Annotated in this window: 52 protein-coding genes (1 of these 52 running past the window's edge); 6 read left to right on the forward strand and 46 right to left on the reverse strand. The window is 48.0% G+C overall.

The window, feature by feature from the left end:
* Nucleotides 1-75: 75 nt before the first annotated feature.
* On the forward strand, nt 76-288 hold the full coding sequence (locus FN782_RS09220) for a hypothetical protein (RefSeq protein WP_142505498.1): 213 nt from the start codon (nt 76-78) through the stop codon (nt 286-288).
* On the opposite strand, the gene prmC is transcribed toward FN782_RS09220, so the two are convergent.
* Together prmC and prfA are read right to left on the reverse strand one after the other, a co-directional pair.
* Complete coding sequence (gene prmC / locus FN782_RS09225) at nt 282-1,148, reverse strand: peptide chain release factor N(5)-glutamine methyltransferase (protein ID WP_142505499.1); 867 nt, start codon at nt 1,146-1,148, stop codon at nt 282-284. The two genes, FN782_RS09220 and prmC, sit on opposite strands and share 7 nt — an antisense overlap.
* A gap of 72 nt (nt 1,149-1,220) precedes the next feature.
* Nucleotides 1,221-2,288: a peptide chain release factor 1 gene (prfA, locus tag FN782_RS09230; RefSeq protein ID WP_142505500.1), complete on the reverse strand. Its 1,068-nt coding sequence runs from the start codon at nt 2,286-2,288 to the stop codon at nt 1,221-1,223.
* Nucleotides 2,289-2,789: 501 nt separating this feature from the next.
* Between prfA and FN782_RS09235 the strand changes: the two genes are divergently transcribed.
* A complete protein-coding gene (locus FN782_RS09235; RefSeq protein ID WP_142505501.1) occupies nt 2,790-3,845 on the forward strand; it encodes a CPBP family intramembrane glutamic endopeptidase in 1,056 nt (351 codons plus the stop codon).
* Nucleotides 3,846-3,895: 50 nt separating this feature from the next.
* Here the strand turns inward: FN782_RS09235 and FN782_RS09240 are convergent, their stop codons facing one another.
* The 24 genes from FN782_RS09240 to FN782_RS09355 form a co-directional block, all read right to left on the reverse strand.
* Nucleotides 3,896-4,381, reverse strand: coding sequence for a hypothetical protein (locus tag FN782_RS09240; protein WP_142505502.1), 486 nt, complete (start codon nt 4,379-4,381; stop codon nt 3,896-3,898).
* Between the two features lie 28 nt (nt 4,382-4,409).
* On the reverse strand, nt 4,410-5,018 hold the full coding sequence (locus FN782_RS09245; protein WP_142505503.1) for a thymidine kinase: 609 nt from the start codon (nt 5,016-5,018) through the stop codon (nt 4,410-4,412).
* Nucleotides 5,019-5,115: 97 nt separating this feature from the next.
* A complete protein-coding gene (gene rpmE / locus FN782_RS09250; RefSeq protein ID WP_142505504.1) occupies nt 5,116-5,313 on the reverse strand; it encodes a 50S ribosomal protein L31 in 198 nt (65 codons plus the stop codon).
* A 152-nt stretch (nt 5,314-5,465) separates the two neighbouring features.
* Nucleotides 5,466-6,455 (reverse strand): LysM peptidoglycan-binding domain-containing M23 family metallopeptidase, encoded by a 990-nt coding sequence (locus tag FN782_RS09255; protein WP_142505505.1) that lies wholly within the window; start codon nt 6,453-6,455, stop codon nt 5,466-5,468.
* A 90-nt stretch (nt 6,456-6,545) separates the two neighbouring features.
* Entirely contained in the window at nt 6,546-7,811 is a 1,266-nt protein-coding gene (gene rho / locus FN782_RS09260) for a transcription termination factor Rho (protein WP_142505506.1), read from the reverse strand.
* 59 nt (nt 7,812-7,870) lie between these two features.
* On the reverse strand, nt 7,871-8,836 hold the full coding sequence (gene glpX, locus FN782_RS09265; protein ID WP_142505507.1) for a class II fructose-bisphosphatase: 966 nt from the start codon (nt 8,834-8,836) through the stop codon (nt 7,871-7,873).
* A 143-nt stretch (nt 8,837-8,979) separates the two neighbouring features.
* Nucleotides 8,980-10,227: a UDP-N-acetylglucosamine 1-carboxyvinyltransferase gene (gene murA, locus FN782_RS09270; RefSeq protein WP_142505590.1), complete on the reverse strand. Its 1,248-nt coding sequence runs from the start codon at nt 10,225-10,227 to the stop codon at nt 8,980-8,982.
* 321 nt (nt 10,228-10,548) lie between these two features.
* The gene (fsa, locus tag FN782_RS09275) at nt 10,549-11,196 is read right to left on the reverse strand and encodes a fructose-6-phosphate aldolase (protein WP_142505508.1); all 648 of its coding nucleotides are present in this window, start codon (nt 11,194-11,196) and stop codon (nt 10,549-10,551) included.
* A gap of 53 nt (nt 11,197-11,249) precedes the next feature.
* Nucleotides 11,250-12,104 (reverse strand): class II fructose-1,6-bisphosphate aldolase, encoded by an 855-nt coding sequence (fba, locus tag FN782_RS09280; RefSeq protein ID WP_142505509.1) that lies wholly within the window; start codon nt 12,102-12,104, stop codon nt 11,250-11,252.
* A 614-nt stretch (nt 12,105-12,718) separates the two neighbouring features.
* Nucleotides 12,719-13,537, reverse strand: coding sequence for a 3-keto-5-aminohexanoate cleavage enzyme (kce, locus tag FN782_RS09285; RefSeq protein WP_246064905.1), 819 nt, complete (start codon nt 13,535-13,537; stop codon nt 12,719-12,721).
* Nucleotides 13,538-13,548: 11 nt separating this feature from the next.
* On the reverse strand, nt 13,549-13,944 hold the full coding sequence (gene kal / locus FN782_RS09290; RefSeq protein ID WP_221930170.1) for a 3-aminobutyryl-CoA ammonia lyase: 396 nt from the start codon (nt 13,942-13,944) through the stop codon (nt 13,549-13,551).
* A gap of 25 nt (nt 13,945-13,969) precedes the next feature.
* Entirely contained in the window at nt 13,970-14,341 is a 372-nt protein-coding gene (locus FN782_RS09295) for a response regulator (protein ID WP_281285934.1), read from the reverse strand.
* A 281-nt stretch (nt 14,342-14,622) separates the two neighbouring features.
* Nucleotides 14,623-16,233 (reverse strand): CTP synthase, encoded by a 1,611-nt coding sequence (locus FN782_RS09300; protein ID WP_142505511.1) that lies wholly within the window; start codon nt 16,231-16,233, stop codon nt 14,623-14,625.
* A 204-nt stretch (nt 16,234-16,437) separates the two neighbouring features.
* A complete protein-coding gene (gene rpoE, locus FN782_RS09305) occupies nt 16,438-16,842 on the reverse strand; it encodes a DNA-directed RNA polymerase subunit delta (protein ID WP_142505512.1) in 405 nt (134 codons plus the stop codon).
* 132 nt (nt 16,843-16,974) lie between these two features.
* Complete coding sequence (locus FN782_RS09310; protein ID WP_142505513.1) at nt 16,975-17,190, reverse strand: hypothetical protein; 216 nt, start codon at nt 17,188-17,190, stop codon at nt 16,975-16,977.
* Nucleotides 17,191-17,267: 77 nt separating this feature from the next.
* Nucleotides 17,268-20,531: a fused isobutyryl-CoA mutase/GTPase IcmF gene (gene icmF, locus FN782_RS09315; protein WP_142505514.1), complete on the reverse strand. Its 3,264-nt coding sequence runs from the start codon at nt 20,529-20,531 to the stop codon at nt 17,268-17,270.
* Nucleotides 20,528-21,178: a TetR/AcrR family transcriptional regulator gene (locus tag FN782_RS09320; protein WP_142505515.1), complete on the reverse strand. Its 651-nt coding sequence runs from the start codon at nt 21,176-21,178 to the stop codon at nt 20,528-20,530. Before FN782_RS09320 ends, icmF begins: the two co-directional genes overlap by 4 nt.
* On the reverse strand, nt 21,175-22,152 hold the full coding sequence (gene meaB, locus FN782_RS09325; RefSeq protein WP_142505516.1) for a methylmalonyl Co-A mutase-associated GTPase MeaB: 978 nt from the start codon (nt 22,150-22,152) through the stop codon (nt 21,175-21,177). The genes FN782_RS09320 and meaB overlap by 4 nt, the downstream gene beginning before the upstream one ends.
* Nucleotides 22,149-23,291 (reverse strand): acyl-CoA dehydrogenase, encoded by a 1,143-nt coding sequence (locus tag FN782_RS09330; protein ID WP_142505517.1) that lies wholly within the window; start codon nt 23,289-23,291, stop codon nt 22,149-22,151. The genes meaB and FN782_RS09330 overlap by 4 nt, the downstream gene beginning before the upstream one ends.
* Before the next feature lie 52 nt (nt 23,292-23,343).
* Entirely contained in the window at nt 23,344-24,486 is a 1,143-nt protein-coding gene (locus FN782_RS09335; protein WP_142505518.1) for an acyl-CoA dehydrogenase, read from the reverse strand.
* A gap of 37 nt (nt 24,487-24,523) precedes the next feature.
* Nucleotides 24,524-25,378 carry a 3-hydroxybutyryl-CoA dehydrogenase gene (locus FN782_RS09340; RefSeq protein WP_142505519.1) on the reverse strand — a complete coding sequence of 285 codons (855 nt, stop codon included), beginning with the start codon at nt 25,376-25,378 and terminating at the stop codon, nt 24,524-24,526.
* Nucleotides 25,379-25,439: 61 nt separating this feature from the next.
* Nucleotides 25,440-26,618 carry an acetyl-CoA C-acetyltransferase gene (locus FN782_RS09345; protein ID WP_142505520.1) on the reverse strand — a complete coding sequence of 393 codons (1,179 nt, stop codon included), beginning with the start codon at nt 26,616-26,618 and terminating at the stop codon, nt 25,440-25,442.
* Between the two features lie 422 nt (nt 26,619-27,040).
* Nucleotides 27,041-29,152 (reverse strand): (Fe-S)-binding protein, encoded by a 2,112-nt coding sequence (locus FN782_RS09350; RefSeq protein ID WP_142505521.1) that lies wholly within the window; start codon nt 29,150-29,152, stop codon nt 27,041-27,043.
* A gap of 569 nt (nt 29,153-29,721) precedes the next feature.
* Entirely contained in the window at nt 29,722-29,970 is a 249-nt protein-coding gene (locus FN782_RS09355; protein WP_142505522.1) for a hypothetical protein, read from the reverse strand.
* 448 nt (nt 29,971-30,418) lie between these two features.
* Here FN782_RS09355 and FN782_RS09360 point away from each other — a divergent pair, with 448 nt between their 5' ends.
* The 3 genes from FN782_RS09360 (at nt 30,419) to FN782_RS09370 (ending at nt 33,326) form a co-directional block, all read left to right on the forward strand.
* Nucleotides 30,419-31,741 (forward strand): phytoene desaturase family protein, encoded by a 1,323-nt coding sequence (locus tag FN782_RS09360; RefSeq protein ID WP_185956177.1) that lies wholly within the window; start codon nt 30,419-30,421, stop codon nt 31,739-31,741.
* Nucleotides 31,710-32,573 carry an RNA polymerase sigma-70 factor gene (locus FN782_RS09365; protein WP_142505523.1) on the forward strand — a complete coding sequence of 288 codons (864 nt, stop codon included), beginning with the start codon at nt 31,710-31,712 and terminating at the stop codon, nt 32,571-32,573. Before FN782_RS09360 ends, FN782_RS09365 begins: the two co-directional genes overlap by 32 nt.
* Before the next feature lie 324 nt (nt 32,574-32,897).
* The gene (locus FN782_RS09370) at nt 32,898-33,326 is read left to right on the forward strand and encodes a hypothetical protein (protein ID WP_142505524.1); all 429 of its coding nucleotides are present in this window, start codon (nt 32,898-32,900) and stop codon (nt 33,324-33,326) included.
* 97 nt (nt 33,327-33,423) lie between these two features.
* Here the strand turns inward: FN782_RS09370 and kamE are convergent, their stop codons facing one another.
* From kamE to speE, 13 genes are all read right to left on the reverse strand, one after another.
* Entirely contained in the window at nt 33,424-34,170 is a 747-nt protein-coding gene (kamE, locus tag FN782_RS09375; protein ID WP_142505525.1) for a lysine 5,6-aminomutase subunit beta, read from the reverse strand.
* A complete protein-coding gene (gene kamD, locus FN782_RS09380; protein WP_142505526.1) occupies nt 34,145-35,752 on the reverse strand; it encodes a lysine 5,6-aminomutase subunit alpha in 1,608 nt (535 codons plus the stop codon). Before kamD ends, kamE begins: the two co-directional genes overlap by 26 nt.
* A gap of 19 nt (nt 35,753-35,771) precedes the next feature.
* Nucleotides 35,772-37,373 carry a lysine 5,6-aminomutase reactivase ATPase KamC gene (kamC, locus tag FN782_RS09385; protein WP_246064910.1) on the reverse strand — a complete coding sequence of 534 codons (1,602 nt, stop codon included), beginning with the start codon at nt 37,371-37,373 and terminating at the stop codon, nt 35,772-35,774.
* Nucleotides 37,374-37,382: 9 nt separating this feature from the next.
* Nucleotides 37,383-38,420 carry a lysine 5,6-aminomutase reactivase subunit KamB gene (kamB, locus tag FN782_RS09390; protein WP_142505528.1) on the reverse strand — a complete coding sequence of 346 codons (1,038 nt, stop codon included), beginning with the start codon at nt 38,418-38,420 and terminating at the stop codon, nt 37,383-37,385.
* Nucleotides 38,421-38,438: 18 nt separating this feature from the next.
* Nucleotides 38,439-39,746: a lysine 2,3-aminomutase gene (gene kamA, locus FN782_RS09395; protein ID WP_142505529.1), complete on the reverse strand. Its 1,308-nt coding sequence runs from the start codon at nt 39,744-39,746 to the stop codon at nt 38,439-38,441.
* 37 nt (nt 39,747-39,783) lie between these two features.
* Nucleotides 39,784-40,836 (reverse strand): L-erythro-3,5-diaminohexanoate dehydrogenase, encoded by a 1,053-nt coding sequence (gene kdd / locus FN782_RS09400; RefSeq protein WP_246064906.1) that lies wholly within the window; start codon nt 40,834-40,836, stop codon nt 39,784-39,786.
* Nucleotides 40,837-40,956: 120 nt separating this feature from the next.
* On the reverse strand, nt 40,957-42,357 hold the full coding sequence (locus FN782_RS09405) for a sigma-54 interaction domain-containing protein (protein ID WP_425462702.1): 1,401 nt from the start codon (nt 42,355-42,357) through the stop codon (nt 40,957-40,959).
* 194 nt (nt 42,358-42,551) lie between these two features.
* Nucleotides 42,552-43,835 carry a M14 family metallopeptidase gene (locus tag FN782_RS09410; protein WP_221930171.1) on the reverse strand — a complete coding sequence of 428 codons (1,284 nt, stop codon included), beginning with the start codon at nt 43,833-43,835 and terminating at the stop codon, nt 42,552-42,554.
* Nucleotides 43,836-44,334: 499 nt separating this feature from the next.
* The gene (locus tag FN782_RS09415; RefSeq protein ID WP_142505531.1) at nt 44,335-44,490 is read right to left on the reverse strand and encodes a XapX domain-containing protein; all 156 of its coding nucleotides are present in this window, start codon (nt 44,488-44,490) and stop codon (nt 44,335-44,337) included.
* A gap of 27 nt (nt 44,491-44,517) precedes the next feature.
* The gene (argS, locus tag FN782_RS09420; protein WP_142505532.1) at nt 44,518-46,188 is read right to left on the reverse strand and encodes an arginine--tRNA ligase; all 1,671 of its coding nucleotides are present in this window, start codon (nt 46,186-46,188) and stop codon (nt 44,518-44,520) included.
* A complete protein-coding gene (locus FN782_RS09425) occupies nt 46,185-46,616 on the reverse strand; it encodes a YwiB family protein (RefSeq protein ID WP_185956179.1) in 432 nt (143 codons plus the stop codon). The genes argS and FN782_RS09425 overlap by 4 nt, the downstream gene beginning before the upstream one ends.
* Nucleotides 46,617-46,726: 110 nt before the next feature.
* The gene (gene speB / locus FN782_RS09430) at nt 46,727-47,596 is read right to left on the reverse strand and encodes an agmatinase (protein WP_142505534.1); all 870 of its coding nucleotides are present in this window, start codon (nt 47,594-47,596) and stop codon (nt 46,727-46,729) included.
* Between the two features lie 3 nt (nt 47,597-47,599).
* Nucleotides 47,600-48,439 carry a polyamine aminopropyltransferase gene (speE, locus tag FN782_RS09435; RefSeq protein WP_142505596.1) on the reverse strand — a complete coding sequence of 280 codons (840 nt, stop codon included), beginning with the start codon at nt 48,437-48,439 and terminating at the stop codon, nt 47,600-47,602.
* Nucleotides 48,440-48,644: 205 nt separating this feature from the next.
* Here speE and FN782_RS09440 point away from each other — a divergent pair, with 205 nt between their 5' ends.
* Nucleotides 48,645-50,690, forward strand: coding sequence for a transglycosylase domain-containing protein (locus tag FN782_RS09440; RefSeq protein ID WP_142505535.1), 2,046 nt, complete (start codon nt 48,645-48,647; stop codon nt 50,688-50,690).
* A 24-nt stretch (nt 50,691-50,714) separates the two neighbouring features.
* On the opposite strand, the gene FN782_RS09445 is transcribed toward FN782_RS09440, so the two are convergent.
* The 7 genes from FN782_RS09445 to FN782_RS09475 form a co-directional block, all read right to left on the reverse strand.
* Nucleotides 50,715-50,963 (reverse strand): hypothetical protein, encoded by a 249-nt coding sequence (locus FN782_RS09445; protein WP_142505536.1) that lies wholly within the window; start codon nt 50,961-50,963, stop codon nt 50,715-50,717.
* 315 nt (nt 50,964-51,278) lie between these two features.
* Entirely contained in the window at nt 51,279-53,147 is a 1,869-nt protein-coding gene (locus FN782_RS09450) for an alpha/beta fold hydrolase (RefSeq protein WP_185956180.1), read from the reverse strand.
* Nucleotides 53,148-53,218: 71 nt separating this feature from the next.
* Nucleotides 53,219-53,800 (reverse strand): TetR/AcrR family transcriptional regulator, encoded by a 582-nt coding sequence (locus tag FN782_RS09455; protein ID WP_142505538.1) that lies wholly within the window; start codon nt 53,798-53,800, stop codon nt 53,219-53,221.
* 368 nt (nt 53,801-54,168) lie between these two features.
* Nucleotides 54,169-54,675 (reverse strand): YwhD family protein, encoded by a 507-nt coding sequence (locus tag FN782_RS09460; RefSeq protein WP_142505539.1) that lies wholly within the window; start codon nt 54,673-54,675, stop codon nt 54,169-54,171.
* Nucleotides 54,676-54,745: 70 nt separating this feature from the next.
* Nucleotides 54,746-56,497, reverse strand: coding sequence for an ATP-binding protein (locus FN782_RS09465; protein WP_185956181.1), 1,752 nt, complete (start codon nt 56,495-56,497; stop codon nt 54,746-54,748).
* 271 nt (nt 56,498-56,768) lie between these two features.
* A complete protein-coding gene (locus FN782_RS09470; protein WP_185956182.1) occupies nt 56,769-57,413 on the reverse strand; it encodes a hypothetical protein in 645 nt (214 codons plus the stop codon).
* A 207-nt stretch (nt 57,414-57,620) separates the two neighbouring features.
* Nucleotides 57,621-57,671, reverse strand: the end of a protein-coding gene (locus tag FN782_RS09475) for a YheC/YheD family protein (protein WP_142505542.1). The gene runs 699 nt beyond the window's last position; only the last 51 of its 750 coding nucleotides appear in the window; its start codon lies beyond the right edge, outside the window; the stop codon is at nt 57,621-57,623.

Consider the following 57,671-nt stretch of genomic DNA (forward strand, 5'->3'; position numbering starts at 1 on the left):
TTGTTCTATCCCTCATTATGGACAGGCTGGACGGGCTTTAATCAAAAAATCATGCGGAAAGGTGGATGAATCCTTATGGATTCCGTGCAACTCTCGTTCCTGTTCCCTGATCAAACTGCTGACAAAGATAGTTCCAACCGTTTAGCGGACAACCTGCTTTCCCCTTTTGTCCGCTGGTTGGAACCGGAGGGAGTGAAGCGGACTTCTTCCACTTTCTTGCTGGAGGAAAGAGATGCGGAAACGGAATCTCTCCTTCACCACGTTGTCATGAACCTCAGGATTCAATGAATCCTTGCAATTACAATACGGGAGCGACCCGCCAAATCGGAAACGATGTCCACATCCGTATTCTCCAATTGATTTTCCAGTATTTCCTTCACCTTTTGACTCTGTCCTTCTCCCACTTCAAAGGCAACCAAACCGGGCCGATTCATGTATTGGGGAAGCTGTTTGACCAGAATTCGATACGGATCCAATCCATCCTTTCCTCCATCCAAAGCAAGAATCGGTTCATATTTTTTGACTTGCGTATCCAATGTATCAATCACTTGGGTTGGAATGTATGGGGGATTGGACACCAAAACATCCATCTTTACACCACTCTCTTTAAGAGGAGTCAACCAATTTCCTTCCAGCCAACGGATCCGGTCGTTTGTACCGTGTTGTTCCCCATTTTTCCGGGCCGTAACGAGAGCTTCCGAAGAGCAGTCCACAGCGACCAGTTGCCACAACGGACGTTCCGCTGCCAACGTAACCGCAATCGCACCACTCCCTGTCCCTGCATCCACCACGGTAATGGGGGAGTCCTTCCAAATGCGCTGGGTTTCCCTTAAAACGGTCTCAATCAGGACTTCGGTCTCCGGACGGGGAATCAGCACGGAAGGTCCCACCTGAAATACCCGTCCATAAAATTCTTGCTCTCCAAGAAGATACTGGACCGGAACCCCTTTTGCCCGTTGAACGATTTGATGAACATAACAATGGATGATTTTTGGCTCCATTGGATCACGAAAACGGGAAAAAAGACGCGTGCGATCCCATCCCATCACGGATCGAAGCAACAATTCCGCAATAAATGAAGCACTTTCCACTCCCCGTTTTTGAAGATATCGCCTTCCCACCCGATAGGCCTGTTCAAACGTTTTCATGTCCTTTCCCTCCTTTCCCCAATCTCGCTCACTGAAAAAACGGGCAGCAATGCCACCCGATTTCTGAATCACCTATTCCACTTTTTTCAACAGTTCCGCTTGCTCCTCTAAGACAAGTGCTTCAATCAATTCATCCAACTCTCCGGACATCACCAGATCCAGCTTATGAAGGGTGAGTCCGATCCGATGATCCGTCACCCGGCTTTGGGGAAAATTATAGGTTCGAATCCGTTCACTGCGATCCCCTGTTCCCACCTGAGTTTTCCGGGCATCATCCAACTTGGCCTGTTCTTCCTGCTTCTTTTGATCCAGCAGACGCGCCCGCAACACCCGCATCGCTTTTTCCCTGTTTTGAATCTGCGATTTTTCATCCTGACAGGAAACCACAATTCCTGTGGGAAGATGCGTAATGCGTACTGCCGACTTGGTGGTGTTCACACTTTGTCCCCCTGGACCGCTGGAACAGAACGTATCAATGCGCAAATCCTTTTCGTTAATATCCACGTCCACTTCCTCCGCTTCCGGAAGAACGGCCACTGTTGCCGTTGAGGTGTGAATTCTCCCTCCGGACTCCGTGGAGGGAACCCGTTGTACCCGATGGGCTCCACTCTCATATTTCAGGCGACTGTAGGCACCTTTTCCCTGAACGGAAAAAATCACTTCCTTAAACCCGCCAAGTCCTGTAGCATTGGCATCCAAAACTTCTGTCTTCCATCCCTGCCGTTCTCCGTAGCGACTGTACATACGAAAGAGATCAGCTGCAAATAGGGCCGCTTCCTCTCCCCCAGCCGCACCCCGGATCTCCACAATCACATTTTTATCATCATTGGGGTCTTTCGGTAAAAGGAGTGTTCGAAGCTTCTCCTCCAAGAATTGCTTTCGTTCTGAAAGTTGGTCCAACTCTGCTTTCACCATGTCAACCATTTCAGGATCTGATTCTTCGATCAACATGGCTTTGGCATCCGCATATTGACTGCTGACTTCTTTGTATTCGCAATAAGCCTGATATTTCGGTTCCAAATCAGACTGCTCTTTGGAGTAAACTCGAAGTAATTCTGTATTTTGGATCACTTCGGGGTCGCTCAACAGTTGATTTAATTCTTCATATCGCTCGCGAATCGATTCCAAACGTTCCAGCACACCGCTTCACTCCCCGAATGTTTCTCAAGGAAGAAACACATTGGATAACGTATCTATTATAGGATACAATAGGATGATCGTCAAAAACCGACTCATTTCCCAGGAAATAAACCACCTGATGATAAGGTAAGAAGGATTACATGAGGTTTATGACAAAGCGGTGAAAGGGTGATTTCCGTTTCCGCATCTCTTTCCTCCAGCAAGGAAGTGGAAGGAATCCGTTACCGGAACCCCCTTCTTATTATCTTTGTCAGCAGTCTCGATTACATGATTCTCTCTCGCAAATTTGACCATGTTTTGGTATCTTTAAGGTACGAATGATCCCTCTTCAGACAACATACTCTGGGGATATGGCACATAAGCAATCATTCAATTCTTATATTTCTCTATTGAATATCGTCATTAAAGGCTGAAACCGCATTGTCGCCGCCCAATGATCACCAAATGGGCCTCATGTCAATCAAACAGATCTACTGATCCCAAAAAAGGTGGTTTCACTACATGTTTGAAATCATAGGCGTTATAGTGCAATTTATTCCATTCTTTATTTTATTGTTACTGGCAAATGGGGCGGAAAATCCCCGTTTACTGGAACAGGGACGTAAAAAGGGAGCATCTTTCGCTCTATCCATCATTTCCCATATCCTTCTCGGACTGATCTTTTTTATATTCATCGTGATTGGAATCCTGATCAGCCTTTTGGGTTGGATCGCACAAAACCAAGAGAAGTTTTTAGAAGTCCCTCAAGTCCCTCCAGAGGTTATGATGGATATTATTGAATCCCTGCCCACTGTTGGTCTCAGCTTTTGGCTCCCATCTCTGTTGGGAATGTTATTGTTTATTCCGGCCATTCGGCGCATAATCGCCCGTTTGATTCCCATTGACCCGAACCATCGGGTGCACACCATCTCCTTGGCATCATCCATGATCATCTGGATTTATTTCTTCTTTTTTGTCGCCATTGGACTGGAAACCCTGAGCCAGTTGACTACCGGACAGGAACAAGCCAATACGTTGTCAACACTCTGGGCACAGCAGATCACTTTTTTCTTTCTTGCCCTGGTCGGAGTGGGATGGCTCACCCGCCGGAACACGGGAGCTGTTCTTAAACGGTTGGGATTGAATCGACCAACGCTGCGACATCTTTCCATCGGAGTCACTAGCGGTCTGCTCCTTGTCTTTGGAGCTCTATCGCTGGAGTATTTAGCTCAATTCGCTGGTTTCCCCAATGACCCTCATGTAGAGCAATTGACGGATGATTTATTGGGTCCGCTTTTTGGTTCTGCCCTGGGAATATTAACACTGGGATTCGCTGCCGCTCTTGGAGAGGAAGCGATCTTTAGAGGTGCATTGCTCCCACGATTTGGTCTATTCTTTACATCTCTTTTATTTGCAGTGGTTCACAGCAATTATGGACTTAGCTTATCCACTGTCATCGTTTTCTTTGTTGGTCTCGCACTGGGCTTTTTACGACAACGTTATGACACGACAACAACCATGATTGTGCATGCCACATATAACATCACATTGGGAATCCTCACTTATCTTTCCATCTAGAAACAAATACAGCTTGAGCCTGCATCACGACAGCTCAAGCTGTATTCATTTCAACCTCCAAACGGAAGGTAACGAAGCGGATTCCACTTGCTCAGTCCCACCTGGACCCGAATCTCATAACGGGGAATTTGGAAAGTGACGTTTCGGAGAACTTGCTCCTCCAGTTTTGCATAGTCCTTTTGAGCGACACGAGCTTCAGGAATGACTTGAATGGCCGCATGCCCACCCAGAATCCTGACTTTTGCATCCCGGACGCCATCCACTTTGAGGGCAATTGCCTTCATCTGCCTTTCCACATTTTCTTGGGGAGGTTTCACATTGGACCATTGCCCCACATCAGACAGGTTAGGATTTGCATTTCGGAGTCCAAATCGACCTTCATCCTGCAAATAGCGGTGTTGATCCTTTTCATAAAGATACTCAGGACGATGATCCGTTTTGGATCCCGTCTCCTGCTTTCCAGCACAACCGGCAATAAGGAGACCCAAAAGGAATACCAGGACTCCAACGTACCAAAAGTGGCTTAGGCGCTTCAAAAAAACACCTCCCTGAACCTAGTTTGCGTCAGGAAGGCAAAAAACTTTTCGGTAATGTTTTCCCAACCGGAACTTTATGACAGTGTCGACAACGGGCTTCATACTGTTCAGAAGCACCTACCTGAATAACAGGCCCGTCTGTTTCAGCCGGTTTTCCATCAATCAATCGCTGTGTCCGGCTGGCCGGACCTCCACATTGAACACAAATGGCTTGCAGTTTGGTGATGTATTCAGCAACAGCCATCAGCTTCGGGGTGGGTCCAAAAGGCGTTCCTCGAAAATCCTGATCCAATCCAGCACAGATCACCCGGATCCCCCGATCCGCCAATTCCTGTGCCACTTGCACCACAGAATCATCAAAAAATTGAATCTCATCAATCGCTACCACATTCGTCTTTTGCAAAAGGTGCTCCAAGATTTCCTTGGCTTCATGAATGACAATCGCATCTGTATAGACACCATTATGCGATGTTATCGCTTCCGGGCGATAACGATTATCCACAATCGGTTTAAAAACGGCCACATTTTGCTTGGCAATGCGAGCTCTGCGAATACGTCGAATGAGCTCCTCACTTTTCCCGGAAAACATCCCTCCGCAGATGACTTCAATCCACCCTTCTTTCGTCACAGGATTCATCTCCCATTCCCCGCTTCCCCCATTTATGTATAAACGGAGAAACAGACAAGCGCATCATCCGCTTGCCTGTAGTCTCTCTATATCCGTCTATGCTGTTTTAGAGATTGTATTTTTTCTTAAAGCGATCGACGCGACCACCGGCACTGACATGCTTTTGTTTACCGGTGAAGAAGGGGTGACATGCAGAGCAGATATCCACACGCAAATTTTCTTTGGTCGATCCGGTCTCAAATGTGTTGCCACATGCACAGGTCACAGTCGTTCGTTTGTATTTTGGATGAATCGCCGCTTTCATTCAAGATCACCTCTCTTCCATCCCGGTTGCATTTAAACATTTCGTCCGGCACAAACACTGCAATATTATATCATGATCCTTGAAGGACTTGCAAGCAGTTGGGGAAGAATCCAGACATAACCACCAAAAAATGATAAGGAAAAGACCCACATTTACTTCAAGGAAGGAAGAACACGAAGAGGAGGAATGGGTCGACCTTTTTGCCGAACCTCAAAATGAAGATGAACCCCTGTGGAATTTCCCGTCGTTCCCATATAACCGAGATGGCTTTTTGGCGTCACCTTCTGTCCAATACTTACGGTTACTCGGCTCAGATGGGCATAATAAGTCGTCCATCCCTTTCCATGATCCACCACGACAAGGTTTCCATAACCTCCGGCCCACCCTGCACGAATAACGGTCCCTTTACGTGCAGGACGAATAAGCGTTTTTTGCTGTTTTTCATTCCAGATGTCGATTCCCCGATGCAGAGCTCCGTTTCGTTTCCCAAATCCACTGGTTATCTTCCCCGTTACCGGCCAACGAAAGGCGATTTTTCCTTGAGTTGGTTTCGTTTCTGAAGCAAGTTGCACGCTGTTTTTGGAAGCGGGGTGACTTGGGGAAACTTGGGACGGTTTAATCAGTTGAGGAATCACCAATACCTGACCGACATAAAGAGCTTCGGACAAATTCAGATCGGGATTGGCCCTTTTGAGTGTTGCCATCGTTACCTTATATTGTTGTTTAATATCAGAAAGCGTCTGTCCTTCCTGCACCCGAATCCGTTTCATCTTTACAGGAATCTTCAATTTTTGGCCGGGCTTCAACAAGCGAGGGTTACTGATTTTGTTATATGTCATTAGCCTCTTGCTATTCACACCATATCGAAGGCCGATTCCATAGACCGTTTCCCCTTTTTTCACCTGATGGATGAACGGCTTTTCATCGGTTTTCACCGCCAACTCCCCTTCGGAAATAAAAGAAACAGGGTTCAAATATTGATAAAAGGCTTCTTTCGCAATCTGTTTCTTCTCCCAGTTCGGCCCATGGGGAGTCAATCGATCCTTTTCAACAGCTTGGGCGGATTCCGCCTCCATCCCAGTAAATACAGAGGCTGTACACAGGGAAAGAGAGGAAGCAACCCATCTGGTTTTATTGGACATCACAACACCTCACACATAGTTTTCGGGAATGAAATCATCTCCATAACCCATTCCTATGTGTGAAAACGGCCCATAGAACCAACGCTTCTCCTATGCGGTGGAAGTACGCCGTATCCGACATTCCAACCCATTGATAAAATCCTCGTTGGATGGTGTATTGGCCAACTTCTGTATAAACGCTTCCATATTCTCCGCACCATCCACCATTGATTTCCTTAAATTCCATATTTTTTCCAATTCCTCTTGGGAAAGAAGGAGCTCTTCCTTGCGAGTTCCGGACCGCCGGATGTCAATTGCCGGGAAAATTCTTCGTTCCGACAATTTCCGGTCCAAATGAAGCTCCAGATTTCCGGTTCCCTTAAACTCCTCATAAATGACATCGTCCATTCTGGAGCCTGTATCGACCAATGCTGTAGCCAAAATGGTCAAACTTCCACCTTCTTCTACATTGCGAGCCGCCCCAAAAAACCGCTTCGGCCGATGAAAAGCAGCAGGATCAATTCCTCCGGAAAGCGTCCGGCCGCTGGGAGGAATCACCAGATTATACGCTCTCGCCAAACGGGTGATACTATCCAGAAGAATCACTACATCCCGTTTATGTTCCACCAACCGTTGTGCCCTTTCCATCACCAACTCTGCCACCTTGATATGATTTTCAGGCATCTCATCAAAGGTGGAACTGACCACTTCACCATCGACAGAACGTTGCATATCCGTCACTTCTTCTGGTCGTTCATCAATCAGAAGGACAAACAAATCCACATTGGGACAGTTGGTTGTAATACTGTTGGCAATTTCTTTTAAAAGCGTGGTTTTACCTGCCTTGGGCTGGGCAACAATCAAACCTCTCTGACCAAGCCCAACAGGTGAGAACAGATCCATGATCCGAGTGGACAATTTATCTGCTTCCGTTTCCAAAGGAAGCCTGTCTTGAGGATATAGGGGAGTCAGCGCGGGGAAATGAAGTCGTTCCGCAGCTTGATTGGGGTCTTCTCCGTTCACAGCCTCCACATGCAAAAGACCAAAATACCGTTCGTTTTCCTTGGGGGGTCTCACTTTTCCAGATACCAGATCTCCGGAACGAAGATCAAATCGCCGAATCTGAGAGGCGGAGATATAGATATCTTCAGATGACGGAAGGTAATTGATCGGCCGAAGGAAACCATAGCCCTCCGGCAAAACATCCAATACCCCTTCCATAAACATCAATCCGTCTTTTTCTGCTTTTGCCTTTAAAATAGCAAAGATTAATTCTTTCTTTTTCATCTGACTGTAGTAGGAAATGTGATATTCTTTTGCCAGCTTATATAAATCCGTTAAACGTTGATGCTCCAATTCGCTCAGAGAGAGCTCCATGAATCACTGTCACCACACTCTTTTTACATATTTTCCATCTTGTCCCGTTACGGCACCTCTTATTCCAAAACCAGATTCGGTTTTTTCTCCAAACGGTGTTTTCCATCAATAAATCGTACGGTACCGGTACTGGCTCTCATCACCAAAGAATGAGTGGTCACCATCGTTCCTTTATAGCGGACTCCCTGCAGCAGTTCACCGTCTGTAACCCCTGTTGCCGCAAAGATGGCATCATCACCCTTGACTAGATCGCTCATATAAAGCACCTGGCTGGGATCTGTGATGCCCATATCTATACAACGTTGAAACTGCTGTTCATCTTCAGGCAACAGCCGCCCCTGAATTTCACCACCTAGGCATTTCAGAGCCACTGCAGCAAGAACTCCTTCAGGCGCTCCACCGGAACCAAGCAGAATATCCACACCCGTATCCGGAAAGGCGGTGTTGATCGCAGCCGCCACATCTCCATCCGAAATCAGTTTAATGCGCGCTCCTGTAGAACGGACCTCCTCTATAATTTGACTATGACGGGGCCGATCTAAAAGAACAACCACCAAATCGTTGATGTCTTTTCCCAGAGCACGTGCAACGGACTTCAGATTATCTTTGACAGGAGCATTGATATCCACATGTCCCACGGCTTCAGGACCCACCGCAATCTTATCCATATACATATCCGGAGCGTGCAACAGATTTCCGCGATCGGCCACAGCAACAACCGACAAGGCATTCCACAATCCCTTTGCGACAATATTTGTCCCTTCTAGGGGATCAACAGCCACATCCACTTCCGGCAGATAGCCAAGGCCCAGACGCTCACCAATGTACAACATCGGTGCTTCATCCATTTCCCCTTCACCAATCACAACGGTCCCACGCATCGGTATGGTGTCAAATACTTTTCGCATGGCTGAAGTGGCAGCATCGTCCGCTTCATCTTTCTTGCCAAACCCCATCCATCGCCCAGAGGCTACTGCAGCAGCTTCCGTAACACGAACCAGCTCCATGGTTAGACTGCGTTCCAAAAGAATCCCCTCCACAACTGAATTACCACTATTCAAGCATGATTCCGAATTGGATACTTGAATCTCTATCAATAGAGTAACACAATTTATTTATATGTTACACAAATTCATATCACTATACCAGTCACGGAAAAGGGATAAGGCTATTGCCACCAAACTTGGGCTCCCAAGGATTGAAGCTTGTGATGCAATGCTTCATAGCCCTGATTTAACTGTTCTGCATTCAACAGGCTCGTAACCCCTTCAGCCATCAAAGCCGCAACAACCAATGCCGCTCCTCCTCGAAGATCCGGTATTTGGACAACGGTTCCGTACAGCGGAGTAGCTCCTCTGATCATGGCTCTCCTCCCTTCTACATGTATGCTGGCTCCCATCCGACATAATTCTTCCACATGGTCAAACCGGGAAGGAGACAAAGGGTCAGAAATCAAGCTGATGCCATCGACTTTGGTTAACAGGGAGGAAAAGGGTTGTTGCAAGTCAGTGGGGAATCCTGGATACGGAAGCGTCTTGATATCAATCGATCGATATCGATCCGCACCGAACACCCTGAGATTTTCATCCTTTTCTTGGACCTGGACTCCCATTTCCCGCAGCTTGGCAGAAACGGCCTCCAAATGACGGGGAATCACCTGTTCCAGTGTCACATCTCCCGAAGTGGCCGCTGCTGCGATCATATAGGTTCCAACTTCAATGCGGTCCGGAATCACCGTATGTAAACAACCTTTTAAGGATTGCAAACCATGAATCCGGATTACATCCGTCCCCGCCCCCTTGATCTGGGCTCCCATGGAGTTAAGCATTGTGGCGACATCAATAATTTCGGGCTCTTTTGCCGCATTCTGTATCGTCGTGACCCCATTCGCTTTTACAGCAGCCAACATAATATTTATCGTGGCCCCCATATCGGGCTCATCGAGATAGATCCGAGCTCCACGCAGACAGGGAACCTTCAGATGGATCGTTTGTTCCGTTTGGGTCAACTGTGCTCCTAACGCTTTTAACCCTTTAAGATGCAGATTCTTGGAATGGAAATCGATTGGAGATTCTGTGGGGAGATAAATGAGAATTTCTCCGAAACGGCCCAACATTGCCCCTATAAAATAAGTGAATACCTGAAACTCTCTTTTCGTTTCAGCGACAATTGCGGTACGTTTCATTCCTTTGGGATCAATGAGCAATCTGTCTTTCTCTCTTTGACAAGCACCTCCCAAATCCTGCAGGAGGTTTGTCAGCAACTCCACGTCCCGAATCCATGGCATGTTTTCAATCGTGGTAGGAGACTCTGCCAAAATTGCAGCAGGAATCAAAGCGACGGCACTATTTTTCGCCCCACTGGCGGAGATCCGGCCATACAGAGGACGCCCTCCTTTGATCATCAGCTTTCCCATCTCAATCTCCCCTTTTTCACACAGCATCCCCCTAACATGGTATATCCAATCGGGGCACATCACCGGATTCGCAAAAGGAAAACCGACGGTGACAGGGAACGCCTGCAACCGCCGGACACTGATGATACAAACCAACAGACTCCCTGTTGAGAGATAGACCAAGAGAGATGCCGGGCTCTGATTTCCGTCTCCACATCTCTTTCCCCAGCCAACTAGAGGACGCAGAGAAAGAGAAAACAAATCCGTCAAGCGGATGGAGGAACGAAGGTTGCTTTGTAACCGGAAGTTACCTGCTCCGTCTAAAAAACTGGTTCAACAGTCTCATCCTTTGTTTGCTTTTTCCCAATCCTCTTTAAAGCGTTGAATTCCCTGATCCGTCAACGGATGGGAAAGGATCTTTTTCATCACTGCAAAAGGCAGCGTAGCGATATGGGCTCCACTTTCTGCTGCCTGTGCAACATGAATGGGATGACGTATACTGGCAGCAATTATTTTTGTGTCTATGTTATGAACATCAAATATATGTGCTACTTCATCGATCAGTTTCACACCATCATGGCCAATATCATCCAACCTTCCCACAAATGGGCTGACATAGGTGGCTCCGGCTCTGGCAGCCATTAATGCTTGATTGGATGAGAAAATGAGAGTGACATTGGTTTTGATCCCCATCTTCGATAGCCGGTGAACGGCTTTTAACCCTTCTGCCGTCATGGGGACTTTAATGGTGATTTGATCCGAAATAGCAGCCAGTGGTTCCGCCTCTTCCAACATCCCTTCCACATCATCACTCAATACCTCAGCGCTTACGGAGCCGTCAACAATATTGACAATCTCCTTGACGACCTCCGTAAAATCCCGGCCGGATTTTGCCACCAGGCTGGGATTTGTCGTGACACCGGACAGGATTCCCCATGAATTTGCGGTACGAATCTCCTCAACATCGGCTGTATCAATAAAAAACTGCATAAATCCCTCATCTCCTGTCATACAGGGAATCCTTTCGGATTCCCTGCAGAATGTCAAGCTTTCCCGGAGCTTCCAAACAAGCGCATTTTTTCCTTCACCGTCTCCTTAATCGCCTCGCGGCCAGGCCCCAGATATTTACGCGGATCAATCATATCAGGGTTATCATTGAGCAACTCCCGAACAACACCGGTGCAAGCCACTTGGCTCTCTGTGTTTACATTGATTTTGCCAACTCCCAATTGAATCGACTGCTTGATGGATTCATCCGGTACACCGGACCCACCGTGAAGGACAATGGGTGCTTCAATGTTTTTGGAAACCTCATCAATAATATTAAAATGGATTTTCGGCTCTCCTTTATACATCCCATGAGCGGTACCCACCGCAATCGCCATCGCATCCACTTTGGTCTCATTCCAGAAACGGATGGCTTCCTTTGGGTTCGCCAATGCAGCATCCGCTTCATCTACCTGAACATCATCTTCCACTCCGCCGATCGTACCCAGTTCACCTTCAACGGAAACACCGACGGCATGAGCAGCTTTCACAACTTCCTTGGTCAGACGGATGTTTTCTTCAAAAGGATAATGAGAGCCATCAAACATGACGGAAGAAAAACCAGCTTGAATACATTTCATCACCATTTCAAAGCTGCTTCCGTGATCCAAGTGAAGAGCCACCGGAACACCCGATTCCTTTGCAGCGATCTCGGCCATAGCCACAACATAGTCAATCCCCATGTAACGCATAGCACCTTCACTGACACCGAAGATAAACGGAGAACGTTCTTCCTTTGCCGCTGCGGCAATCCCTTGGACAAACTCCAGATTGTTCATGTTAAACTGCCCGACCGCAAACCCTTCTTTTTTGGCGCGGGGAAGAAATTCCGTCATGGGTACCAAAGACATAAGTAATCCTCCCTGATCTGATTTTTAGTTCCGGTCGTCCCGCAGAAATTATACCACTGTATATAGGAGTCCCGGCGAACGCTGTCATCTTTGAATTATAACACCGAAGACTGGAATCCGACAGATATCCGATGAAATCCTCCTTGATTTACAGCGTTCTTTTCCTCGTATCATTTGTTTTCCATCCAATTTTTACCCTTCAATGAGTGTTCTATGTTTGACCCCTATGGGAGGGAATTTCCCACTCTTCGTTAAAATGGTCCCAAACGTTCCTAAAGGGAGAGTGAAGCGTCTTTATATCGTGTCAGAACAAACTGACTTTAACGATCACAGTGGTGTTTTTGTACTGCCTTGTATGTTAGCATAGCTACAAAGGAAGACCAAGACCATTTGTGAGGGATGGAGTCAGCTAGAGTACCCTTTTTCAAGTATCTGCTTAAAGGACAGCTTATGTAGAAAGTCGTGCAAGCATGAAGATCTTTCGGAAAACTGGGCCTTGGATATATGCTTGATGCTGGCTGGAGCCAACCTTGGCACACAGACAAGCCCTTTTCGGGTCATTTGATGACTCAACGATCATGACCAAACCCTTCTGAAAGATAAATGATAACGCTTCATTTTAAGCCCAATATCTTTCGAGCCTCATCCGGTGTAGCCACTTCCCTTTCCAACTCGCAGGCAATCCGGCGAACTCTGTCCACCAACTGAGCATTGGTGGCAAGTTCTCCTTTTCGGTAATATATATTATCTTCCAAGCCGACGCGGACATGTCCTCCCAGGGCAACCGCAAGAGCTGCCATGGTTAGCTGATGTCGACCCATACCCGCAACCGTCCATGTCGCTTCTGGAGGAAGTTGATCGATTAACAGCAAAAGATGCTTGGCTGTGGCCGGCATCCCTCCCGGTACACCCATCACAAAATCAAAATGAAGATGGCCGGTCACCCATTTTTCCTCAACCAGTCGGAGAGCAGCAGGTATCATTCCTGTATCAAAAATTTCAAATTCAGGGCGAACGTTGAGCTCCTTCATCTTCTCTGCAAACTGACGCACTTCTGCAAAGGGATTGTAAAAAACATCCCCGCCAAAATTTACGGTCCCCGTAGTTAATGTGGCCATCTCCGGCTGAAGGGTAATCGGTTGCAAACGCTCCTCTGCTGACATATTGACTGCACCACCTGTAGAAACCTGCACGATGATGGGACACCGTTTTTGGATCTCTTCGATTGCCGCTCTGTACAACTCTCGGCTTTGGGTCGGTTTCCCCTCTGCATCCCTCACATGGATATGGGCAATCGAAGCACCTGCCCGATATGCCTCCATCGCCGCTTCACCGATTTCCTTCGGTGTAATGGGAAGATACGGGGTATCCTTTCTTGTCACTTCCGCTCCCACCAATGCAGCCGTGATGATTAACTTTTCCAATCCCTTCACCCCATCTCCTATTAACGGCTTAAACGCTGGCGATCTTTTGGGACCACACAGGTTCCAATCGCTTTTGCCACCAATAAAGGCTCTTCCAAAACTCTTGCTGCGGAAGCACAATCTGGATCAATCCGGGATTCGATCACTTTCCATGCAGAAAAATGCATCGTTCGCGATGTGTTCCCCACCCGAACGATTTCCCCTTCTACCTCAATATAATCCCCGGCATAGACTGGCGCTTTAAACGCAATGGAATCATAGCCTACAAACAAACCTTCATCCCCATCATGACGAATTAAAAGTTCGGTGGCCACATCCCCGAACAAAGCCGTGATTCGGGCCCCATCCACCAAGTCTCCTGCATAATGGGCATCATTTTGACTCATCCTCAAACGGAGTTTTACTGGATCCATCATCTGTTCTCCTCCTTATTCCAAACCCCTATAAATTGAGATAACGCAGTGCTTCCTCCCTCAGTTCCTCAATATCAAAAGGTTTTGTAAAATGAGTCAAGGCACCCAGCTTCGATGCTTCTTCCACCATATCCAACTCTCCGTATGCAGTCATCATAATCACATTGATGCGTATTTGCTCCTTTTGCAAGTGTCTTAACAATTCCAGGCCATCCATACCGGGCATTTTCATATCCAAAAGAACTAAATCCGGCTTTTCCGTCTGAATGATTTCCAAAGCGGCCTCTCCATCAGCTGCCTGAAAAATCTGAAGACCTTCCCGTGAAAATACCTCTTTCAGCAACACCCGAATGCCATATTGATCATCTACAATCAACAGTTTTTTCATCGCGTAGGTCATTTTCTATTCCCCTCCTTCCAAAAATATTTTAAGCGCTTTGGAATCTGTACCAAATTTTTTCTTGCCACAAAAAGACCTTCATTTTAAATAATTTCGTACCCGGCAGTCAATTTCCTCCCTTATTTCTGTGAAAAAACTGTCGATTATAGAACCTATGTAAAAAAACATACTAACTAAACCGTAATATACCGGATTATTATATATAAATTATTTTTATTGAAATAAACCTTAAAAAAAATAAACAGCCACTCATCCAGGGAGTGGCTTGATTCCATTTCTATTTAATTTTTCAAATGGGCACTTTTCAATGCAGCTGTAACAAAGTCCCGGAAAAGCGGTTGGGAACGATCCGGACGAGAAGTAAATTCAGGATGAAATTGGCAACCAACAAACCAAGGATGGTTTTTCAGTTCCACAATCTCCACTAAACGCCCGTCTGGAGAAGTGCCAGAAAAAACATATCCAGCCTCCATCATTTGTTCACGGTATGCATTGTTAAATTCATAGCGATGCCGGTGACGTTCATACACCAAATCATCTCCATAGGCTTTTTGGCTCAAGGTATCCGGGCTCAATTTACAAGGATAGAGACCCAGACGCATCGTACCACCCAGGTCTTCAACTTCCTTTTGCTCAGGAAGAAGGTCAATCAGAGGGTGAGGCGTTTCCGGATCAATTTCGGAACTGTTTGCTCCTTCTAATCCCAACACATTTCTGGCTCCTTCAATACAAGCCACTTGCATCCCCAGACAGATCCCAAGCATGGGAACCTGTTTCTCGCGCGCATATCGAATGGCCGTAATTTTTCCCTCGACCCCCCGGTCACCAAATCCTCCGGGAACCAGTATTCCATCTGCATCCTTTAAACAGTTATGAACATTTTCTTCTGTAACTTCCTCAGCATTCACCCAAATGATATCCACTTCTGTATCATTGGCGAAACCGGCATGGTTCAATGCTTCCACCACACTCATATAGGCATCCCTGAGTGCTACATATTTTCCGACGATGGCAATGTTCACTTTTTGCTTCAGATGTTTCACTTTGTTGACGAGATCAATCCAGTCCTTCATATCTGCTTCTGGACAGGAAAGCCCCAAGTGTTTCACAACAATGGAATCCAGACCTTCCGCCTGAATCATCAGGGGAACTTCATACAGGGTTTCCGCATTGCGAGCTTCTATCACAGCTTCCCGATCGATATCGCAGAACAGAGCAATCTTTTGTTTCATCTCTTCAGAAAGGGCCCGTTCCGTACGACAGACAATCACGTTGGGCTGGATGCCGATACTGCGAAGTTCCTTCACACTGTGCTGTGTCGGCTTGGTCTTCAGTTCCCCGGTAGCAGACAATTCGGGGATCAGGGTACAATGAATGTACATCACATGGTCGCGCCCAACTTCACTCTTGATCTGACGGATCGCTTCCAGAAAAGGAAGGCTTTCAATATCTCCAACCGTTCCCCCGATTTCCGTAATCACCACATCCGGATGCGTTTCCCGCGCTGCCCGAAAGACGCGATCCTTAATTTCATTAGTAATGTGGGGAATGACCTGAACCGTTCCTCCGAGGTAATCCCCTTTCCGCTCTTTGTTAATCACGGCGGAATAGATTTTACCAGTGGTTACATTGCTGTTTTTTGACAGATTAATATCAATAAAGCGTTCATAATGCCCCAAATCCAGATCCGTTTCCGCTCCGTCATCGGTTACAAAAACTTCTCCATGCTGATAGGGACTCATTGTACCTGGGTCCACATTGATATAGGGATCAAATTTCTGGATGGTAACACTTAATCCGCGGTTTTTCAAAAGCCGACCCAACGATGCCGCGGTAATCCCTTTTCCCAACGATGATACGACACCGCCAGTCACAAAAATAAACTTGGTCATCATTCCGCCCTCCTTGAGGTATCGTTCCCATTTCATTACTTATCCATTAGAAAAAGCGCCACCCTGTAATTAGGGGGCACTTTTACAATGCGAGGGTTTTATTTGATGGCGACCGGGTCGCCGATCTGTGAATTTCAATGATACCAGCTTTAGCCCATGTGCTAGTTTAACTCTGGTACCCACCTTTGTCAAGCAGAGCCTCTTTCATTCCTCATCATAATCCTGAAAGCCACCGCGGAAATCCTGATCCTCATCCGTTTCATCCTCACTGGGAAAGTTATCTTCCAGTTCCTCATCCGATTCATCATCTTTTACGTTTTGAGCAACCGCAGAATCCGTACTCTGGTCCATGGAGTACCAACGTTTTAAGCCCCACAAGCTTTTTCCTACACAGATAAACCTTCCATCAATATTGATTTCTGTATAGAGTTGAGCAATCAAACGATTCTTTTCCTCTTCAGAAAACCCTTTCAGCTTGGCCACTTCTTCCATCAGATTCCGGTACAGTACGGGTTCCCCTTTTTCTTTCAAGAGAAAATAGGCCAGTTCAACCATGGAGGTTTCCTGAATCTCTTCATCATTCAGGTCCCGGATCAAGGTCTCAGGCATATTGAGCACATCCTTCCATTTCAAGGGTCAGGAATTTCCGTTATCTTTTCACCGTATGTCTATTTTAACCAAAACATTGGTGAAGTCAACCAATGTCACGGCTCTGAAATATCCATCTGCGTACAAAAAATCTTAAAAACCGACCTGATGAAGGTCGGTTGAGGTCGATGACAAAGTGGGGGAGAGGGGATTTCCGTCTCCGGATCTCTTTCCTCCAGCAAAGAAGAGGAAGGAGTCCGCTTCACCCCCTCCGGTCCCAACCAGCGGACAAAAAGGAAAAGCAGGTTGCCCGCTAAACGGTTGGGACCTCCAGGGGTTCCGCTGAGTTGTCGGAAAAGGATGCTCCACCGGATATCCCCCTTCTTATTATTTTGTTATTTTTGTCAGCAGTCTCAACCGACCTGATGAAGGTCGGTTTGTTATCATTACATATTGCGTCGGTACTGTCCGCCCACCTCAAACAACGCATCGGTAATCTGTCCCAGACTGGCATAGCGGACGGTATTCATTAACTCTTCAAACAGATTCCCATTCTGTCTGGATACTTCTTTCAAGCGGTTCAGCGCTCTTTGTGCCTGATCTTTGTTGCGATTCTGAAAATCTCTGAGGTTTTGGATTTGCGTCTGCTTTTCTTCTGGCGTGGCTCGTGTCAGTTGATAGTTCGTTTCCGCCTCTTCGCCTTCTTTGCGAAAGGTATTCACTCCGATAATCGGCAGTTCTCCTGAGTGTTTCTTGGTCTCATAGTAGAGGGATTCATCCTGAATTTTTCCGCGTTGATATTGGGTTTCCATCGCTCCAAGAACGCCGCCTCGATCGCTGATCCGTTCAAATTCCTCCAGTACAGCCTCTTCAACCAAATCCGTTAACTCTTCAATAATAAATGATCCCTGAAGCGAATTTTCATTTTTCGCCAGACCCAGCTCTTTATTGATAATCAACTGAATCGCCATGGCCCGTCGAACCGATTCCTCTGTCGGAGTGGTAATCGCTTCATCATAAGCATTGGTATGCAGTGAATTACACTGGTCATAAAGAGCCATCAATGCCTGCAATGTGGTTCGAATATCATTGAAATGAATTTCTTGGGCATGAAGGCTTCGGCCTGAGGTTTGGACATGGTATTTCAGTTTCTGACTGCGTTCATTGGCTTCATACAACTCCTTCATGACGACAGACCAGATACGCCTTGCCACCCGTCCAATCACTGAATATTCGGCATCCAGCCCATTGCTGAAGAAAAATGAAAGATTGGGAGCAAACCGATCGATGTCCATCCCACGAGAGAGATAATACTCCACATAAGTAAACGCGTTGGCCAGGGTAAAGGCCAGTTGTGAAATGGGATTGGCTCCTGCTTCAGCAATATGGTATCCGCTGATACTGACGGAATAGTAATTCCTGACATTGTTGTCGATAAAAAACGCTTGGATATCGCCCATCATTTTTAATGCAAATTCCGTAGAAAAGATGCATGTATTCTGCCCTTGATCCTCTTTCAGAATATCCGCTTGCACGGTTCCCCGAACGGTGGAGAGGGCCTTGGCTCGAATCTCTTGAAACTCCTCCGGGTCCGGTTCCCTACCTTGGCGATCCCGGAATTGATCCACCTGTTGATCGATGGCGGTATTGAGAAACATCGCCAGAATAATGGGAGCAGGACCATTGATGGTCATGGAAACACTGGTGTTGGGAGCACACAAATCAAAGCCGCTGTATAACTTCTTCATATCATCCAAGGTGCAAACACTGACGCCGCTTTCCCCAATTTTTCCGTAGATGTCCGGCCGCTCATCCGGGTCCCGTCCATACAGCGTGACCGAATCAAAAGCGGTAGACAAGCGTTTCGCCGGTTCCCCCTCAGACAAATAATGAAACCGTTTATTGGTACGCTCCGGTGTTCCCTCCCCCGCAAACATTCGCTTGGGGTCTTCATCTGCCCGTTTGAACGGGAACACCCCGGCCGTAAAAGGAAATCGTCCCGGAACATTTTCCAACATCCCCCAACGCAGAATCTCACCCCAATCCTTAAATTTGGGGAGAGCTACCTTGGGAATCCGGCTGCCGGATAACGTTTCCGTATATAGAGGGGTTCGTATCTCTCGATCCCGGATTTTTACTGTATATTCATCCTGTTGATACGACTCCTTCAACTCCTCCCACTGTTCCAGGAAGCGCTTGGATTCAGGCAACAGACGGCTTTCCATTTCCTCTCTAACCTGTTCCAACTGATGAAAAAGGGCGTCATCCTCCTCTACCCCTTCAGCCTCCAAAACTTCCCGACTCCCTTGCAATTGAAAAACCTTCCGGGCTAAATCAGATTGTTCGCTCACTTTTTTGTGATAGGAACGAACCGTATTGGAGATTTCACGTAAATAGTGGCTCCGCTCCGGTGGAATGATATGCCGGATTTCCACCTCTTCTCCATTTGTTTTCAGCGTGCTCTCCCAGTTTAGTTCGCATTTATCAGACAATTTCCGGATCAATGCACAGTAAAATCGGTCGGTACCGGGATCATTAAAGCGGCTGGCCATGGTTCCATATACAGGAATTTCCTCATCCGGCACATCAAATTGTTCATGGTTCCGCCGATATTGTTTCTTTACATCCCGAAGAGCATCTTTGGACCCCTTGCGGTCAAACTTGTTGATCGCAACCAAATCCGCATAATCCAACATTTCAATTTTCTCCAGTTGGGAAGGAGCTCCAAATTCCGAAGTCATCACATAGACAGCCAGATCACTTACCTCGATCACATCCGAATCTCCCTGCCCAATACCACTCGTTTCCAGAAATACAAGATCAAAGTCAGAGTGTTTAAGAATTTGCAGGGCTTCCTGGGTGGCTCCAGACAATTCCGAACGGGTTCGCCGTGTGGCCAGACTTCGCATAAACACCCTGGGGTGATATACCGCATTCATCCGAATCCGATCCCCCAAAAGGGCGCCTCCCGTCTTCTGCTTGGATGGGTCAATGGACAGAATGGCCACCTTTTTATCCGGGAAATCCTCCAGAAACCGTCGTACCAGCTCATCCGTCAAGGAGCTTTTACCCGCGCCACCGGTGCCCGTAAGACCAATGACCGGAACCTTTCGACGGGATTTCTCTGTTTCTTTTGACGGCTCTGCCAACATCGCTGAAACCTCGCTGGAGGCATCAGTAAAAACTTTCCGTTCAGCCATGGTGATCAGTCGGGCAATCCCCCGAAAATCCCCTTTTCGAGCCGCTTTTGTCTCCCAACTGATATGTTCCACCGTTGGAAAATCGCATAATCGGATCATATGTTGGATAATCCCTTGCAACCCCATCTGGCGTCCATCCTCAGGAGAAAACACCTTGGCCACACCGTAAGATTCCAACGCCTTAATCTCCTGAGGAACAATGACGCCCCCACCTCCGGCAAAGACGCGGATATGATCCGCCCCTTTGTCCTTGAGGCGATCAATCATATATTTAAAAAACTCCATATGTCCGCCTTGATAGGAAGAAACGGCGATCCCCTGAACATCTTCCTGAAGGGCGGTGTCCACAATGAGATCAACCGATCGGTCATGGCCCAGATGAATCACTTCAACGCCATTGGATTGCAAAAGCCGTCGAAACAGATTAATGGAAGCATCATGTCCATCGAAGAGACTGGCAGCCGTCACAAAACGAATGGGGTGTTGCGGTCGATAGCTCTCCGTCGTCACTGCACTTCCCTCCCCTGTTCTTCATGGGTACATTTATCAAGCAAAAGAGCCGTCTGACGCCGGGTATACTCTTCCAGTGTATAATGTTGTTTTAATGCCCATCTTCGAAAGGTCCACATTTGACCAAGAACCATGATGTTATGGGCCATCAATTTAACAGAAGAGGGAGTTAAGGTGAGTGTCCCATCCTGAATCCCCCGACGTAAGATCTCTTCAAACAAAAAGGTGATCTCTTCCTCTTTCTTCAACACATAGGACATCGCTTCTTTGGGAAGTGATTTGGTCTCCTGATAGATGAGAAGCACATAATCACTCATCTCTTCCATTACTTTGAAATGCTGAGCGATCGCTTTGGTTAACCCTTCCCGCCCCGTTCCTGTTTCCGCCAACGCATTTTTCAGCCGTTTTTCCAATTCCGAATGAATGTAATCACAGACCAGGTAAAGAACATCCTCTTTACTCTGAATATACTCATACATCGTCCCGATGGAGAGACCGCATTCCCTGGCAATCTCCCTGGTGGTTGTCTTGTGGAACCCTTTCCGGACAAACAGGTCACAGGCTCCACGAATCATCTGTCCTCTCCGCTTTTCCACCAACTGCCGGTTTTTTACCATCGACGGAATCCGTTTGGGGTTCCGGCTCATGAACGTCCCCCTCCTTCCTCACGGACCAATTCGGACAGCCATTTTGCAGCCATCCGATGCGGACTCAACTTCCGGGACTGAACCAAGTCCAAATCTCTCTGAAAATCAGCTCGATTCACTTGCTTTCCCAGAAGGTAACGCAACCGATCCTCAATAATCACTTGCACTTCCCGACGGAGATGAGAGCGGCGGCGTTCCCCCCACCCTCCGGTCTCCTGCATAAAATACCTGTGCTGTTCCAGTTCCGCCCAAAACTGATCCGTTCCCCGCCCCGTCCTTCCTTCGGTTTGAACAATAGACGGAATCCAATCCGCTTCGTTTTTGGACAGGTGAAGCAATTCCTCAATGTCCCGGACGAGCTTTCCAGATCCACTCCGATCCGATTTATTGACAACGAATACATCCGCTGCCTCCATGATCCCTGCTTTAAATACCTGTACAGCATCCCCGCTCCCAGGAGTCAATACAAGCGCTACCGAATCCGTCATATGCATAATATCGATCTCCGATTGCCCGACCCCCACCGTTTCAACAAAAACGACATCGTAACCCGCCACATCCAACACACGGGCCGCTTCACGGGTAGCCCTCGCCAAACCTCCCAGGTTCCCGCGGGTCCCCATACTGCGAATAAATACATCCGGGTCCAACGCATGGCTTCCCATTCGGACCCGGTCTCCCAGCAAGGCTCCACCGGTAAAAGGACTGGTCGGGTCAACAGCAAGCACCCCGACGCGCTGTTTCCTCTTTCTGAGGTGACGGACCAACTGATCCACCAATGTACTTTTTCCGGCACCTGGAGCCCCGGTCACTCCCACGAGAAAGGCATTTCCGGTATGAGGATAAATTGCCTTTTGCAATTCGTCCCCCTCCGGACTTCTGCATTCCAGACAGGAAATCGCTTGGGCAATCTTACGACGGTTTCCGGAGCGGATCTCCTCGACCCACTTCTGAATCGCTCCATAACCCTTCATTCATTCATCAAGTGATTGGCAATCACCACCCGCTGGATTTCATTGGTCCCTTCATAAATTTGGGTGATTTTTGCATCGCGCATAAACCGCTCCACTGGATACTCCCGTGTGTATCCGTATCCGCCGAAAATCTGCACAGCTTCGGTTGTTGCTTTCATCGCCATATCTCCGGCATACAGCTTTGCCATTGCGGATGCTTTTCCATAGGGAAGCCCCTGACTCTCCAACCAAGCCGCTTGATAGGTTAGAAGACGTGCTGCCTCAATCTCCGTAGCCAGATCCGCCAACTTAAATTGAATGGCCTGAATTTTTCCGATCGGTTTCCCAAACTGCTTCCGTTCTTTGGCATATGCCGTCGCTGCATCCAAGGCTCCCTGTGCAATTCCCACCGCCTGGGCAGCTATCCCATTCCGCCCTCCATCCAGAGTCATCATGGCAATTTTAAACCCCTGTCCTTCCTCTCCAAGACGGTTTGCCTCTGAAACCCGACAATTTTCAAAAATAATTTCTGTAGTAGGTGAAGAGCGGATTCCCAATTTTTGCTCCTTTTTTCCAATGGAAAAACCGGGAGTTCCTTTTTCCACGATAAAAGCAGTAATCCCACGATGCTTTTTTTCGGGCTGGGTAACCGCAAAAACCACATAGATTTCCGCTTCCCCGCCATTGGTAATAAAGATTTTGCTTCCGTTAAGAACGTAGGAATCCCCGTCTCGGACAGCGGTTGTTCGCATGGCAGCCGCATCTGAACCGGACCCCGGTTCCGTCAGTCCATAGGCGCCCAGCATTTTCCCTTCCGCCAAAGGACGCAAAAACCGTTCTTTTTGCTCCGGGGTACCAAATTTGTAAATCGGCCAGCTGGCAAGAGACAGATGAGCCGAAAGCGTCACCCCTGTGGATGCGCATACCCGTGACAATTCCTCCACTGCAATGACATAGCTGAGAAAGTCGGCTCCAACCCCACCATTTTCTTCGGGCCAGGGAATTCCCGCCAGACCCAACTCACCCATTTTGTCAAAAATGGATCGATCAAACCGTTCCTCTTCATCCCGTTCTCCTGCGGTGGGAGCCACTTCATTTTCGGCGAATTCACGGACCATCTTCCGCATCATTTGATGTTCTTCACTCAGTGTAAACTGCATTATATACCTCCTCACCTGTGATCGGTTCCTCTGTTCCAGATGGGTTCCACCATTACCCGCGCATGATTTCTCCAGCAATCACCATGCGTTGAATTTCATTGGTTCCTTCGTAAATCTGTGTGATCTTGGCATCCCGAAAATAACGCTCCACTGGAAATTCCTTGGTATAACCGTAACCACCAAAAATCTGAATTGCTTCTGTCGTCACTGTCATCGCTACATCCGTAGCCAACCGTTTCGCCATGGACGATTCCTTCCGACAGAGGTGTCCTTGCTGATAGAGGGTAGCCGCCCGGTAAACCAAAAGGCGGGCAGCCTCCACCTGGGTCGCCATATCAGCCAATTTCATCTGTATCCCTTGAATCTTTCCGATTGGCTTGCCAAACTGCTTCCGTTCCTTTGCATAATGACAAGCCGCATCCAGGGCCGCTGTTGCAATCCCCAACGCTTGCGCTCCAATTCCGATCCGCCCTCCCGCCAAATTGGACAAAGCGATCTCATAGCCTTCCCCTTCAGCACCCAAGCGGTTTTCCACAGGCACTTCCGCATTTTCAAAAATGATTTCACAGGTGTTGGAGCCACCCAGCCCCATCTTCTTCTCTTTTTTTCCAACGGAAAATCCGGGCGTATCCTTTTCCACAATGAATGCAGTGATTCCCTTGGACCCCTGTTCCGGATCGGTCACTGCAAAGGTGACATAGGTATCCGCTTCCCCACTGTTGGTAATAAACACCTTGCTTCCATTCAGGATATACCGGTTCCCTCTTCGTTCTGCACGGGCTCGGATTCTGGAAGCATCTGAACCGGCCTGGGGCTCTGTAAGTGCAAAAGCTCCCAAATATTCACCCGTAGCAAGACGCGGAACATAGGTTTTTTTTTGTTTCTCCGTCCCATAATCAAGGATGGGAAAGGTTCCTACCGAGGTATGAACCGACAGAATCACACCGATTGCGGCACTCACTTGCGATATCTCTTCCAGAGCGAGAATATAGCTGAGAAAATCGGAACCGGCTCCTCCCCACTTTTCCGGAATGGGAATGCCCATCAGTCCCAATTTCCCCATTTTTTGAACCGCTTCTTTTGGAAATCGGTCTTCCGAATCCATGGAGCTCACCCAGGGAGCAATCTCAGTACGGGCAAAATCCCGCACCATTTTACGCATCATGTCCTGTTCCTCATTGAACCGAATATGCATCGCTGTATCCTCCTCAACGCCCAGGAGAGCCTTGACTTTATGCGTATTGATAAAATCCTCTTCCTGTTTTCCGCCCCAGCCAGCCCGCTTTTACATATTTGCGAAGCAGAGGGCACGGACGGTATTTGGAATCTCCAAACCCTTCATACAAGGTCTCCATAATATAAAGACAGGTATCCAAACCGATAAAATCAGCCAGTGTCAGCGGTCCCATCGGGTGATTCATCCCCAACTTCACCACCTGATCTACCGCTTCCGGTTCGGCCACTCCCTCATATACGGTATAGATGGCTTCATTGATCATTGGCATCAGCACGCGGTTGGAAACAAATCCGGGAAAATCGTTCACTTCCACCGGGGTTTTATCCATCTTCCGGGCCAATGTTTCCACTGTCTGATATACATTGTCCGCGGTAGCCAACCCCCGGATCACCTCAACCAATTTCATGACAGGAACCGGATTCATAAAATGCATACCGATCACTTGCTCCGGTCTCTTTGTCGCCGCAGCAATCTCAGTAATGGGAAGGGATGAGGTGTTGGTCGCCAGGATGGCACGGTCGGGGGCCAGATCATCCATTTTGCCAAATAGATCCCTTTTCACCTGCATATTTTCCACCACAGCTTCCACCACCATGTCCGCACCTCCCACAGCTTCCTCAAGATGGACAGTGGTGTGAATCCGGCTGAGGACATCCTCCTTTTCCGCTTCCGTCATCTTTTTCTTTTCCACATTGCGGGACAGATTTTTAACAATACGGTTCCATCCCTTTTGCACCCATTCTTCTTTCAGATCCAATAACTGCACTTCGAGTCCTGCCTGCGATGCAACCTGAGCAATTCCGCTTCCCATCTGACCCGCACCAATCACTGCGAATGATTGAATATTCAAGATATATCCCCTCCTTTAACAGATGCAAAAAAACGGGAAATAAGCAAGATTCCCATTTTAGTTAGTCTACCTGAATCAGGACGGCATCTCCCTGAGCCGCACCACTGCAAATCGCAGCAATCCCCAATCCGCCGCCACGTCGACGAAGTTCATGAATCAGCGTCAGGATAATCCGGTTTCCACTGGCGCCAATCGGGTGGCCAAGAGCGACCGCACCACCGTTTACATTTACTTTCTCATCGTCCCATCCAAGAATCTTCCCATTGGAAAGAGCCACCGCGGCAAACGCTTCATTCACCTCAAAACGGTGGATTTGCTCCAACGTGAGCTGTTGCTGTTTCAACAGTTTTTGAATCGCATAGGCCGGGGTGATCGGAAAATAACGCGCCTCCATCGCCACTGCCGCATGCCCCAGAATCCGGGCCATCGGTTTGACTCCCATCTCCTGTGCTTTTTCCGGAGAAGAAAGCAACAAGGCAGAGGCACCATCATTCACTCCAGGAGCATTGCCTGCTGTGACGGTTCCATCTTTAAGAAAAACCGGCTTCAGTCCGGACAGCTTCTCCAGTGTCGTATCTCGCCGGGGTGCCTCATCCGTATCCACTTCCACTTCTCCATGGCGACCCTTCACCGTTACTGGCACAATCTCTTCAGCCATTTTGCCAGAATCGATGGCCTGAATGGCCCGTTCATGACTTCGCAAGGCCCAATCATCCTGCTCTTCTCTGGATACCTTATATTCAGCGGCGACATTGCTTCCGTGAACCACCATATGAACCCCGTCAAATGCACACCACAGTCCATCATGAATCATCAGATCAACCACTTTCCCGTCACCCATTCGCTGACCCCAGCGCCCGCCGGGCAAAATGTACGGGGCATTGGACATACTTTCCATCCCACCGGCAACGATGACATCGGCATCGTTGGAACGAATCACCTGATCCGCCAATGTTACACTGCGCATACCGGATGCACAGACCTTGTTAATGGTCTCCGTCTCCACTTCCCAGGGCAAACCTGCCTTTCGCAGCGCCTGACGGGAAGGAATCTGACCGGCTCCTCCCTGAAGAACCATCCCCATGATCACTTCTTGCACCGCTTCATCCGGGATTCCGGAACGGTTTAACGCTCCCCGGATCGCTGTTGCTCCCAAGTCCGCAGCCGACACATCCTTCAATCCGCCACCAAACTTTCCAAATGGGGTTCGTGCTCCCCCCACGATCACTGTCTCTTTCACAACTTCACACCTCCAGAATGTATCAGTCCAACTGAGCGCTCGTTCGGAAAACGACAGAAAAATAAAACGCTTTCATTATCAAGATTACTCTGTTTTTTTTATGTTGGCAATCATATTTTCAGATGTTTTGTAAAACACATTTTGTGGCATAGCCGCTTGGTTTCAAACATATCTTCATTCTGGCGATCGGCTGTGTAGTATGTGCCAGCTATTGATCAGCTACACCCCCATGCAAAGAACAGCCCTGGTCGGGGCAACTTCAGAAATTTTTTTAACAAAAGGGGGAGGGGCTGAATTTCCGTCTCCGCCCCTCCTTCTACCCGTACCTGGTTTGTTGTCAGGGGTGGCTTCAGCCAAACATCCACCCCCTTTTTAACACTTCTATACTTTGTCAGCCCAAATGCTTCCAAGTGCTGATCGATTCATTGCGCCACCTCTTCACTGGCCGACTCTGAGCTCTCTTCCAAGCCGACTGATCGAAGCAACACTTCAGCCACATCCATTGTTTTTACCTCTTCTTCCACTTCCTTGGCCTTGGTTCCGTCACTCATCATGGTTAGACAGTATGGGCAAGCACTGCCAATCAGACTTGGATTAACCGCAAGAGCCTGCTCGGTCCGAGCCGTGTTGACACGGACACCGGACTGTTCCTCCAGCCACATCATCCCGCCGCCAGCACCACAACACATCCCATTTTCCCGGTTTCGTTCCATTTCCACCAATTGAACACCGGGAATGGATTGGAAAATATAGCGGGGTGCATCATATTCATCATTGTAACGACCCAAATAGCAGGAGTCATGATAGGTCACCCGTTCCTTCACTTCATGCACCGGTTTGAGGCGTCCTTCCCGAATCAGTTGGGCCAAAAGCTGGGTGTGATGGAAAACCTCCACCCCTTCCAATCCAAAATCAGGATATTCGTTCTTAAACACGTTGTAAGCATGAGGGTCCGCCGTCACAATCTTTTTCACGTTATATTTCTGGAACTGGGCAATATTGTCCATCGCCAGTTGCTGGAACAAAAATTCATTCCCCATCCGGCGGGCTGTATCCCCTGAGTTTTTCTCCTTTTTGCCCAGGATGGAAAACTTCACTCCGGCATGATTCAAGAGTTTCACCAATGCGTGCATCACTTTTTGACTGCGATTGTCATAGGAGCCCATCGACCCCACAAACAAAAGATACTCAAAGTCCTTCTGTTCCTTCACTGTCGGGACTTCCCAGCCTTCCGGCAAACCATTCCGCCATTTTTCCCGTTCCTTTTTGCTGATTCCCCAAGGATTTCCCTGACGTTCAATATTCTGAAAGGTTCGGGTCGCTTCTGCTGGCATGCTCCCCTGGGTCAATACCAGATGTCGCCGCATATCAATAATTTTATCCACATGTTCATTGGAAACCGGACAGGCATCCTCACAATTGCGACAGGTGGTACATGCCCACAATTCTTCCTCCGTGATGACATCTCCAATCAGTTCAACCGGATACCCATAACTTCCATCTTCCTCACGGGTAGCTGCCACTTCTGTCGCTGCATTGGCACCACTAAATGCATAGGCTGGCATCCATGGACTTTTTGAAGTGATCGCCGCTCCCTTTTCGGTCAAATGATCCCTCATTTTCACCAAAAGGTCCATTGGAGAAAGCATTTTTCCGGTACCTGTGGCCGGACAAACATTGGTACACCGTCCACACTCCACACACGCATACAAGTCAACCAGTTGCTTTTGATTAAAGTGTTCGATCTTATTAACTCCGTATTCAGTCAACGATTCATCTTCAAAATCGATTGGCTTCAATTTGCCAGGAGGATCCTGCCGCTTTAAAAACACGTTAATCGGTGCCACCAGCAAGTGAAAGTGTTTGGACTGCGGAACATAGACCATAAAAGCGATTACATCCAAGGCGTGAATCCACCAGAAGATATAAAACATCACCTTTGCCGCTTCCGGTGTCATCCAGGCGAAGGCTGCTGCAATCACCGAAGATACAGGAGTCGCCCAGGCTGGCAATTCTTCCGTAATCCCCCAAACGTGTTCAAAGCCTGCGGAAAAGAGAATGGAAAACATCAACACACTGAGGAAAATGACCACCAGACCCGCCTTCAATCCCCTTTTCAGCCGGGCCAACTTCTCAATATACCGACGATAGAAAGAGTAAACGGTTGCCAGGAGCACAAGAGTTACCGTAATCTCCTGAATCAACACGAATACCGGATAGGCAGGCAGTGGAAGATGTTCTCCGGGAAATAAACCCTTGTAAAACAGATCAATGGCCCCAAATTGAATAATGATAAAACCATAGAACATCACAACATGCATGATTCCGCTTTTCGGATCTTTTAGCAATTTTTTCTGTCCAAATACATTTGTTAGCACTTGATAAAGACGGGCTTTCATGTCTTTGGAAAAGTCAGCAGGCTTTCCCAGACGTACATAGGTGTATCTCGTATAGACCACTTTTGCCGCCAAGTAGAGCCCATACCCGAATACAGCAAAAAATGCGATCAGATTGAAGATCTCCAGTACGGACACATGAATCCACTCCTTTTAAACAAAAGTCCGCTGAAAGCGAATATTCGTACAGTTTGGCGCAGTCCCTTTCCTTATGTTGACTATATTGTAGCATAAAATGAGTGGTCATTCATTCATTATTTCATCCCTGTTCCAGTGACTCCTCTTTTACTTAGACGCTCTCTCCCCCTTTCCATGTTGCTCCCATCTCCAAAGTACATATCATTGAAAAATATTGACTCCTACATTAAAGATATCAAAACCACACCGTACTTTACCATGGGGAGTCTTGCTCTCTTCCACTGAAGACAGCAAAAAACACAAATTGAGGTTCGCATTTCCATACAACACCCCCTTTACCCCTTCATGTGAAACATTTCACATGAAGGGGTATTGCTTATGCATAAATATGCATACGTATCATAAATAGCCATGAAATGAAGATAAAGGGAATCAAAAACAGCTGATTATTCAGTTGGTAACCCCCAGCTCATTTAAAAAGATTCATTTGAGAAAATTCAGATAAAATACGGAGCGAAAAGAGAGGGGGTTCACCATGATGTCATCAACACATCGTCTTGGGGAGAACATCAGGCAAGATCACTGTCGGTCAAAGGGGTGACCGGTCGCTCCAGGCATGTCTCACATTCGGGATTTCCGCAGGACTCTTCCAGCCATCTGTTGCACAATAAACAACAATACGCAACATATTCATCCGAATACACCTGGGCTTCTCCACAGATGGGGCATGTTTTATCCGTAATCACTCCAAGAATAGACATCCCATTGTAAACAACCCGATCTCCTGTTTCCCTGAGATATCTTCTGCGACTCTGCATCTCGCTCCCTCCTTTTTCAAGTGAACGTTATTATACAATATGCGGGACCTGTTAAGTGTGTAAAAATTAAAATTTCTATCTGTAAAAAAAGGTGTACCTTATATTTACCCCAAATCCATAAAAATAAACCGATAAGCAAAAAGGCACAATTTGTGTTTTAGAGGGGAAGGGGATATTTATAGGGAATCTATACAAAAGTCTTGAACACACAACCGTCACAGGGTATGAAATCGGTAAGCGGACCGGTTGTCACGTTCCATGATTTATGCGGTACTCACTCGCAGTCTGTCGGGAACCGCGGCCGATGCTTTTACCGTTTTTTGGTTCAATTATGTAAGTCACTCTACTCTCAGAAGAGACTTCGATCTGCAAACGCCCAAAGAGAAATGTCACAAATCACTCCCTTCCCCCGTCATAGGGTTGAACACATGAAACAGGAGTGATTTGTATGAAAACATATGAGGCAGTGATTATTGGCGGAGGAATCTCCGGACTGGCCACCTCTGTATATCTAGCCAAGGCTGGCTGTTCGGTGATCTTGCTTGAAAAATCACACCGGGTCGGGGGGCGTGCCATGACCGTCAAGAAAAATGGGACTTCATTCAATCTGGGTGCACATGCGTTGTTCAAAGGAGGGGAAGGGTTTGCCATCTTGCGGGAACTGGGTGTTCCGTTTCAGGGAAAAAGTCCTGATACAAGCCAGTCGGTGGCGATCTGGAAAAACCAAACCATTCCCATGCCGAGCGGATTATCCTCCCTCTTCTCCACCAAGCTTTTATCCTGGCAAGGGAAGTGGGAACTGAGTCGCCTGATGCTTTCACTAAATCGCAACGACTTTTCATCGATCGGGCCGATCAGCTTAAGGGAGTGGGCAGAAACAGAAATCACCGACCCCATGGTACGCCACCTCTTTTATGCCCTTTGCCGAACGGCCACCTACGCCCGTAATCTGGATCACCTACTGGCCAGCGTCGTCCTAAGGCAGGTGCAACGCTCTTTGAAAGACGGGGTACTCTATGTGGATGGGGGATGGCAATCGTTGATCGAGGGCCTGAGAGAGCAGGCAGTTGCCGCCGGAGTCATCATTCACACCCGTGAGAACGTCGTGAAGATTGAACACGACGGGAAGGTTCAAAACATTTTTCTGGATGGCGGAGAGAAGCTGGAAGCCCCATTTCTCATCGTTACCACTGGATGGGAAGACACCTCACGAATGGTGAAAAACGCCCGGCACACTTCACTTTGGAAGTGGAAAGAGCAAGCCCGCCCGGTATTTGCCGCCTGCCTGGATCTGGGGCTGAAGCGGCTGCCCAATCCCCAACACTGCGTGGCCATTGGGCTGGATCAGCCGGTATTCTTCACCAACGCCTCCTTAAGGACCGAAATGAGAGAAAATGAGGCCATCGTGGTTCACCTCATCCACTATCTGGGTGATGAACCGGGAGAACCAAAAGCAAATGCCAGGCAACTGGAACAAACCATGGATCTTTTGCATCCCGGTTGGCGAAATGAGGTGGTCGCCCGACAGTTTTTACCAAACATGGTGGTGACGCAGGACGCCCCCACCACAGACCGAGAACACCCTGGTCCTTCTGTTCCGGAAATCAAGGGACTGTACATTGCAGGAGATGGTGCCGGACACGGCGAAATGCTGGTTGATGCGGCGTTGGCCAGCGCAAAAAGAGCAGCGCTTGCCATCATTCGGGAACAAAGGGCAGCCGGTTCGGGAGGTTGGGTAGATGAAAACGGAAGCGCTGTACGCTCTGTATAAACCCCTGTTGTTTTCGCTTGCCTACTGCATGCTGGGAAGCGTATCGGATGCGGAAGATATGGTTCAGGAAACCTTTCTTACATTGGAAGAGCAATCCTCACAAAAAATTCAGAATATGAAATCCTATCTGTGCAAAACCGTCACCAACCGCTGTATCGACCGGTTGCGATCCGCCCAAAAGAGACGGGAAGTGTACACGGGAGAGTGGTTGCCGGAACCCCTCATTTCTGAGATCAACGAAAACGAAGAACCGCTTCATCGTTATCTTCAGAAGGAATCCATTTCAACGGCTTACCTGCTTCTGCTGGAGCAACTCTCCGCAACAGAGCGCGCAGTGTTTCTCCTCCGAGCATCGCTTGGGTACTCTTATGACGAAATCGCAGAGATCGTCGGTAAAACACCGACTCACTGCCGACAGATCTTTCGTCGCGCCCGGCAGAGCCTGGGGGATTCAGGGGAGTCCTCCTCCGTTCCAGCACAGGCCGGCCAACTTGTGGAACAATTCGCTCAAGCGCTTTCCACCGGCAACGTGCCCCAACTGTTAAACCTCTTGGGACCCGACGCCGTACTGATCTCCGACGGCGGCGGCAAGGTGCGGGCAGCCACCCGTCCAATTCTGGGGCCACAGCGTATCCGTGCCTTCTTTAGCGGCATCCTGTCCAAAACCCCGCCCGGCCTTTCATGGAAGATCTGTGATGTCAACGGCTTACCAGGTATGGTGATCCATATGGATCATCACGTGATCGGCGTATTCTCCTTTCACTTCGAATCAGAAAAAATCGGAGGAATCTATTGGCAGGTAAACCCGGACAAACTGCGTCATCTCTTGTAGAGAAACATTGTCCCGTACATTCATCCAGTACCTATCCATCAGGGTACTGGATTTTTACATTTGAGATCGCCAAATCTCAAAACAATCACTTGCAACATAAACTGCGATCCAACCAAAAAGAGAATCAATTCCGCCTGTTATATCCTGATTTCCATATTAAGCATCAAATTTTTCTACACGACTGGGAGTTGAAATGATTGGGAAAGGAATTTGTGAACTTTTGAAGGGATAACTATATTTTATAATAATCATTTATCTTTTATAATTATGGATAGATTGATTGAAAACCATCAAAAGATAAAAGGTAGAAGAGGGAGGAATCGTATGCCTGAGATTGCAGGGAAGAAAGTTTCCTGGATCGGAGTAGGGATGATCACACTATTTGTGTTTATTTGCTCAACGGGGAGTCATTATACGCTTTTCTGGCTACTTTCCAAAGTGGATGCATTGGGGATGGATGTGGGGACAAATACAGCATTGCTCTGGTTTTCCATGGGGGTCACCGGGTTTCTTCTTCTGGTGGTGCTGATCAGTCTGACTGGCAAGCGGTTTGTTACCGATTTCCCCAAACAAATGCGGATCATTCCCTATCTGGTCCTCTTTTTGTTGCTGTTTGTCACTTTTTACGCTCTGGATCAATGGATACCGGACATCCGTTTCTCCATTTATCCCTTGCTTCTCTTCAGCCTTCTTTTGACCATGATGTTTCCGGTCAATGCTGTATCTCGCATCAGAAAAGCAATAAAACAATGAGACAAAAATCCTATCGTTGATGGATTCCAAAACAGCATCGACCGCAACCATCTGAAAAGCTCCGGTCGGTCCGGAGCTTTGATCGTCCATCAGTTGTTTATCGGATGCTCCTTCGCTCCAGTTCATGGACAATAAAAGAAGCTACATCGGGAGCGAGGGAGCCAGGTCCAAATCCAGCATCGTAGCCCAACTCCAGCGCCATTTCATGATTGATGCGAGGTCCGCCGCAGATCAGAATCAGCTGATTCCGGATGCCTTCCGCTTCAGCCAGTTCCACCAAATGCGTCAGGTTGGCAATATGCACCCCTTTCTGTGTCACCACCTGAGAGACCAGGAGGGCATCCGCATTTAATTCGATCGCTTTGGCCAGCATTTCTTCATTGGGCACTTGACTGCCCAGGTTATAGGCTTCCATTTCCGGATAGCGCTCCAAACCATATTCTCCGTCATATCCTTTCATATTCATAATGGCGTCAATTCCGACTGTGTGTGCATCGGTCCCGGTGCAGGCACCGATCACCACCACTTTGCGCTGGATTCGTTCCCGGATAAACTGGTTGATTTCATAATAATCCATCCGCTCGCTTTCCACTTTGGGAACGTGGATGGAGGAGAAATCCACCGTATGGGTGCATTTTCCATAAACAATAAAAAATGTGTAACCTTCCCCCAAGTCTGCCATGTGATAAACCTGCGGTTCCTCCAGCCCCATCTTGGCGGTCAATTGCCGGGCAGCTTCGCGTGCTTCTTCCCCGACGGGAACCGGCAAGGAAAAGCTCAGTTGGACCGCTCCATCATTCATGGTGTCCCCATAAGGCTTAATTCGTTTCCAATCCACGCTCATGAGCGGTTTCCTCCTCCCGTTCACCCAGATGAAGGCGTCTCCGCAGCTCGGTTTCAAACGGATTGTAATATCCTTCCCCCTTTTCCAACACCCCGGACAATCCCTTGCCTCCGGTCCGACTCCGCTTCACATCCGCCAACATTCCCCGTTCCAACGCGGCAAACAATCCGATTTTCTCCACTTCCTCCAGCATGGCAACTGCTTGATCCAGCACGCTTTGCGCTCTCTGTTCCATTCGGCCCCCCGGCTGAAACAGAATCTCTTCACCCAGATGTCGAGCATTGTTAAAAATATACTGGGCGTTTTCAATGGCCAGTTGCCGATCATGAATATGAGGCGTATGCATCGCTTCTGTCATCATCCCCAGTAGTTGTACGCCCTGCCCGGTCAGAATACTGACCATATTAAACATGGCGTCCTGGATATGTCCTTTGAAGATATTCCCCGTCATATGCTTCGTGGGAGGCATATATTTCAGGGGAGCATCGGGAAAGATCTGGCGCGCCATCTGTGCCTGTGCCAACTCCAACAGGAATCCATCTTCCAAGTCCGGATTCATCTCAAAAGCGTGACCCAGTCCCATCTGTTCCGGTGGGAGGCCTGCCAGCCGGGCAAATTGTTCATTGATAAACTGGGAGGCCAAAACAGTATGAGCGGATTCCACCGCATCCGCAGTCGTCAGGTAGTTATCCTCACCCGTATTGATCATAATTCCGGCAAAGCCGTTGATCATGCGGGAAAAAGCCTGGTCAATCAACGTCCGTTGCATATTGATATCCCGGAACAAAATCCCATAGAGCGCATCATTCAGCATCACGTCCAAACGCTCCAACGCCCCCATGGCGGCAATCTCCGGCATACAGAGACCGGAGCAATAGTTGCACAGACGGATATAACGGCCCACTTCCTCTCCCACTTCATCCAAGCCTTTCCGCATCAACCGGAAGTTTTCCTGGGTGGCATAGGTTCCTCCAAAACCTTCACGTGTAGCACCATAAGGAACATAATCGATCAGGCTTTGCCCTGTACTGCGTATCACGGCCACAATATCGGCTCCTTGACGAGCGGCGGATTTCCCTTGAATCACATCTTCATAGATATCTCCCGTGGCTACAATCACGTATAGATAAGGCTTTTTGCCCTCGCCAAGCTGACGGATCAGGTCTTCCCGATTCCGGCGGTTGGCAACAATCCGATCCAATCCCGCATCGGCCAATCGTTTCCCTTCCCGACGGATGGAATCCCATCCGGACCAGGGAATGGCTGTAAGGTCCAGGGAGCCTGTCGCCACCTGTTCTGCCACCTGTTGCGGGGTCAGACCGTAATGAAGTCCAGCATTGATCACTCCAGCAGCCGCTCCTATCGACAGTTGCCCTTTTTCCAACAGGTGATCCACGACCACATTGGGCAAAGGGACGAATTCCGCATCCACTCCATCAATGCCCATTAAACGCAGAACGGTGCGTTCCACTGCCACCGTCGTCCGCTTCGCAATAAATGCATCCATATCAGCGGCGATACGGCCTGCCGCTTTTCTGCCCCGAACAATCTTTTCCTGATCCAGTTGCAGTTTCTCTTTCATCTCCCAACCCCCTTGCTCCCTATCCACCGTTTCCTATCCGCTTCCAAGCATCCTGAAGAATGGAAGAAGGAAGACCCAACAACCTTGCGATCACCAAGGCATCCTGGGGGATCGACTCCCCTGACCAGGGGAGGAGCCGGTAATCCATGGCCTGCTCCAGCGCCTTTTCCCAATCTTCATCCTCACGGTCCTGAAAACGGTCGATCCCTTCCAAACCGGCTACCCGGTAAACCGTCACCTCTGTTCCCTGCAAGACCTCCCGAAAATGAGTCACTTGAAGCGTCCAAAAGGGGCGTTTGGCAAGATCATTGGTCATCGCCGCTGACAACGCCGCCCCTTCCACCGGATTGGTCCCCCGTCCAGGTTCATCCAAAAGCAATAGGCCCGTTGAATCCCGCTTGATGGCTTCAACAATCCGTCGTACTTCCGCACCAAAGGTGCTTAACCCCTCCCGAATATTCTGAGCATCTCCGATGGCTGCTGTCATCCATGAAACAAGCGGCATGGAACAGGAACGGGCAGGGACTAAAAAGCCAAATTGTCCAAGTGCAACCACCAGTCCCACCGTTGTAAGAACCACCGTTTTTCCACCCATATTGGGTCCAATGATCACCGTGACTCCGCGATGAATGTTGATATCGACCGGTGTAAATGTCCGTTCCTTTTCTTTCAGCGATTCCGCCACCAAGGGGTGGATTCCGCCTTGAATTCGATAGCTTTCTGCCTCCCATTTCGGCCGGGTGCCATTGTATGATTCCGCCATTTTCACCCGTGCCCACTGTACATCCAAGGTAGCCAGATCCAGGATCGCATCGCGCAAAAAAGGGATGTAGGGGCGAAACGTCTCCGCCAACTGTTGAAACACATCGTGTTCAACAGCTTCCAAGTCGGTGTTCGCTTCTTCCCTGCGCATGCGGGCCGCTTTTAACACTTCCGTCTCAACCGGGCAAAAGACACCATCAAAAGGCGTTTCCCTAACCAGTTGAACCCTGGAATCATTTTTCATATCCAAAAAATGAGGAGAGCGACGATCCACCACCCACTCTCCATCTCCGTTCTGCTGAATGGGAAAATCCCTCTCCACATCCAAAACCGCTTGTTCCTCCGCTTTCCGTACCCATCGATTTTCCTTTTCCACCTGCTCTCTTCGCTCTTTTAATCGGGAATCATAGGCGGACGAAAGAAAAAAGTTGGGGGAGAGGGGAGGATCGGGATTTAGCAGGGACAAAACCCGTTTCCATTCGCTCGCTTCTCTTTTTAGGCGAAACCCCGGAATCTCGTTTCGGACCATGGAACAGAGATGCCATCCGTGCCAAAGAAACGATTTGATCCGAAACCAGTCGGAAGCTTTGGGAATCTCTCCGGATTCCAGCATCCGAACTGTTTGTGTTGGGTCCGGCGTCTTTGACAGATGAATTTCCATTCGGGACATCCATTCGGGATCCCTTCGGAACGCTTCCAAAAGGTGTTCCTGTTCAACCAAACACGCTTGCCATTCGGTTTCCTCCCCAGGCATAAAAGGAGACAGCGACCTTTTGGCACGCTGCCCCATCGGAGTTCGGGGCTGAAACCGCAACCACAACGCCTCCCAGCGAATCGCCTGCCGGGTCAGATTATCCATCCACACCGTTCATCCCCCGCTTAAACTGGAACGGATTGCACGTATGCCATCCCGAACCGCATCAAATACAGGAATCGGATGACAAACATCAGCGATCCTCTCTTTCATCTCTTTGGGATCAAAGACATATCCCTCCGGGGAAACCGGGTTGATCGCCACCGCGATCAACCGAACCCCTTTCCAATAGGAAAGTGTGCCCCCCATCCGATAAAACCTGCGAATTACCCGCATGGAAACAAAACAGCGTGTCGGGTCTCGCAATATCACCGCAGGGGCATGATTTTGCTTCATAAAAAAGTGCATCCCCCGGTCTGTCAGCGATCCCGGAAGAGCGACCGCCTCCCAGACACGGCCGGCCAATGCCTCTTGAGCCTGTTCCGTCAAGAGAAGAGAAGAGCAGGGAAGGATCTCCACTGCTCCATCCCGGACCCCCACCAGACGGTTGTTTGCCAAAGCCGTTTCCGCCGCTAGACGTTCAAGCGGATTCACTGTTTCAGGAAGGGTTAAGCGGCGGATCACCTCCTCTGTTTTCTCAACCACCCCATCCAATGTCCGGGCCAGATTGGCTCCAACAACACAGATGGCTGCATCCGTAATCCAAGGGCTGGTGGCAGCCTTGCGATCATAGGCGCCATCCACCAGTACCAATCGTGCGCCTTGTTGCAGAAAACGCAAAACGACTTCCCGGATTCCTTCCGCCCTTGTGACCCCCGCCAGTTTCATTTTGCCTCCCTGAAGGGACCGGGCAAGAATCACCGGACCCAGGGGAGAAACCAGGGAGGTACTTTCCAACAGTTCCCATCCACCTCCCATCCCATCCAGAAGCGGGGCAGCGGTAGCAACCAAACTTCCCTTGGGAACAACAATCGGCGGTTTCTCCTTCAGTGTCCAGACATCCCGTTCCTCACCATCCACACCGATGCTGACAAAACCGTAAGGTTTCCCCTCCTCGTTCAAAGATGCAGCCAAGTGATTGAGTACCGTGGTTTTCCCTGCATTTTTTGACAAACCCGCCACTGCCAGGGAGCGTATCCCTTCAGAACTCATCCGGTTCCTCATCATGACTCAAGATTTCAATGCAGGTGATTTTTGTGGAACCTTTTTCTTCTTCCGTTCATAATCTCCACGGCGATCCTCCCGATCGAGCACCTTGGGCTCCAGATTGATCCGTTCATCCGCCATCAGAGAAGCAATTCCGATATTTTCGCCTTTTGCCTCCTGGCAGAATTCACAGTGATCTGAGTCATGCTCCGTATAATGTTGCGGTTCCGGATAGGAGGTAACCACCCCTTCAAAGTTTCTGAGAATCGTTTTTTGGGAACTTTGGGAGACCACATAATTGGGTGCCACTGGAATTTTACCGCCCCCACCCGGTGCATCCACCACAAAGGTGGGAACCGCATAGCCGGAGGTATGCCCACGCAGATACTCCATAATCTCCAATCCCTTGGATATGGGCGCCCGGAAGTGTCCAATGCCTTCCGACAAATCACATTGATAAATATAATAGGGACGAACCCGCGTCATTACCAGTTCATGATTCAATTTTTTCATAACATGGGGACAATCGTTGATTCCAGCCAAAATCACAGCCTGATTTCCAAGCGGAACCCCCGCATCAGCCAACATTTCACAGGACCGACGGGCTTCCGGGGTCAATTCCTTTGGATGGTTAAAGTGCGTATTTAACCAGATGGGATGGTATTTTTTCAGGATACGGCACAAATTCTCTGTAATCCGTTGCGGAAAGACAACCGGAGCCCGTGTTCCAATGCGGATAATCTCCACATGGGGAATTTCCCGCAAATTTTTCAAGATATATTCCAAAATTCGGTCATTGACCAAAAGACCATCTCCGCCGGAAAGGAGAACATCACGAACTTGCGGATTTTCCCGAATATATTCAATACATGCATCCATTTGCTTTTTGGGCACACCCATTCCGATCTGACCGGAAAAACGGCGCCGAGTGCAATAACGGCAATACATGGAACACTGGTTGGTGATCAGGAACAAAACACGATCCGGATAACGATGGGTTAATCCCGGAACCGGGGAATCCGTATCCTCCAGAAGCGGGTCCTCCATATCGTACCTTGTCTGTTCCAGCTCTGTGGATATGGGAACCGACTGCATCCGGATTGGACATTTGGGATCTTCGGTATCCATTTGCAAGGCATAATACGGAGTGATATTCAAAGGAATCGTCTGATGGGAGATTCCTACCCCTCCCACTTCTTCTTCCTTGAGATTGATCACTTTCTTTAAGTCATCCAGTTTACGAATGGTATGGGTTAACTGCCACAGCCAGTCATTCCATTGCTCCTCGGTTACGTCTTTCCACAGTTCCACTTCGCGCCAATCTCGCGCCATACGATCCCATCCTTTTTCTTAGATTGAAAGGCCGCAATCAGCCGGTGGCCATCCTGTACCTGGACTCAAAAACCGCTCGCAACCCGGACGACTCCCGAAGGGTATTCAAAGCCAGATCGGCATGACCCGGAGCATATCCATTTCCAATCATCATGTGAACGTCTTTGCCAACCCCCTCCGCTCCCAATGCAGCAGCGGTAAACTGAACAGCCGTACTGAAGAAATAAACCGTACCGCCGTCACGGGTTGCCAGAATGGCAGATAATTCGGTATCCCGAACATTGACGCAGTTGATGGTCAGATCCGCCATCTCCCCGTCTGTCGCTTCTGTCACAGCCTCCAGCACCGCCACCGGATTCCGTGCATCCACCTGAATCACTTGATCCGCCAGTCCCAGTTCATGAATCTCATCACAGGCTTTTTCCCTTGATTCCAGCGCAAGTACCTGTCCATCCATTCCGGCTTGCTTTCGGGCATGATACAAAGAAAGAAGACCCGATTTTCCACCAGCCCCCAACACCGCCACCCTCTGACCCGGCTGGGTCAATCGGGCCACCTGGGCCGGAGCCCCGCAAACATCCAACACAGCGAGCGTTATCTGTTCCGGCAAATCATCCGGGAGAACAGCATAAGGAGCACTGGCAAACAGGATCGCCCTCCCCTGAACCTCCACCTGTCCCGTCTCCATATCAACGGAGTGGATACAGGCCAGAGAAAGCGGGGTCAAGGACAGGGAAACCAATGTGGCAATTCGGGTTCCCGTCTGGAGGTTGCCAGCTGGGAAGAGAGAACCCACTTCCGACACCCGTCCGATCAACATGCCTCCGGAGCCGGTCACCGGATTGTGCATCTTCCCACGTTCCTGGACAATTGCAAAAATCTGTTCTTTTACCCTTTCCACATCCCCTTGTGCACCCTCTTTGATCTGATGAAAAGAAGCGGAATCAATATTGAGACAATCCACTTCAATCAACAGTTCATTGTCATGGCAGACCGGTTCCGGATTTAGCTTCCAGGCCGGTTGAGGCAGGAGCCCCTGGGGCTCTTTGACCCGATGCAACCCCAACCAATGCCCATTCTTCTGCTTCAACACGTTCACCTCCTTCATTCACTCCATATTTAATGCAAGAAATATACCAACTACCAAATTGTGTGAGTAGCGGAAGATTTCAGCCATCAACATGAAAAAACTGCCGAAAATCCGGCACTTTCACGATTTTTTCTCCAATCCCAATTTTTGCAATTTATACTGTAAGGTCTGCCTGGGAATCCCCAGAAGAATTGCTGCCTGACGAATGTTCCCCTCTGTGCTTTCCATCGCTTCTCGAATATAATGCTCTTCCACTCGTGCCAACAAACGGGGTAACGGTTCATTGTCCTCCGTAGAAACGGACTTCAATGGAGGCACTTTCTTTTTTCGTCCGATCTCCATATATTGTGGAAGATGATCCAAGCCAATCCGATCTCCCTCTACATGATTCATCGCTCCCTCAATCGCATGCTCCAGCTCTCTGACATTTCCTGGCCAGTGATAGGTTTGAAAAAGACTGCGAACTTCCTCTGTCAATCCAGTTACCAGCGTTTCAAAGCGATAATTCAGCTTGCGGATAAAATGACGGGTTAACAGGGGAATATCCTCTCTGCGCTCCCGAAGTGGAGGAAGTTCCAAACGAACCACATGAATGCGATAATAAAGATCTTTCCGCAAGCGCCCCTCCCGAACACTCACCTCCGGGTCCTCATTTGTGGCAGCTAAAATACGCACATCTACCGGTCGCATTCGGACATCCCCCACTCGGCGCACGGACTGATCTTCCAACACCCGCAACAGCTTGGCCTGCAAATCAACAGGCATCGCATGGATTTCATCCAAAAAGAGGGTTCCCCCTTCCGCCAATTCAAACAATCCAGGTCGGTCCTCCGCTCCGGTAAAAGCCCCCCGTGCAGTCCCAAACAAAATCCCTTCCAAAAGGGAGGAGGGGATCGCCGCACAATTTTGCGCAATAAACGGTCGGTTACACCGCGGAGAAGCGGTATGGATCGATTGGACGATCAATTCTTTACCCGTTCCGGTTTCTCCCACCACCAACACCGGGGATCGCGTCGTGGCCGCACGCTTTGCCCGTTCCATCTCGCGTTTCATATTGGGGCTTTCGGTAATAATCTGCTCAAACCGATACAAGGTTTGCTCTTGGGGCAAGGTATCCTTTTTTGTTCCTCTCACCCGTTGTTCCAGATCAATCACTTTATCGGACAATTCCTGAATTCTTGTAATATCTTTTGACACCTCCATCGCCCCTACCCACTCCCCATCTACACCGAGCGGCATTGTGGAGTTAACGGTGACAATCCGCTGCCCATGTCGGTTGGTGTAACTCTGTTGCTGGTGATCGATGGGCTTTCCCGTACGAAGCACCTTTAACAGCGTGCTCGTCTTGGGAGTCAAGGAAGGAAATACTTCCAGGAGATGCTTTCCCACTACCTCTTCTTCTTTCATTCCATCCAACTGAGCAGCAAACCGATTGTAAAAAACCGTTTTTCCAGTCGCATCCACCACATGAATCCCTTCATGAATCTTCTGCAACACTTCAACCAGCATCCGTTTCGTCATGGCGATGGTTTTCAATCTGTTCCCCCTCCTGTACAGATTGCCAAAAAATTGTCACATTATGTGCTGAAAATTCGTCACTTTGATTATATATTGAATTTTCCCTTCGGTCGAATCAAGGATCGTTTCCAACAAAAAACATCCTAAAAAAAATCGACCTCCTTTCGAAGGTCGCGCTCCTTTTTCGCTTCAATCAGTTATTTACTTTTGCAGTAGGAATCCTCCTTTCCAATGGTACGGTAAGGACAATCCGCCTGTTCGGTGAGGTACAACACCGCCTCTCGATTTCGTTTCGTCTCCCGGTCAATCCGTTCATCCGGCGGATAAAAACCGGGAAAATAGGATGTGGGATACATCTCAAAGGTGTAGGCAAAAATGCCATGCTCCCCATAAGCCCAATCTGTCATATCCCCATCCGTGATATACAGATCACTGGACTGCATCGGTTGGTAATGATTCGTTTTGGCCATCGCCTTGCCCATGGTTTCAAATACCTTCTGGTCATCGGAAGACATATCTTGGGGGGTATCTTCATAGGTATACCCATAGGGCCATAAAATCAGCTCACCGTACGTGTGGAAGGTAACGGCGGTTTTAATCTGCTGTTCCCCATTTACCACACGACTGTCGATAAACGACTTCAAGCTGGCTGTCTCCGGAGCGGAAAAGGGAGACGTCCCTCTGTAGGTTTCACTGGATGGATTTCCACTGGACCCTCCACAGCACCCCCATTTGTATCCAAAGTTCCGATTGAGATCCGTTCCGACGGAAAACGATCCCTGATTGGTTTGTCTGTTTTTTCTCCAATATCGGTACCTTCCATCTTCAATATCATACTCACTTCCATCGGGATTTAATGTAAACACCACATAGATTTCCCGATTATTGACGGACTTGGTCACTCGATCGTCCGACCCATAGGAATCGGTAAACATCTTTAATGTATAGAGAGCCATTTCCACGGTCAGATGCTCTCTGGCATGGTGTTGGGCAACAAATAACACTTCCGGTTCATTCTCATCCTCCTCCACATGATCACTGATCTTTGCCGCCCACAATTCCCTTCCTTCATAGGAATTCCCTATACTGAACAGTTTGACAATATCCGGATGATCGGAAGCCGCTTTTTTGATCTCGCTCACCATTTCTTGATAATTGTGATATTTTGAATCAGACGGTGGAAAATCCATCGGCTGCAAAATTTTCTTTGGATAAAATCCCAACTTTCTAATTTTTTTCACTTCAGAAGGACCTGCTCGAACCAACACATATCCTTCTCCTACTTCTTCAATCGCCAAGCCCTCTCTAGCCAATTTGGTTCGTTCCTCACGCGTATCCACTTTTTCTACACGATAGAGATCCCGTTGAATTTCCTTGCCATCTGCTAACTTCGCTTTGGTTTGTGAGAACACCTCAAACGATAACATCGAAGTCGTTAAAACAATAATCATCGCCACTGTTAACCATTTCAACCACTTCAAGATTCATTCCTCCTTTTTTGAATTCGCTTGACCCATTTTTGATTCCAACTCTTTAACTCGATCATATGATTCACAAACAGAATTTGGCAACCCATTTGGTTGAAGGAATCCCCCTATCAAAGGGAATTCCCCCGGCCCCTTCGGGGATTATCCGGTATCACATAAATCCTTTAACAAAGGTTTATTCAATGGTCATGGTCTCTTTACAATGGTGATTTATCATGAACCTGAAAAAGTCACCTAATGGACAAAAATGGGCTTGAATGAAACGCTTTCAAGGTGTTATTCTTCTGTAACTGTGAGGTTGGTCTTCATCCATCCGTTGTTACGGTGTTGAGATAAAACATAAAAGGTGGGAATGAGATGTCTAGTCACAATCAAGTAATCACATTAATTTACTCCTTTGCCGTTGCTGGTGCATTCATGGGTGCCGGGCTTTTGTTCATGGGACAGTAACAAAAAAGGCCGTCCTTCCATCGAAGGACGGCCTTTTTTGAGCTTACAAGATCCATTCAAACAGCTTATACCCCAGATAAATTCCGATAATCCCCAATACTCCGGGCAAGGCATTGGGTGCGGGAATGGGCAGCCGTAACCAAGCAAAAAGGAATCCCACAATCAATCCTGTCAAAACGGAAAGGACGTAGATGTTCATCCACCCATCCCCCTTTGAGCGACGTCTTTACATCTTGACCGGGGCGGAAACACCGATCATTCCCAAACCATTTTTTAATACCTGGGCCACTCCCACTAAGAGAGAAAGACGGGCACGGGTAAGATCCTCATCCTCCTGGATCACCCGATGGGCATTGTAATAGCTGTGAAAGAGAGTGGATAGATCAAACAGATAACGAACCACTCGATGTGGAGACATTTGCCGGGCTGCAACACCCACCTCTTCTGGAAATTCCGCCAGCTTTTGCAACAGGTCAAATTCTCCCTCTTCCTGTAAGGCGGACAGATGGTTCTGATCCAGGCCCACAGAAAACCCTTTTTCACGGGCCTGACGAAATACACTGTTAATCCGTGCATAGGCATATTGGACATAAAATACAGGGTTTTCGTTGGACTGGGATACCGCCAAGTCCATATCAAAATCCAAGTGGCTATCCGGACTGCGGGAGGCAAAAATATAGCGCGTCGCATCTACACCGACTTCTTCCATCAATTCCACAAGCGTAATCGCCTTGCCCGTTCGTTTGGACATTTTAACGAGCTCTCCACCTTGATATAGCTTCACCATCTGGGTAATCAAAAAGGTCAATTTGTCCACATCATAACCCAAAGCCTTCATCGCCGCTTGAATACGTGGGACATACCCATGGTGATCCGCTCCTAAAATATCGACAATGTGGTCAAATCCCCGCTTATATTTGTTCCGGTGATAGGCAATATCCGGTGTAATGTAGGTATAGGACCCATCCCGTTTTACCAGTACCCGATCCTTATCATCCCCAAATCGGGAGGATTTCAACCACAAGGCCCCATCTTCCTCATAGGTTTGACCCAACCGGGTCAACTCCTCTATACTCTCCTGAACTGCTTTGCGATCATGAAGGGACTGCTCACTAAACCAACTGTCAAACTCCACCCGATAGGCTTTTAGGTCATTCTTGATCTTATCTAGGAGATGCTTTAAGCCATACTGCCGAATGTGGGAATAACGCTCTTTGGCGTCCAGTTGAAGCAAGCGGTCTCCTTCCTCATCCGCCAATTGTTTCCCCAATTGAATGATATCCTGCCCCCGGTATCCGTCTTCCGGAAAGGGAGCTTCTAGACCGAGTGCCTCTTTGTAGCGAGCCTCCAGAGAAAGGGTCATGTTATGGATCTGATTCCCAGCATCATTGATATAATATTCCCTCGTCACATCATATCCGGCCGCTTCTAGAACATTGCAAAGCACATCCCCAACGGCCGCTCCGCGGGCATGTCCCAAATGAAGACTACCGGTGGGGTTGGCACTTACAAACTCAACCAACACTCTTTTTCCTTTTCCCCTGTGAGACTGACCGTAGGTCTCCTTCGTCTGATCGATTTCAACCAACACTTCGGACAGAAAAGACCGGTCAATAAAAAAGTTGATAAATCCAGGTCCAGCGACTTGAATCTCCTTGATAAACGCTTTTTCTTTGTTGATTTTTTCCTTAATCTCCTCCGCAATCTGGCGGGGATTTTTCTTTGCAATACTGGCCAGTTGCATGGCGATATTCGTTGCCAAGTCCCCATGCGCTTTTTCCCTGGGAACCTCCAGCTGAACTTCCGGAATATTTTCTTCAGAAGCCAATCCTGCCTCAATGACCGCTTTTTGAATCTCCAGTTTCAGATTGGTTTTCATTTGCTCCAGTGCATTCATGTTGATGCAGCCACCTCCGTCCATTGAATGGTCAGTTGATATCGGCCCAACGCTTCGCCTTCCATAAACAGACGAAAGGAAAACTGTACCTGACCTCCTTCGTCCAAACGTTCTCTTTGGTATGAAAGGGTTTGGACATCCATTTCCGCTACCCCACCAGGAGTCTCGATCAAGCAGCTCGTCATTTTCCCCGGACAATACCGTTGCCGATAGGAAACCGCACCTTGCCGGATGACGGTTACCTCATCCTGGTCCGCCTTTACCGTTGTTTTCACTTCATCCTCCGTCCCTGGTTTTTCGGTATACTTCAGTATCCAACGGTTTTCCCTTGTCTGAAACCAGCCTTCCATCTGTTGTTCAATCGGCTCTTGACGTTCACCATCTTCAGAATCGATCAGGGAAACAATTGAAAGTCGAATCCGATCCAAAGAATTGGACACTCCTTTTCCAATTGGTTTGTATCTTATCATGTGACTCTGATCTTTTCCAACCGTTCAATCTCCCTACTTGTGGGGAACATATTAAAACGGCAATCGTATTACCGGGAGAATCCCAGCAACATCTCGCGAATTACTTTGGCCGCAACAACCGCGGTCTGTTCCGTTGGATCGTAAGCGGGAGCAACCTCCACAAGATCCGCCCCCACCACTTCGACCTCCGAACGGGCAATGGCATGGATGGCTTCCAGAAGTTCTCCGGAATGAATTCCTCCCGGTTCAGGTGTTCCTGTTCCGGGAGCAAAGGCAGGGTCCAATACATCAATATCCACCGTTACGTAAACCGGCCTTCCTTTCAGGCTGGGCAACACTTCCTTCAGCGGACGCAACACTTCATAAGGATAGAAATGAATATGTTCCCGTGCATACTCAAACTCTTCCTTGGTTCCGGATCGAATCCCAAACTGATAAACATTCTCCGGACCCAACAATTGAGCGATCTTTCGAAGTGGAGTGGCATGGGACAAAATCTCCCCTTCATAGTCCGTTCGAAGATCCGCATGAGCATCCAGATGGATCACGGCCAACTGTTTGTAATGCTTGTGCACTTCCCGGACAATCGGCCAAGTGACCAGGTGCTCTCCTCCGATGCCCAGAGGCATCTTCTTTTTTTGCAATACTTGATCGACAAATGCTCCAATCTCGTGAACACTCTTTTCCGGATTGCCAAACGGGAGAGGAATATCGCCGGCATCAAAATAGTTGAACTCAGAGAGGTCACGGGAAAGATAGGGGCTAAATTCCTCCAGAACCAGAGACGCTTCCCGCACCCGTTTGGGACCAAACCGGGAACCGGGACGGAAACTGACTGTCCAGTCCATAGGAATCCCATAGATCACCGTTTGCGCCTGTTCCAACTGTGGATTGGCACCGATAAACACATTCCCGGAGTATGCTTCATCAAACCGCATCCGTTACGCTTCCCCCTTCCCAGTCAGTTCTTCTACAAATTTAGGAAGTCTGAACAGCGCGTGATGCAACGTTGGACCATAGTATTTGGTATGGATCGCCTGGAGGTCCTCCTCCCGCAAGGAAATCGGGTCCCGCCCTTTGGACCCCAGCGTAAAGCTCCACAATCCGCTGGGATAGGTGGGAATGCTGGCAGTATACAGACGGGCAATCGGAAAAATATTGGAAATATCCCTGTATACCCGTCGAATGAGATCTCGGTTAAACCATGGGGATTCCGTTTGAGCAACCATGATTCCTTCCGGACGGAGCGCTTCAAAAATCCCCTGATAGAAAGGCTTCTGGAAAAGTCCTACGGCCGGTCCGACCGGTTCCGTGGAATCTACCAGAATCACATCGTAATGGTTGGGATGTGCTTCAATATGCTTAATCCCATCCTCCACCCGAATCTTCACCCTGGAATCTTCCAGTGCCCCAGCGATTTTTGGAAAATACTCCTTGGATACTTCGATAACCCGTCCGTCAATTTCACATAAAACCGCATGTTCGACAGAAGGATACTTCAATACCTCCCGGATGACACCTCCGTCCCCTCCACCAATCACAAGCACCCGTTTTGGATTGGGATGGGTATTCATCCCCACATGGGTAAGCATTTCATGGTAAACAAATTCATCCTGGTCCGTCGTCATCACCATACCGTCCAACACAAGCATACGGCCAAACTGTTTGGTCTCAATCACATCCAAACTCTGATATTCTGTCTGTTCATGGTGAAGCGTGCGACCAATTTTGGCCTGAATCCCAAAATCGGGGGTTTGTTTTTCTGTATACCAAAGTTCCATATCCATGGTTTCCATACTCCTTCCCTACCTCTTCTCTTTCGAAAAACCCTTTCATAAGAATAATCCAAGTACTGGCGGGAAACAATCTCAGACTTTAAAAGAAGCAAAATCTTTCCTTGGCGAATAGGGAAACTTTCACTGATTCATACTAGGCGTCGTAAGGATTTCCATTTCTTTGCAAAGGATACACAAGGAGTGGGCCAATATGGGAGAAGACACAAACCGAACCCTGCACCCGGAATCCTCATGGGAACAACTCCCATATTTCAAGTGGTTATCCCGCTGTCGGAATGTGATTCGCTGGTTTGCATTCTGTTTGGTGGTTGGAGTTGCACTGGCACTGATTACGGTCTTGTATTTAAAATCAAAACCGCTCCCACCCCCACAAATCGGTATGACCACACAACTGCTGGATGCTCATGGAAACCTGATTGATCATTTGGACCAGGGGGAGAGAAGAGATCCGGTAAAGTTAAAACACCTTCCGCAATCTGTCATTGATGCAACTTTGACAGCGGAAGACCAGCATTTTTACGAGCACTGGGGGTTTTCACCCAAAGGCATCCTGCGGGCCATTTTGGTGAACATCAAAAAAGGACATGTCGCCCAGGGAGCCAGCACCATCACACAACAACTGGCTCGAAATCTATATCTAACCCATGACCGAACATGGTCCAGAAAATGGAAAGAAGCGATATTTACGACACAGTTGGAGCTTCACTTTTCCAAAAATGAGATCCTTCAGATGTACCTGAACAAAATTTATTACGGACATGGCGCTTATGGAATTGAGCGTGCAGCCCAAGTCTACTTTGGCAAGCCCGCGCGGGATCTCACCTTGGCGGAGAGTGCCATTCTGGCAGGCATCCCCCGTGGACCCAGCCAGTACTCTCCCCTTAATCATCCTGCCAAAGCAAAAGCCCGGCAGAAAGCCATCCTAAATGGCATGGTCCGCAATCATAAGATTACCAAGTCGGAAGCGGAAAAGGCTAAAAATGAATCGTTGGTATATGCAAAGCCTCCTCAACCTCAACCGGCAAAGGCCCCCTATTTCCGTGATTACATTCTTCGGGTGGCTACATCCGAATATGGATTGGATGAAAACCAAGTCCGCAACGGAGGACTCAAAATATATACCACCTTGGACCTGGATATGCAAAAAAAGGCAGAAGAAACCCTGAACAGATACTTAACAGAAGACCTTCAAGGAGCACTGATCAGTATCGATCCCCGAAACGGTCACATCAAGTCCATGGTTGGTGGAAAAGATTACCGGGTTTCACAGTACAACCGTGTCTTCAGTAAACGGCAGCCGGGGTCCACTTTTAAACCCATTCTCTATCTGGCGGCTTTGCGAAACGGATGGACCCCTGCCGCCCGTTATGAAAGCAAACCAACCACCTTTATTCATCAAGGAGGGACATACCGGCCAACCAACTATCACAACCGATATGCCCACCGACCCATCACAATGGCAGAGGCCCTCGCCGCTTCCGATAATGTGTTTGCGGTTCATACACACCTTTCCATCGGAGAAGAGGAAGCCGTGCGGATGGGACGCCATCTGGGAATACGAAGCCCTTTGCGTCCTGTTCCCTCATTGGCTTTAGGAACCAGCCCTGTCAGTCCCTTTGAAATGGCTCAGGTATATGCCACCTTGGCCGCAGGCGGAGTCCGCCATCAACCTATGGCCATCCTGCGGATTGAAGATGCAGAAGGAAACATCCTGAGTGAATCGAGACAAACTCCCAAACAAGTCCTTACACCGGCAGAAGCATTTGTCATGACACGGATGATGCAGGGGGTGTTTGCCCCCGGAGGAACAGCCAACCGAGTCAAACAAATCCTTTCCCGGCCAGTGGCCGGAAAAACCGGGAGCACAAACTGGGATTCCTGGCTTTCCGGCTATACACCCCAGCTGGCCACCACCATCTGGGTAGGATATGACAAAGGGAAGTCAATCCCTCGCGGTACATCCCGGAGGACACACAATATTTGGGGAAACTATATGAAAGATGTCCTGCAACCGCTGCCCGCCATGCGCTTTCAACCACCACAAGGGGTCGTCAAGGTAACAATCGACCCGGAAACAGGGGGACGGGCGGTCCAATCCTGTCCCAGGTCCTCCGACATCTGGTTTATTGCTGGAACGGAACCCAAACAAATGTGTAAGTCCCATCGAAAGGCCCAGCCCAAACCATCACAGGAACCCTCTCTATGGGAACGCATCAAAAAATGGTGGCACGGTTAGACGACCGGCCACCTTGCTTGATTTTCAGCATTCGTCGCTGCCACCAATTTCCCCTTCTCCGTCCGCCAGAATTCCATCATTATGCAGCGTGATTAAATCCGCCTCACTCAATTCCTTCATAATTTCATAAAAACTTTCTCTTCGCTCAATCGGAAGATTTTTAACGAATCGGTTAATGATTTCCGGGGAAGCATTGGGAGTAAAGTGCACCCCGCCATGCCGGGCAAAGTGTTCCTGTTCCTCCGGGCGTTCTTCATTCTTTTGTTGTCCCATTGTGAATCGCCTCCTTACATATAGCATGCACAAGCAAACGATCCCTATCGGTGTGAACAACAAGAAAAAAACACCAAAATAGCGGGCAAACGCCCGCTACTTCGGTGTCCTAGCACGTCGGTTCCGCAATCTGAACTTAAGTTTACCCCAATCGCCCTCCCCCACACAAGCCGAGCCATCCAATGTTCACACAGCGTTCATTTTTCCGGAGATGATAAGCGCCTATTCCATTAAAGAACTACTGGTCATGATGATATTTATCATTACGTTCTGTTAATGACTTAAAATTACATCTGACAAATCCCAAAGGTTTTTTCAGCGATCCGATGCATTGTTCGCTTTACCAAGAATCACATCATGGATCAATTCAGCCGTTTCATCCGGATGGGAAATCGGGAAAGAGTGATGATAGGAGACGGGAATCGTTTGATATTTGCGGTTATAGGGTTCAATTGAGAATCCGGTATCTTTTGTCCCCAAAATAATCGTTGTTTTCAAAGGATCTAACTCCATTTGATATGGTTGCAATCCTTCTTTCCGATGGAATCTTGCCAATATTTCCGCATTTGTTTTCCGGACTCTTGGCGACGCCAGATCATTCAGGACATATTGAACATAATCGTTTGGAATCGTCGCTGAGTTTTCAAAGGCGGAAGACTTTACGAATGCTTTTCTCAACTGTTCCTCATTGGAAAACTTCAAAGCGAGTTTGGATGATAGCCATGGGAGCTTGTATATGGTTTTTCTTTTATCACTGGACTGCAACCCAGGTTGTAACAAGATGAGTTGCTTGATCTGATTGGGTACACGTTGACTGACCTGTGAAGCAATCCACCCTCCAAAGGAATGCCCCACCAGAATGACAGGTTGACCGATCTCATCCACGACCTGCACAACGGAGTCAATCATGGCTTGTAAAGAATCCTTCTGATGATGGTAAGGGGATCGCCCAAAGCCGGGAAGATCAACGGCAATCGCGGGTCCTGCCGTTATCCTGTTCATGATGGGAACCCAATGATCAGCTCCGCTAAACAGTCCATGAAGGAACACAACCGGTGTTCCTTTCTGTACCGTTTCCAACGTTGCCAACTCCCCTCTCTTATTTCGTTTGATATGGGAAGGAACAGTATCGCCATGGGAAAGTTGGTAATCCAAGTCTGCAATCACATGGTGAAGGATCGGCTTTACCTTGAAGGGCTCTGCATGAATGTTTTTGACGGATTCCATATTGATGTCGTGTTGAATGAGGAACCCAAGGGATTCTTCCGGGATTCCCATCTTCTCCCCTAGCTTGGATCGTAAGAGCCTTTTTAATACGGGAATGGGAATGCTCCCCTTTGGAGGAATCGTTCGCAGCTCATGAGCAATCATGGTTAATAATTCTCTTAGGTTTGGTGTATCTGACCGATCGGCCATCGTGTAGTAGGTATTGCTCTTGGGATCAGGCTGGTTCACTAAGAGGCAAATGAAGGTAGCAAGCTCGCTATTGGTGATAAGAGGGAGCCAGTAGGACGCTCCACCGGGAACCGCTAACATTTTCTTGCTTCTGACACTGTCGACGAGCATTCCTACCCCTTTTACCTGTACCGTTTCTCCAGTTTTTATATTTCCAATCACTGTAGATGGATTCACAACGGACAAGGGAATAGCCAATTCCCTGGCTTGCTGTCTGACGAGAATGTCCGACAACAGTTTCATGCGCTCGTAAGCTCCTTCGTCAGGCAGGAAATCTGTCATTTGATCCACATCACGATCCCAAGGAATGTTTCCTTCATGAAAAGGACTTTTGTATCCGACAAGGTGTATGAAATGTTGAATCGCCTTGGGATGCGTCTGGTGCTGAATCTTTCTGCAAAGTTTGAATAGCTCTTTGGTGGCCCCCAAAAACACACGCTTCGCTACTTCCTCATCCAATTCAATATCCATCGGGCCCCCGGCATGTATCATGATTTCTGTTTTTACCAAGTGTTTCATATCCCGACGTTCAATTCCCAGATTCTCTTTGCTTAAATCACCTAGAATGGGGATCACCTGTTGTTCATGAAATCCCTGTTCCTCTTTCAGTTTATGGTACTTATCTTTGGAACGGATGAGTGCAAGGATGGTATGTCCTTCTTCACCTAATCGCTTCAGCAATTCCTTTCCGATAAATCCCGTCGCCCCTGTTAAAAAAATTGTAGCCATGCTTTTTCTCCCACCTTTATTGCTTGATAGCATTTTTAGTACTGCATGGTACTAGACATGTATAAAAAAAATTAGTCCAGCAGCGCAGTCAGTGTTTGTAAAGAGTCATCCATATAGTGTTGATCCGCTGTAATCTCTGAGAGAAGTAATGCCCCTTCCAACGTCGAAATAATCAATTTGGCTGTTTTTCTTACATCAATTGCTTTTGTAATTTGCTTCTGGGCAATTCCGGATTGAAGAATCTCTTCAACCACAGGGACCTGTTCCAGAAAGAAATTCTTGATCACGGTATGGATGCGTGGCGACTGCTGGGCTGCCTGCAAGTACAAAGAAATAAATGGACACCCACCCTTGTCATGATCTAAACACTCCTGATTGGAAATAAGAGCCACCATTTTGTTCAATTTTTCTTTATAGCTCTTTTTTGAACGGACAAGCTCATCAATGTGTTGCTCCAGCAGTGATATACGCCACTTGATCACACCAATGGCCAACTCTTCCTTATTTTTAAAGTGATAATATATGTTGGACTTGGATATACCACTCACGTGAACAACTTCATCCATGCTCGTTAAATGATAGCCTTTCTCCAAGAATAATCTAGCTGCAATTTCAATCACTTTGTCTCTATTGGTTTTTTTGATGGTATTCATGATTAGAACTATACAGTACTAAAAAGGGGAAGTCAAGCAAATTCTTATACTTTTGATGGGATAATGATGTAGGGAGCTGAGGGGGAAATGTACTCTTGCTACGTGTAGAGTCCCTGACGCCTGCTGAAGAGAACTGCAGATCGGTCCAATGCTTCTCTCCCATGTACCATATCACATCTATTTTTAAGACTGCTGATAAAGGGCAATGTTAAAATCCAATGCGAGCATCCTTTTTGACTACCCAGCGAAACCCCCGGAAGTCCCAACCGTTCAGCGGACAACCGTTTTTTCCTTTGTCCGCTGGTTGAGGCTTCCGGGGGTGGAGGAGGATGAAAATACCGGTTTTGCCACGACTTTGTCTTCAAGCTCTATTTTTGGGTATCCACCTGCAATGCTTTTTTCAGTTCTTCGGGGGAATTTTCCCACATCTCCTGATCATTTTCTATCAAAAAGCGACGCAAGGCCTCTTTTCCTTCATCATCCAAGTCGGAAATACGATATCGGCGCTTTAATGCATCATCCATTCGGTTCACATGAAGCGGTAAGTTTTTCCATCCGCGGCGTGCTTCATGGTCAATCACCATTGAACAGGCAGCCGCACCCGCATAATAAGGCCCTTTCTCATTCCGATCAACGGTCACCCAAACAATCCAATAAACCTTCCCGTTGGGGACATCTTCCGGGTTACTGATAAATTTGATTCGACGTTCAACAGCGCTTTTCGCATGAATCAGACCCAGATCAATCTTTGCCTGGTCTCCGTCAATCAGGACGGCTGACAGATCCCTTAGATTCAGCGTACCTGTATAATATCCCCCATGGGTCGTAGAATCTTCCCGAATGATATTAAAACCGGAATTCTTTTTCTGGCTCACGAACGTCCCTCCTTTTACTTCTTTTTGTATTGTATCTCATTGCGAATATCCTTTCAAAAGGGACCAGGGATCAAAAGTTTTTCAGCAAGTTTACCCGTTCCAATACTTCACTCCGGTTTAAAGAAATGTCTGAGCCCTCCTGTTGCTTTCTGCTGACTGCTTTTTTGGAGCTCGGTTGACGCAGGGGAAGATGGATATTAAAGGTTGTTCCTCTACCCGGTTGACTGGTGACATAAATTTGCCCCCCATGCTCCGTAATAATCCGATGACAAATGGACAGACCAATTCCGGTTCCGTCTTCTTTGGTTGTAAAAAAGGGATCAAAAATTCTGGACATATACTCAGGAGGGATTCCACTTCCGTTATCCTGAATCTGAATACTGATCCGATTTTGTATTTCCTTCCAGAAAATTTTGATGACCCCTTTATCTTGCAAAGATTCCAGTCCATTTTGCATCAGGTTGATCAGGACTTGCTTCAACTGCTCCGCATCCGCCTCGATAATCACTGGAGTATCCGGCCGGATGGTAACGAGCTCATGGCCCATCAGAATGGATCGCGGGTTGAGAAGTTGCAACACATCATCAATCAGCCGATCCAGGTTAAACAGTGTATAACGAGCTGGCCGACACTCACTCAGATGCAGGAATTGCTTTAACAGATCATTGATACGATCAATTTCAGGAAGAATAACCGACTCCCATTTTTTCACTTCAGGCGAATCTGCAGAGGATAACTGAATAAACCCTCGAATGGATGTCAAAGGGTTGCGGATCTCATGCGCAAGGCCTGCTGCCAATTGACCGACAGCTGACAATTTTTCCAAGTGGCGTCTGCGTTCTTCTTTCTGATGACGAATCCTTTTTTGTTCAATGGATAACCGATACTCTGCCAATCGAATCAACTCCGAAGTATTTTGGACCTCCTCCGGAAATGTAGCGGTACCTATGCAATAATTCACCAGACCATGTTCCGAACGCAATCCACCGATCACTTGTTCTACTGTATCCAGACATAGTCGCAAAGTGGCATCATCTCCTACAGCTCCCACTGTAAATTGATCTCCATCATAACGTGCCACTTGTGCGTAAGCAGGGAGCTCCTTTTTCAGTTGACGGGCAACTTCGACTAAAAGCTGATCCCCTACATCAATTCCTTCTTTCATATTCACTTGTTGAAAATCGACCAAATCAACACACACTACATGATAGGACTGGTTGGCCGCCAAACAGCGGGATAAAATCTTGGTTACCTGCTCCTGAAAGCCACTTAGGTTATACACTCCGGTCAGATAATCCCTCCGGTTGGTCTCTTCCAACTCTTCAATATATTCATGCAGGCGCGTATGAGCTTCATCCATTTTTTTCAAAAGATTCCGGTTCTCGTGTCTCAATTCATCGGTATGTTGACGGGTACGTTGCAGGAAGATGATAAACCATGCACAAAAAACAAACAGAATTGCCTCTCCCACCAATTGGTCGAGATGTTCAAAAGGTGGAATTCCATACTGTAATATGCTGTACACGGAAAAGAACAGAATCGTGGAGCACACGATATTACCCGGTGTAGACCGCTCATACAGCAAAACAAAACTGATCAGATAAACCCACAAAAAACCCAGATTACCCGTACAAAAGTCGATGACTCCCACCAAAACCAAAATGGTTAACGGATAAAGGAGAACAGGAAAAGAGCGGGACCATTCATGTCGCTTCCAGATTAAAACCCACACCAATGGCAAGCAAATGGTAACGACAGTCGCGCTAATTTTCAGATCCAAACCCTGTCCAACTGGAGTTTCGAGGGTTAAGAATTCATTCATCAAGTTTAACCCCCTCATCTTTTAGATCATTATCGACATCCTTCACTGTAACAAATGCTTTTTTGGAGACTCCCAATTAAAAGAATAACGATACCATTCCACCCTTCACATTCTATTTCCTTCCTCATATTCATGTTTCGACAAAAGCTATCAAATTGTGATTAACGGAAATATCCTACACTCAGAAATTCCCCCAAAAATTTACCGGCTTCCCAATATGGGAAGCCGGCATTTCTATGTGATTTCTTGACCCTCTGATCCATTTTTTATCTTATCTTAGACCATGTCCCCAGTGAGCAAATTCTTCCCGAACATATTCCTGCTTTCCCGTATCCTTTTTCACGGAAGGATTTCCAGGCTCTACCGATACCCTTTCCGGCACTTTCTTGGGTACGTATTCCCCGTCTCTGGGAGGGGAATAACTCGCATGGTTTTCCCGTGCCATCATTTCCGGATGGGATGCTTCCTCCCGCCACGGATAAACAGGTTGTCTTCCCCCGGACTCGTACATCCGCCCACCATGATATCCATTCCAATGCCTGCGGTGACGCTGTCTTGCAAGAGGGGTGCGTTCATGCTCCTCCAATAAGGTATGTAAAATCGTATCTTTTAAGATACTTTTGATCTCTTCGCTTCGATAGCCATTGTCTACGCTATCCACCCATTTGAAAACCGGTCCGTCTTCCTCGGTAAATGTAACGTTTCGCTGTGTGGGTGAAAGTTCCTGCATCGAGTCCAGTCGACTCCGGAACAAATCACGCTCACAAACGGTATCCAGTGGAAAATATACACCCTTCAGATAGGATTGGATACAGTATTTTACCAACAGTGGAAACTGCCCACGAGGCAGAATATCATACCAGTTGCGAAGAAAACGGTCCTTTTTACCCAAGTACACTCCCACAGTAATCGCCATTGTTACGACCCCTTTCATATGGTAATCAAACTGGAAACCGACTAAAAATTCCCTCCTACACAACAGAAAAGCGCAAAAAGAAGCAACAAATTTTTTTCTCTGGTTCCTATGACTAATTCTTCTTTTGAAAAATATATTATCAATAGCTTGTATTTTTAGTCAACAGAATATTTTGTCGAATTTGCACAAGTTCTACCGATTTGTTATTTATCTCCGCAGTTGACGATGAAATTTTAAGATATTTTGATAAAGAATTGG

Origin of the sequence: Melghirimyces algeriensis, assembly GCF_900182565.1 — a bacterium.
Lineage (GTDB): Bacteria > Bacillota > Bacilli > Thermoactinomycetales > DSM-45169 > Melghirimyces > Melghirimyces algeriensis.

Coding starts and splice junctions, on each gene's coding strand:
- FN782_RS09220 (WP_142505498.1), top strand. CDS start 76: ATGGATTCCGTGCAACTCTCGTTCCTGTTCCCTGATCAAACTGCTGAC.
- prmC (WP_142505499.1), bottom strand. CDS start 1,148: ATGAAAACGTTTGAACAGGCCTATCGGGTGGGAAGGCGATATCTTCAA.
- FN782_RS09235 (WP_142505501.1), top strand. CDS start 2,790: ATGTTTGAAATCATAGGCGTTATAGTGCAATTTATTCCATTCTTTATT.
- FN782_RS09245 (WP_142505503.1), bottom strand. CDS start 5,018: ATGAATCCTGTGACGAAAGAAGGGTGGATTGAAGTCATCTGCGGAGGG.
- rpmE (WP_142505504.1), bottom strand. CDS start 5,313: ATGAAAGCGGCGATTCATCCAAAATACAAACGAACGACTGTGACCTGT.
- FN782_RS09255 (WP_142505505.1), bottom strand. CDS start 6,455: ATGTCCAATAAAACCAGATGGGTTGCTTCCTCTCTTTCCCTGTGTACA.
- rho (WP_142505506.1), bottom strand. CDS start 7,811: ATGGAGCTCTCTCTGAGCGAATTGGAGCATCAACGTTTAACGGATTTA.
- murA (WP_142505590.1), bottom strand. CDS start 10,227: ATGGGAAAGCTGATGATCAAAGGAGGGCGTCCTCTGTATGGCCGGATC.
- fsa (WP_142505508.1), bottom strand. CDS start 11,196: ATGCAGTTTTTTATTGATACAGCCGATGTTGAGGAGATTCGTACCGCA.
- fba (WP_142505509.1), bottom strand. CDS start 12,104: ATGTCTTTGGTACCCATGACGGAATTTCTTCCCCGCGCCAAAAAAGAA.
- kal (WP_221930170.1), bottom strand. CDS start 13,944: ATGATGGATCCAGTAAAACTCCGTTTGAGGATGAGTCAAAATGATGCC.
- FN782_RS09295 (WP_281285934.1), bottom strand. CDS start 14,341: ATGACCTACGCGATGAAAAAACTGTTGATTGTAGATGATCAATATGGC.
- FN782_RS09300 (WP_142505511.1), bottom strand. CDS start 16,233: ATGACCAAGTTTATTTTTGTGACTGGCGGTGTCGTATCATCGTTGGGA.
- rpoE (WP_142505512.1), bottom strand. CDS start 16,842: ATGCCTGAGACCTTGATCCGGGACCTGAATGATGAAGAGATTCAGGAA.
- FN782_RS09320 (WP_142505515.1), bottom strand. CDS start 21,178: ATGAGCCGGAACCCCAAACGGATTCCGTCGATGGTAAAAAACCGGCAG.
- meaB (WP_142505516.1), bottom strand. CDS start 22,152: ATGAAGGGTTATGGAGCGATTCAGAAGTGGGTCGAGGAGATCCGCTCC.
- FN782_RS09330 (WP_142505517.1), bottom strand. CDS start 23,291: ATGCAGTTTACACTGAGTGAAGAACATCAAATGATGCGGAAGATGGTC.
- FN782_RS09335 (WP_142505518.1), bottom strand. CDS start 24,486: ATGCATATTCGGTTCAATGAGGAACAGGACATGATGCGTAAAATGGTG.
- FN782_RS09355 (WP_142505522.1), bottom strand. CDS start 29,970: ATGCAGAGTCGCAGAAGATATCTCAGGGAAACAGGAGATCGGGTTGTT.
- FN782_RS09360 (WP_185956177.1), top strand. CDS start 30,419: ATGAAAACATATGAGGCAGTGATTATTGGCGGAGGAATCTCCGGACTG.
- FN782_RS09365 (WP_142505523.1), top strand. CDS start 31,710: ATGAAAACGGAAGCGCTGTACGCTCTGTATAAACCCCTGTTGTTTTCG.
- FN782_RS09370 (WP_142505524.1), top strand. CDS start 32,898: ATGCCTGAGATTGCAGGGAAGAAAGTTTCCTGGATCGGAGTAGGGATG.
- kamE (WP_142505525.1), bottom strand. CDS start 34,170: ATGAGCGTGGATTGGAAACGAATTAAGCCTTATGGGGACACCATGAAT.
- kamD (WP_142505526.1), bottom strand. CDS start 35,752: ATGAAAGAGAAACTGCAACTGGATCAGGAAAAGATTGTTCGGGGCAGA.
- kamC (WP_246064910.1), bottom strand. CDS start 37,373: ATGGATAATCTGACCCGGCAGGCGATTCGCTGGGAGGCGTTGTGGTTG.
- kamB (WP_142505528.1), bottom strand. CDS start 38,420: ATGAGTTCTGAAGGGATACGCTCCCTGGCAGTGGCGGGTTTGTCAAAA.
- kamA (WP_142505529.1), bottom strand. CDS start 39,746: ATGGCGCGAGATTGGCGCGAAGTGGAACTGTGGAAAGACGTAACCGAG.
- FN782_RS09405 (WP_425462702.1), bottom strand. CDS start 42,357: ATGACGAAACGGATGCTGGTTGAAGTGTTGCAGAAGATTCATGAAGGG.
- FN782_RS09415 (WP_142505531.1), bottom strand. CDS start 44,490: ATGAACATCTACGTCCTTTCCGTTTTGACAGGATTGATTGTGGGATTC.
- argS (WP_142505532.1), bottom strand. CDS start 46,188: ATGAATGCACTGGAGCAAATGAAAACCAATCTGAAACTGGAGATTCAA.
- speB (WP_142505534.1), bottom strand. CDS start 47,596: ATGCGGTTTGATGAAGCATACTCCGGGAATGTGTTTATCGGTGCCAAT.
- speE (WP_142505596.1), bottom strand. CDS start 48,439: ATGGAACTTTGGTATACAGAAAAACAAACCCCCGATTTTGGGATTCAG.
- FN782_RS09440 (WP_142505535.1), top strand. CDS start 48,645: ATGGGAGAAGACACAAACCGAACCCTGCACCCGGAATCCTCATGGGAA.
- FN782_RS09445 (WP_142505536.1), bottom strand. CDS start 50,963: ATGGGACAACAAAAGAATGAAGAACGCCCGGAGGAACAGGAACACTTT.
- FN782_RS09450 (WP_185956180.1), bottom strand. CDS start 53,147: ATGGCTACAATTTTTTTAACAGGGGCGACGGGATTTATCGGAAAGGAA.
- FN782_RS09455 (WP_142505538.1), bottom strand. CDS start 53,800: ATGAATACCATCAAAAAAACCAATAGAGACAAAGTGATTGAAATTGCA.
- FN782_RS09465 (WP_185956181.1), bottom strand. CDS start 56,497: ATGAATGAATTCTTAACCCTCGAAACTCCAGTTGGACAGGGTTTGGAT.
- FN782_RS09470 (WP_185956182.1), bottom strand. CDS start 57,413: ATGGCGATTACTGTGGGAGTGTACTTGGGTAAAAAGGACCGTTTTCTT.